General features: G+C 71.7%; 49 protein-coding genes and 2 pseudogenes (2 of these 51 only partly in view). 23 read left to right on the forward strand and 28 right to left on the reverse strand.

The annotated features are described in order from the left end of the window. A protein-coding gene (locus ACZ4SW_RS10190; RefSeq protein WP_468241236.1) for an iron chaperone crosses the window boundary here: on the reverse strand, positions 1–175 show its start. It extends 221 nt beyond the left edge of the window; 175 of the gene's 396 nt are visible here — the first part of the coding sequence; the start codon lies at positions 173–175; the stop codon falls past the left edge of the window. A 170-nt stretch (positions 176–345) separates the two neighbouring features. Then, positions 346–801, reverse strand: a complete 456-nt coding sequence (locus ACZ4SW_RS10195; protein WP_468240467.1) for a carboxymuconolactone decarboxylase family protein — start codon at positions 799–801, stop codon at positions 346–348. A gap of 179 nt (positions 802–980) precedes the next feature. Here ACZ4SW_RS10195 and ACZ4SW_RS10200 point away from each other — a divergent pair, with 179 nt between their 5' ends. Then, a complete protein-coding gene (locus ACZ4SW_RS10200) occupies positions 981–3,467 on the forward strand; it encodes a helix-turn-helix domain-containing protein (RefSeq protein ID WP_468240470.1) in 2,487 nt (828 codons plus the stop codon). A gap of 112 nt (positions 3,468–3,579) precedes the next feature. Here ACZ4SW_RS10200 and ACZ4SW_RS10205 read toward each other — a convergent pair whose 3' ends face one another. Continuing rightward, the gene (locus ACZ4SW_RS10205) at positions 3,580–4,617 is read right to left on the reverse strand and encodes a LacI family DNA-binding transcriptional regulator (RefSeq protein WP_468240472.1); all 1,038 of its coding nucleotides are present in this window, start codon (positions 4,615–4,617) and stop codon (positions 3,580–3,582) included. A gap of 129 nt (positions 4,618–4,746) precedes the next feature. On the opposite strand from ACZ4SW_RS10205, the gene ACZ4SW_RS10210 reads away from it, so the two are divergent. From ACZ4SW_RS10210 to ACZ4SW_RS10225, 4 genes are read left to right on the forward strand one after another with little or no spacing between them, the layout of a single operon-like run. Beyond that, on the forward strand, positions 4,747–5,910 hold the full coding sequence (locus tag ACZ4SW_RS10210) for a phytanoyl-CoA dioxygenase family protein (protein WP_468240474.1): 1,164 nt from the start codon (positions 4,747–4,749) through the stop codon (positions 5,908–5,910). Between the two features lie 11 nt (positions 5,911–5,921). Further along, on the forward strand, positions 5,922–6,683 hold the full coding sequence (locus ACZ4SW_RS10215; RefSeq protein ID WP_468240477.1) for an SDR family oxidoreductase: 762 nt from the start codon (positions 5,922–5,924) through the stop codon (positions 6,681–6,683). Positions 6,684–6,731: 48 nt separating this feature from the next. Further along, the gene (locus ACZ4SW_RS10220) at positions 6,732–7,751 is read left to right on the forward strand and encodes a Gfo/Idh/MocA family protein (RefSeq protein ID WP_468240479.1); all 1,020 of its coding nucleotides are present in this window, start codon (positions 6,732–6,734) and stop codon (positions 7,749–7,751) included. A gap of 3 nt (positions 7,752–7,754) precedes the next feature. After that, positions 7,755–8,753, forward strand: a complete 999-nt coding sequence (locus ACZ4SW_RS10225) for a Gfo/Idh/MocA family protein (RefSeq protein ID WP_468240481.1) — start codon at positions 7,755–7,757, stop codon at positions 8,751–8,753. Positions 8,754–8,765: 12 nt separating this feature from the next. Here ACZ4SW_RS10225 and ACZ4SW_RS10230 read toward each other — a convergent pair whose 3' ends face one another. Both ACZ4SW_RS10230 and ACZ4SW_RS10235 read right to left on the reverse strand, forming a co-directional pair. Further along, a complete protein-coding gene (locus ACZ4SW_RS10230; RefSeq protein WP_468240484.1) occupies positions 8,766–9,944 on the reverse strand; it encodes an acyl-CoA dehydrogenase family protein in 1,179 nt (392 codons plus the stop codon). Positions 9,945–10,071: 127 nt separating this feature from the next. Further along, entirely contained in the window at positions 10,072–10,458 is a 387-nt protein-coding gene (locus ACZ4SW_RS10235) for a four-helix bundle copper-binding protein (protein ID WP_468240486.1), read from the reverse strand. A 150-nt stretch (positions 10,459–10,608) separates the two neighbouring features. Between ACZ4SW_RS10235 and ACZ4SW_RS10240 the strand changes: the two genes are divergently transcribed. Further along, positions 10,609–11,013, forward strand: coding sequence for a ChaB family protein (locus tag ACZ4SW_RS10240; protein WP_468240488.1), 405 nt, complete (start codon positions 10,609–10,611; stop codon positions 11,011–11,013). 45 nt (positions 11,014–11,058) lie between these two features. Continuing rightward, the gene (locus ACZ4SW_RS10245; protein WP_468240490.1) at positions 11,059–11,409 is read left to right on the forward strand and encodes a DUF8129 domain-containing protein; all 351 of its coding nucleotides are present in this window, start codon (positions 11,059–11,061) and stop codon (positions 11,407–11,409) included. Between the two features lie 6 nt (positions 11,410–11,415). Here ACZ4SW_RS10245 and ACZ4SW_RS10250 read toward each other — a convergent pair whose 3' ends face one another. The 7 genes and pseudogenes from ACZ4SW_RS10250 to ACZ4SW_RS10280 form a co-directional block, all read right to left on the reverse strand. Then, positions 11,416–12,771 (reverse strand): NAD(P)/FAD-dependent oxidoreductase, encoded by a 1,356-nt coding sequence (locus tag ACZ4SW_RS10250; protein WP_468240492.1) that lies wholly within the window; start codon positions 12,769–12,771, stop codon positions 11,416–11,418. Between the two features lie 140 nt (positions 12,772–12,911). Further along, on the reverse strand, positions 12,912–14,177 hold the full coding sequence (locus tag ACZ4SW_RS10255; protein WP_468240494.1) for an alginate lyase family protein: 1,266 nt from the start codon (positions 14,175–14,177) through the stop codon (positions 12,912–12,914). A gap of 32 nt (positions 14,178–14,209) precedes the next feature. After that, a complete protein-coding gene (locus ACZ4SW_RS10260; RefSeq protein ID WP_468240496.1) occupies positions 14,210–17,545 on the reverse strand; it encodes an alginate lyase family protein in 3,336 nt (1,111 codons plus the stop codon). Next, complete coding sequence (locus ACZ4SW_RS10265) at positions 17,542–19,077, reverse strand: glycosyl hydrolase family 28 protein (protein WP_468240498.1); 1,536 nt, start codon at positions 19,075–19,077, stop codon at positions 17,542–17,544. The genes ACZ4SW_RS10260 and ACZ4SW_RS10265 overlap by 4 nt, the downstream gene beginning before the upstream one ends. Positions 19,078–19,159: 82 nt before the next feature. Then, positions 19,160–19,285, reverse strand: a pseudogene (locus ACZ4SW_RS10270) (carbohydrate ABC transporter permease); the annotation flags it as partial. Positions 19,286–19,320: 35 nt separating this feature from the next. Further along, the gene (locus tag ACZ4SW_RS10275) at positions 19,321–20,319 is read right to left on the reverse strand and encodes a carbohydrate ABC transporter permease (protein WP_468240500.1); all 999 of its coding nucleotides are present in this window, start codon (positions 20,317–20,319) and stop codon (positions 19,321–19,323) included. Continuing rightward, positions 20,316–21,167, reverse strand: coding sequence for an extracellular solute-binding protein (locus ACZ4SW_RS10280; RefSeq protein WP_468240503.1), 852 nt, complete (start codon positions 21,165–21,167; stop codon positions 20,316–20,318). The genes ACZ4SW_RS10275 and ACZ4SW_RS10280 overlap by 4 nt, the downstream gene beginning before the upstream one ends. A gap of 697 nt (positions 21,168–21,864) precedes the next feature. Between ACZ4SW_RS10280 and ACZ4SW_RS10285 the strand changes: the two genes are divergently transcribed. From ACZ4SW_RS10285 to ACZ4SW_RS10310, 6 genes are all read left to right on the forward strand, one after another. Then, a complete protein-coding gene (locus ACZ4SW_RS10285) occupies positions 21,865–22,878 on the forward strand; it encodes a hydroxyacid dehydrogenase (RefSeq protein ID WP_468240505.1) in 1,014 nt (337 codons plus the stop codon). 120 nt (positions 22,879–22,998) lie between these two features. Continuing rightward, positions 22,999–24,087, forward strand: coding sequence for a LacI family DNA-binding transcriptional regulator (locus ACZ4SW_RS10290; RefSeq protein ID WP_468240508.1), 1,089 nt, complete (start codon positions 22,999–23,001; stop codon positions 24,085–24,087). Positions 24,088–24,467: 380 nt separating this feature from the next. Further along, on the forward strand, positions 24,468–25,802 hold the full coding sequence (locus tag ACZ4SW_RS10295) for an ABC transporter substrate-binding protein (protein ID WP_468240510.1): 1,335 nt from the start codon (positions 24,468–24,470) through the stop codon (positions 25,800–25,802). 10 nt (positions 25,803–25,812) lie between these two features. After that, the gene (locus ACZ4SW_RS10300) at positions 25,813–26,697 is read left to right on the forward strand and encodes a carbohydrate ABC transporter permease (protein WP_468240514.1); all 885 of its coding nucleotides are present in this window, start codon (positions 25,813–25,815) and stop codon (positions 26,695–26,697) included. Then, positions 26,697–27,611 carry a carbohydrate ABC transporter permease gene (locus tag ACZ4SW_RS10305; RefSeq protein WP_468240516.1) on the forward strand — a complete coding sequence of 305 codons (915 nt, stop codon included), beginning with the start codon at positions 26,697–26,699 and terminating at the stop codon, positions 27,609–27,611. Before ACZ4SW_RS10300 ends, ACZ4SW_RS10305 begins: the two co-directional genes overlap by 1 nt. After that, positions 27,608–29,239, forward strand: a complete 1,632-nt coding sequence (locus ACZ4SW_RS10310; RefSeq protein WP_468240519.1) for a glycoside hydrolase family 43 protein — start codon at positions 27,608–27,610, stop codon at positions 29,237–29,239. Before ACZ4SW_RS10305 ends, ACZ4SW_RS10310 begins: the two co-directional genes overlap by 4 nt. Positions 29,240–29,356: 117 nt before the next feature. Here the strand turns inward: ACZ4SW_RS10310 and ACZ4SW_RS10315 are convergent, their stop codons facing one another. After that, positions 29,357–30,994: an APC family permease gene (locus ACZ4SW_RS10315; protein WP_468240522.1), complete on the reverse strand. Its 1,638-nt coding sequence runs from the start codon at positions 30,992–30,994 to the stop codon at positions 29,357–29,359. Between the two features lie 354 nt (positions 30,995–31,348). On the opposite strand from ACZ4SW_RS10315, the gene dhaK reads away from it, so the two are divergent. From dhaK to ACZ4SW_RS10330, 3 genes are all read left to right on the forward strand, one after another. Continuing rightward, entirely contained in the window at positions 31,349–32,341 is a 993-nt protein-coding gene (gene dhaK, locus ACZ4SW_RS10320; protein WP_468240525.1) for a dihydroxyacetone kinase subunit DhaK, read from the forward strand. A gap of 71 nt (positions 32,342–32,412) precedes the next feature. Further along, positions 32,413–33,012 (forward strand): dihydroxyacetone kinase subunit DhaL, encoded by a 600-nt coding sequence (gene dhaL, locus ACZ4SW_RS10325; protein ID WP_468240527.1) that lies wholly within the window; start codon positions 32,413–32,415, stop codon positions 33,010–33,012. Then, positions 33,005–33,421: a PTS-dependent dihydroxyacetone kinase phosphotransferase subunit DhaM gene (locus ACZ4SW_RS10330; protein ID WP_468240530.1), complete on the forward strand. Its 417-nt coding sequence runs from the start codon at positions 33,005–33,007 to the stop codon at positions 33,419–33,421. Before dhaL ends, ACZ4SW_RS10330 begins: the two co-directional genes overlap by 8 nt. Positions 33,422–33,666: 245 nt before the next feature. Here the strand turns inward: ACZ4SW_RS10330 and ACZ4SW_RS10335 are convergent, their stop codons facing one another. The 3 genes from ACZ4SW_RS10335 to ACZ4SW_RS10345 form a co-directional block, all read right to left on the reverse strand. Next, positions 33,667–34,212, reverse strand: a complete 546-nt coding sequence (locus ACZ4SW_RS10335) for a PadR family transcriptional regulator (RefSeq protein WP_468240532.1) — start codon at positions 34,210–34,212, stop codon at positions 33,667–33,669. A 30-nt stretch (positions 34,213–34,242) separates the two neighbouring features. Further along, a complete protein-coding gene (locus tag ACZ4SW_RS10340) occupies positions 34,243–36,258 on the reverse strand; it encodes an FAD-dependent oxidoreductase (protein WP_468240534.1) in 2,016 nt (671 codons plus the stop codon). 106 nt (positions 36,259–36,364) lie between these two features. Next, positions 36,365–36,787 carry a MarR family winged helix-turn-helix transcriptional regulator gene (locus tag ACZ4SW_RS10345; RefSeq protein ID WP_468241239.1) on the reverse strand — a complete coding sequence of 141 codons (423 nt, stop codon included), beginning with the start codon at positions 36,785–36,787 and terminating at the stop codon, positions 36,365–36,367. Positions 36,788–36,896: 109 nt separating this feature from the next. Between ACZ4SW_RS10345 and ACZ4SW_RS10350 the strand changes: the two genes are divergently transcribed. Continuing rightward, the gene (locus ACZ4SW_RS10350) at positions 36,897–37,721 is read left to right on the forward strand and encodes an alpha/beta fold hydrolase (RefSeq protein WP_468240536.1); all 825 of its coding nucleotides are present in this window, start codon (positions 36,897–36,899) and stop codon (positions 37,719–37,721) included. A gap of 35 nt (positions 37,722–37,756) precedes the next feature. Here the strand turns inward: ACZ4SW_RS10350 and ACZ4SW_RS10355 are convergent, their stop codons facing one another. After that, positions 37,757–38,533 (reverse strand): putative protein N(5)-glutamine methyltransferase, encoded by a 777-nt coding sequence (locus tag ACZ4SW_RS10355; RefSeq protein WP_468240538.1) that lies wholly within the window; start codon positions 38,531–38,533, stop codon positions 37,757–37,759. Positions 38,534–38,855: 322 nt separating this feature from the next. On the opposite strand from ACZ4SW_RS10355, the gene ACZ4SW_RS10360 reads away from it, so the two are divergent. Continuing rightward, the gene (locus ACZ4SW_RS10360) at positions 38,856–39,275 is read left to right on the forward strand and encodes a MarR family winged helix-turn-helix transcriptional regulator (RefSeq protein WP_468241241.1); all 420 of its coding nucleotides are present in this window, start codon (positions 38,856–38,858) and stop codon (positions 39,273–39,275) included. A 49-nt stretch (positions 39,276–39,324) separates the two neighbouring features. Here ACZ4SW_RS10360 and ACZ4SW_RS10365 read toward each other — a convergent pair whose 3' ends face one another. Both ACZ4SW_RS10365 and ACZ4SW_RS10370 read right to left on the reverse strand, forming a co-directional pair. Further along, positions 39,325–40,035, reverse strand: a complete 711-nt coding sequence (locus ACZ4SW_RS10365; protein ID WP_468240541.1) for a GNAT family N-acetyltransferase — start codon at positions 40,033–40,035, stop codon at positions 39,325–39,327. After that, a complete protein-coding gene (locus ACZ4SW_RS10370; protein WP_468240543.1) occupies positions 40,032–40,958 on the reverse strand; it encodes an NADP-dependent oxidoreductase in 927 nt (308 codons plus the stop codon). The genes ACZ4SW_RS10365 and ACZ4SW_RS10370 overlap by 4 nt, the downstream gene beginning before the upstream one ends. A gap of 349 nt (positions 40,959–41,307) precedes the next feature. On the opposite strand from ACZ4SW_RS10370, the gene ACZ4SW_RS10375 reads away from it, so the two are divergent. Together ACZ4SW_RS10375 and ACZ4SW_RS10380 are read left to right on the forward strand one after the other, a co-directional pair. Next, the gene (locus ACZ4SW_RS10375; RefSeq protein ID WP_468240546.1) at positions 41,308–41,892 is read left to right on the forward strand and encodes an Rv1733c family protein; all 585 of its coding nucleotides are present in this window, start codon (positions 41,308–41,310) and stop codon (positions 41,890–41,892) included. A gap of 91 nt (positions 41,893–41,983) precedes the next feature. Beyond that, complete coding sequence (locus ACZ4SW_RS10380) at positions 41,984–42,949, forward strand: acetylxylan esterase (RefSeq protein ID WP_468240548.1); 966 nt, start codon at positions 41,984–41,986, stop codon at positions 42,947–42,949. Between the two features lie 37 nt (positions 42,950–42,986). On the opposite strand, the gene ACZ4SW_RS10385 is transcribed toward ACZ4SW_RS10380, so the two are convergent. Continuing rightward, entirely contained in the window at positions 42,987–43,712 is a 726-nt protein-coding gene (locus tag ACZ4SW_RS10385; RefSeq protein WP_468240550.1) for a class I SAM-dependent methyltransferase, read from the reverse strand. Between the two features lie 409 nt (positions 43,713–44,121). On the opposite strand from ACZ4SW_RS10385, the gene ACZ4SW_RS10390 reads away from it, so the two are divergent. From ACZ4SW_RS10390 to ACZ4SW_RS10400, 3 genes and pseudogenes are all read left to right on the forward strand, one after another. Next, positions 44,122–44,784 carry a protein-L-isoaspartate(D-aspartate) O-methyltransferase gene (locus tag ACZ4SW_RS10390; protein ID WP_468240552.1) on the forward strand — a complete coding sequence of 221 codons (663 nt, stop codon included), beginning with the start codon at positions 44,122–44,124 and terminating at the stop codon, positions 44,782–44,784. A 309-nt stretch (positions 44,785–45,093) separates the two neighbouring features. Continuing rightward, positions 45,094–46,230: a transcription termination factor Rho gene (rho, locus tag ACZ4SW_RS10395; RefSeq protein ID WP_468240555.1), complete on the forward strand. Its 1,137-nt coding sequence runs from the start codon at positions 45,094–45,096 to the stop codon at positions 46,228–46,230. Positions 46,231–46,400: 170 nt separating this feature from the next. Then, a pseudogene (locus tag ACZ4SW_RS10400) lies at positions 46,401–47,213 on the forward strand (D-alanyl-D-alanine carboxypeptidase family protein); the annotation flags it as partial. A gap of 35 nt (positions 47,214–47,248) precedes the next feature. Here ACZ4SW_RS10400 and ACZ4SW_RS10405 read toward each other — a convergent pair. The 8 genes from ACZ4SW_RS10405 to ACZ4SW_RS10440 form a co-directional block, all read right to left on the reverse strand. Continuing rightward, on the reverse strand, positions 47,249–48,619 hold the full coding sequence (locus ACZ4SW_RS10405; protein ID WP_468240557.1) for a glycosyltransferase 87 family protein: 1,371 nt from the start codon (positions 48,617–48,619) through the stop codon (positions 47,249–47,251). Further along, on the reverse strand, positions 48,616–50,004 hold the full coding sequence (mptB, locus tag ACZ4SW_RS10410; RefSeq protein WP_468240559.1) for a polyprenol phosphomannose-dependent alpha 1,6 mannosyltransferase MptB: 1,389 nt from the start codon (positions 50,002–50,004) through the stop codon (positions 48,616–48,618). The genes ACZ4SW_RS10405 and mptB overlap by 4 nt, the downstream gene beginning before the upstream one ends. A gap of 122 nt (positions 50,005–50,126) precedes the next feature. Beyond that, a complete protein-coding gene (locus ACZ4SW_RS10415) occupies positions 50,127–51,056 on the reverse strand; it encodes a glutaminase (RefSeq protein WP_468240562.1) in 930 nt (309 codons plus the stop codon). Positions 51,057–51,058: 2 nt separating this feature from the next. Then, positions 51,059–52,471: an aspartate ammonia-lyase gene (gene aspA, locus ACZ4SW_RS10420; RefSeq protein ID WP_468240564.1), complete on the reverse strand. Its 1,413-nt coding sequence runs from the start codon at positions 52,469–52,471 to the stop codon at positions 51,059–51,061. 37 nt (positions 52,472–52,508) lie between these two features. After that, positions 52,509–53,522 (reverse strand): asparaginase, encoded by a 1,014-nt coding sequence (locus ACZ4SW_RS10425; protein WP_468241243.1) that lies wholly within the window; start codon positions 53,520–53,522, stop codon positions 52,509–52,511. 11 nt (positions 53,523–53,533) lie between these two features. Next, complete coding sequence (locus ACZ4SW_RS10430; RefSeq protein ID WP_468240566.1) at positions 53,534–54,976, reverse strand: amino acid permease; 1,443 nt, start codon at positions 54,974–54,976, stop codon at positions 53,534–53,536. Beyond that, complete coding sequence (locus ACZ4SW_RS10435) at positions 54,973–55,650, reverse strand: FadR/GntR family transcriptional regulator (RefSeq protein WP_468241246.1); 678 nt, start codon at positions 55,648–55,650, stop codon at positions 54,973–54,975. The genes ACZ4SW_RS10430 and ACZ4SW_RS10435 overlap by 4 nt, the downstream gene beginning before the upstream one ends. Positions 55,651–55,872: 222 nt before the next feature. After that, positions 55,873–56,273, reverse strand: partial view of an undecaprenyl-diphosphate phosphatase gene (locus ACZ4SW_RS10440; RefSeq protein ID WP_468240569.1) — the 3' end only. The gene runs 433 nt beyond the window's last position; the window shows 401 of its 834 coding nt (coding positions 434–834); its start codon lies beyond the right edge, outside the window; it ends in the stop codon at positions 55,873–55,875.

The raw sequence follows: 56,273 nt of genomic DNA on the forward strand, positions 1-56,273 counted from the left end.
GGGCGAGCTCCGGCGCGCTCGCCTTGATGACGGCGTGCAGCCGTTCGGCCATGGCCCGGTCCGATTCCTGCATCTCGGCGATCTTCGCGAGCACGGCCGCCTCGTCCTCCGCCGCCTTGGCGGCGCGCGATCCGCTGCGCGCGGACGCCTTCAGCTCTCGGGCGCGCTCCTTCATCGCGGCCCGCTCCTCGTCCGTGAATCGGTCGGACGTGCCGTCGTTCGCGGCGGTGCTCTCGGCGGGCTTCTGTGCGTGCTTCACGGCGGGTTTCCTCCAGGTGTACGGATTGACGGCTACATCTTGGCCGGGTGGGTGCGGCAGCGACGGCTTCTTCGAGGTTCGGACGGTCATCCCCACGCGCCGGCGATCTGCCGGGTCGTGGCGTTGAGCCGGTTGAACAGGTTGGTCACGCCGATCATCAGGACGATCGCGGCGAGCTGCTTCTCGTCGAAGTAGGTGGCGGCCGTGTCCCAGACGTCGTCGCTCACCGCGTCGGGACGGTCGGCCAGCCGCGTCGCGGCCTCGGCCAGCGCGAGCGCCGCCCGCTCCTCCTCGGTGAAGTAGGGGGCCTCCCGCCAGGCGGCGACCGTGGCCAGCCGCTCGTCGCTCACTCCGGCCTTGCGGGCCGTCTTGGCGCCGCCGTCGACACAGGCGCTGCAGCCGTTGATCTGGCTGACCCGCAGATGCACCAGCTCCAGCGTCTGCCCGTCCACGCCACCGGAGTGCACGGCCTTGAGGATCTCCTGGATGGGCTGCATCGCACCGGACAGGACGACGGCGGGGTTCTGCATGCGGGACTGCATGTCTGCTCCTCGTTTCGGCTCGGTGCCCCGCTGTCGTCGGGGCGTGACCCCATGACAGCCCTCAGCCGCGCGCCACGACCAGGGAGATGGGACGCCGTGGGACACGTGAAACACCCTTGACCTGCGACGACTTGCCCAAGGAGACTGCTTCCGCCACGGGACGTGAAGACGGGGGAACGGTGGACGTACACGAACGGGCGGCGAAGAACGACCCGCAGGAGGAGCTTGCGGCCCGGCTGCGGCTGCTCCAGGAGCTGTCCGGGCTCGGCGTGCGGGCCCTGGCGCGGGACACCGGCCTCAGCTCCTCGTCGCTGTCGCGCTACCTCAACGGGCAGACCGTGCCGCCCTGGCCCGCGGTGGTCGCCCTCTGCCGCCTCGTCAAGCGCGACCCCCGGCCCCTGCGCCCCCTGTGGGAACGGACCTCGAACCCGTTGCCGGCGCCCCCGAAGAGCAGCCGCCAGGGCCGGCCGCTGCCCCGCAACGATCTGCCGCGCGACGTGCCCGACTTCACCGGACGGGAGGCCCAGCTCGCCGCCGTCCTCGCCGCGGTGGACAGCCATCGGGTGGTCTCCGTCGACGGCATGGCGGGCGTCGGCAAGACCTGTCTGGCGGTGCACGCCGCGCACCGGCTCGCCGCCGACTTCCCGGACGCCCAGCTCTACGTGGACCTGCACGGGTTCACCGAGGGCCGGCCCCCGCTCGACCCCGACTCCGCGCTGCGGATGCTGCTCGGCGCGCTGGACGTCCCGTCCGAGAAGGTCCCGCAGGAGGGCCTCGAGCAACTGGCCGCCTGCTGGCGGTCGGAACTGGCCCGCCGACGGGTCGTCGTGGTCCTCGACAACGCCGCGGACGCCGACCAGGTCCGCCCGCTGCTGCCCGGCGCCGGCCCCTCCGTCGCGCTCATCACGAGCCGCAACCGGCTCCTCGGCCTGGACGAGGTGCCCCCCGTCTCGCTGGACGTGCTGAGCCCGCAGGAGAGCGCGGAGCTGCTGGCCCGTGCCAGCGGCGACCCCGTCGGCCCCGAGGGCAGGCTGGCCCGCGATCCGCAGTCCGCCGCCGAGGTGCTGCGGCTGTGCGGCCATCTGCCGCTGGCCCTGAGGCTGGCCGCGGCACGGCTGCGGCACCGGCCGGGCTGGACCGTGGGCATCCTCCTCGAGCGGATGGCGCAGGGGGTTGGCGAGTTCGACGCCGCGTTCAGCGCGGCGTTCGCGATGTCGGTGCGGCAGCTGAACCGTTCCCAGGCCCGCCTGTTCCGGCTGCTGGGCCTGCTGCCCGGGGAGTCCTTCGACGAGTACGTGGTGGCGGCCCTGGCGGACGTGCCGCTGCGCAGCGCCCAGGCGATGCTGGAGGACCTGCTCGACGCACACCTCGTCCAGCAGCCGACGGCGGGCCACTACCGGTTGCACGACCTGGTGCACCAGCACGCGCGCCGGGCCGCGGCGGAGCAGAACTCGGCGGCCGAGCGGGAGCGGGCCCTTGGCCGGGTGCTGGACTACTACGTGCACGCGGCGGCCGCGGCGGACGCCGCCATGCCCTTCCTGGCGCCCGGACGGGCGCCCTGCGCGGGCCGGCCCCCGGCAGAACTCCCGCGGTTCGCGGACAAGAACGCGGCCTTCGCCTGGCTCGTCACGGAGTACGCCAACCTGATCGCCGCCTTCGAGACGGCGGCCGCCGTCGGGGCCGACATGCACGTCTGCGAGCTGCCGCGCTTCCTGCGGGCCTACTTCGCTCGGCGCTGCGGAACGACGCATCTCAACGTCCTCTTCGAGCGGTCGCTCGCCGCCGCCGAGCGCCTGGGCGATCCGCTGCGACTCGCCGAGGCGCACAGCGACCTGGGCTTCGCGCGTTACAACGCGGGCCGGATGACGGAGGCGGAAGCCGCGTACGAGGCGGCCGGAGCCCTGGTGTCCCGGGCGGGGGACGGGCGCACGGAGGCCGAGCTCGCCCTGCGCCGCGGCTATCTCAGCTGGGAGGCCGGGCACGTCGAGCAGCCGCTCGAACTCTTCCGGCTGGCGGGGAAGTTGTACGAGCAGGCCGGTTGCCCGACCGGCGCGGCCGACGCGGCAGCGTCGGAGGCCTGGGCGATGTTGCAGCTGGGGCACCGTGAGGAAGCGGCGCAGCGGGCCCGGGAGGTGCTGGGCATCCCCCATACCGACCCCGCGTGGCCGCCCGCTCTGACGGCCCGGATCACGCTCGGCGTGGCCATCGCCCGTGAGGAACCCGGCGAGGCGGCGGAGCACCTGCACCATGCGCTGGCGGTGGCCCGCGACGACGGGCACCTGCACAACCAGGCGTGGTGTCTCAACTGTCTGGGCGTCGCGCTGCGGCAGATGGGCCGGTACGAGGGGGCGCTGGCCGGCCACCGGGAGGCGTTCGCGCTGCTCGACGAGCTGTTCGAGGAACACTGGAAGATCCATTTCCTCAACGGCTATGCCGAGACCTGCCGGCTCGCGGGCCTGCCCGAGGAGGCCCTGCGGCTGCACCGCCAGGCGCTGGAGCTGGCCCCGAGGCTCGGAAACCGGTACGAGGAGGCGCTGGCCCACGAAGGCATCGCGATCGTGCTCGACGGGACGGATCCGGCGAAGGCCGCCGAGCACCGTGCGGCGGGGCGGGCCGTCCTGCGGGAGTTCAACCCGAGTCCCGCAGCCGAAGCCGGCACGTCATGACCCGAACCGGACCCCGGCTCCGCCCCGTCCCGGTCGTGCCGACGGCGCGGCTCCGCGGCCGGCGTGACGGGTGGGATCACCACACCGACGAAACGGAGGCTTCGCGCCTCCGTCAGCCCTCCGCCACCACCCCGGGCGGCAGATTGAACGGCGTGACGACCTGGATCGGCGAAGGGAGAGGGAACCCTTCCTCGGGGAGCGCGCCGTGCGCCCGCATGACCGTCTGGCAGGCGCGGCGCATGTCCTGGCGCAGGTCGTGGTGGAGTACGGCGGAGATGCGGCGTTCCCGCAGCAGGCGGGTGTTGTCGCGGTCGAGGTCGTGCGCGATGAAGACGGCGGGCGTGCGGCCGAGTGCCGCGAAGGCCTCCACGGTCGCCGCGTTGCCGCCGCCCACGGAGTAGACGGCGTTGATCTCCGGGTCCTGTCGCAGCGCAGCCAGGACCAGGTCCCGCTGGGTGGCGTCGAGGCCGTCGCTGTCGGTGACCTCGACCACGGTGCGGTCGGGGCGGGTCATCCGCAGTGCGCTGCGGAAGCCCATCTCGCGTTCCTCCTCGCCGCGGAAGAAGCCCCTGCTGATCGTGACCAGCACATGGCCGGGGCGGTCGCTCAGCCACTGGTCGAGGAGGTAGGCGGCGGTGGCTCCCGCGGCGCGGTTGTCGATGCCGACGTAGGCGAGGCGGGCGCTGCCGGGCAGGTCCGTCACCAGAGTGACTACGGGGATTCCGGCCGCGACGAGCCTGCCGACGGCGTCGGTGATCTCCGGGAGGTCCGGTGCCTTGAGGATCACGCCCTGGGTGCCGCGCCGGGCGATCCGGTCCAGGGTCCGGACGAGTTCCGCGGGCGGGCAGGTCTCGCGGAAGTGGAAGCGGGAGCGGACGACCGCCGGATGCAGGGAGGGCAGTTCGGCCTCCAGCGCGTCGCGCACCGCGGTGGAGAACCGGGCCGGGGTCTGCATCACGATGTCGATCATGAAGGTGCGGCCGCCGAGGCGCACCTGTGTCCGCTGCCGGTCCAGGTCCTTGATCGCCTGGTGCACCTCGCGCGCCGTGCTCTCCCGTACTCCGCCCCGGCGGTTCAGGACACGGTCGACGGTGGCCTGGCTCAGTCCGGCCTGACGGGCGATCTCGCGGATCGTGTACGGGTGTCCCATGGCTGTTCCTGCAAGTCGAGGGGCGGGCGGCTTGTCGATGATGGTTTTTTGACGGGCCTCTGATCATTGATTGACGTACCGCGATTCACAAGACTGACGGAGACGACGGCACGACGAAAGGACTCCGCGATGTCTCTCACCGCCGCGGGACCCGCGACCTGGCTGCGCGAGGAGGACTGTGACCTCGACGCCTTCCGCTCCCTGGTCGCCGAGCGCACCGAGCCGGCCGACCACCCGCTCGCCGACGGGGTCGAGCAGAACGTCCTCGTGTACGACGGCGACCGGCTGCGGGCCGCCGACCCCACGCAGGTGCAGAGCGAGTGGGTGCGCGCCCTGCTGGACGGGCCCGGCATCGTGGTGGTGCGGCGCGCGTTCCCCGATCCGGAGGTGGTCGACCGTGCGAGTGCCGTCTTCACCGCGTTGATCGAACGGGAGCGCGCGGCCGGAACCGCCCGCGGGGACCACTTCGCCAAGCCGGGCGCCAACGACCGGGTGTGGAACGCGTTCGACAAGATGGCCGTACACGACCCGGAGACGTTCGCCGACTACTACGGCAACGACATGCTCGCGCTGATCGCCGAGGCCTGGCTCGGCCCCGGCTACCAGATCACCTCGCAGATCAACCAGGTCAACCCGGGCGGGGCGGCCCAGAGCGTGCACCGTGACTACCACCTGGGCTTCCTGAGCCAGGAACAGGCGGCCCGCTACCCGGCCCACGTCCACCGCCTCTCCCCCGTCCTGACCCTGCAGGGAGCGGTGGCGCACTGCGACATGCCCGTGGAGTCGGGACCCACTCTGTACCTGCCGCACTCCCAGAAGTACGAGCCCGGCTACCTGGCCTGGCGGCGGCCGGAGTTCGTCGCGTACTTCGAGGAGCACCACGTCCAACTGCCCCTTCAGAAGGGCGACGCGGTCTTCTTCAACCCCGCCCTCTTCCACGCCGCCGGGCACAACCGGTCCGCGGACATCCGGCGGATGGCGAACCTGCTGCAGATCTCCTCCGCGTTCGGCCGCGCCATGGAGAGCGTCGACCGCGAGGCGGTGTCGAACGCGGTCCATCCGGTGCTGCTGAGGCGCAAGGCCGAGGGCGCCGACGAGGACTGGCTGCGCCGTGTGGTCGCCGCCTGCGCCGAGGGCTACCCCTTCCCGACCGATCTGGACCTGGACCCGCCGGTCGACGGGCTGGCACCGCCCTCCCAGGCGGACACCCTGTGGCGGGCCGTGGCCGAGGAGTGGAGCCCGCAGCGGCTGCGGCGGGAACTGCGGGCGGGCGCCGAGCGCCGCCGGATCTGAGGGGCGATCGCATGGGACTGCTGGAGGACAAGGTCGTCCTCGTCAACGGCGGGAGCCAGGGCGTCGGCGCCGGGATCGTCCGGGCGGCCCTGCGCGAAGGGGCGCGGGTGGTCTTCACCGGGCGCCGGGCCGACGTCGGCGAGGCGCTCGCGAAGGAGACCGGCGCCGTGTTCGTGCGGGCGGACCTCGCTGAACCGGCCGAGGCGCGTGGCAGCGTGGAGCGGGTCGTGGACCTGTGCGGCAGGATCGACTGCCTGGTGAACGCGGCCGGTCTGACCTCGCGCGGTTCGCTGCTGGACACCACGCCGGAACTCTTCGACGCGCACATCGCGATCAACCTGCGGGCGCCGTTCTTCGCGATGCAGGCGGCCGTGCGGAACATGGTGGACCGCGGGGCGCCGGGCACCATCGTCAACATCATCACCTCCTCGGCCCACGGCGGGCAGCCGTTCCTCGCCCCGTACGTCGCCGCCAAGGCGGGCCTGATGGGACTCACCCGCAACGCGGCGCACGCACACCGCTGGGACCGTGTCCGGATCAACGGCCTGAACATCGGCTGGACGGACACCGAGGGCGAGGACGCCGTCCAGCGCGCCTTCCACGGCGCCGGCGACGACTGGCGCGAGAAGGCCGCCGAGGCAGTGCCCATGGGCAGGCTGGGGCAGGTCGACGAGATCGCCGACTTCGTCGTCCTCCTGCTGTCCGACCGCAGCGGCGTGGTCACCGGTTCGGTGATCGACTGGGACCAGATCGTCTTCGGCGGACTCGACTGAACCTCACTCCGTCAGCTGTCGCACACCCCTTCATTGGAGCAACTTCCCATGCGTATCGGCATTATGGGCCTCGGCCGGATCGGCGCCTTCCACGCCGCCACCCTCGCCGCACTGGACGCGGTGGACTCCCTGGTGGTCACCGACCCCGTGCCCGCGGCCACCGCGTCGGCGGCGGAGCGTTTCGGAGCGACGGCCGTCGACTCCCCCGAGGCGCTGCTGGCCGCCGGGGTCGACGGCGTCGTGATCGCCGCCGCCACGGACGCCCATCCGGCGCTGATCCTCGCCGCCGCCCGGGCGGGCATCCCCGTCTTCTGCGAGAAGCCGGTCGCGCGGACCGTCGAGGAGAGCCTGACCGTGCTGCGCGCGGTGCGGGACAGCGGAGTCGAGGTGCACATCGGGTACAACCGGCGCTTCGACGCGGGCTGTGTGGCCGCGCGCACGGCGGTTCTCGCCGGTGAACTCGGCCCGCTGCACACCGTGCGCTCCACCACCCTGGACCCGGCGCCGCCGCCGGAGGCGTACATCGCGGTCTCCGGGGGCATCTTCCGGGACTGCTCCGTGCACGACTTCGACATCGTGCGCTGGGTGACCGGGCGGGAGGTCACCGAGGTGTACGCGGCGGGCGGCAACCGGGGCGCCGAGTACATCGCGGCAGCGGGCGACGTCGACACCGCGTCCGCACTCCTCACCCTGGACGACGGCACCCTGGCCGTGGTCTCCAACTCCCGCCACAACGCGCGCGGCTACGACGTGCGTCTGGAGCTGCACGGCATGAAGGACAGCATCGCCGTGGGCCTGGAGGACAAGCTGCCGCTGCGATCCGTCGAACCGGGCGCCGCCTTCCCGGCCGGTGCCCCGCACCACTTCTTCATGGACCGCTTCGCGGACGCCTACCGTGCCGAACTCACCGCGTTCACCGAGATGGTGGCGGGCGGCAGGCCCTCACCGTGTACGGTGGCCGACGCCATCGAGGCGAGCTGGATCGCCGAAGCCTGCACTCTGTCGCTGGCGGAGCACCGGCCGGTGCGGCTGGACGAGGTGCGCCACGGCATGGACGAGGTGGAGTGAGGCATGAGCGAACCGCTGCGGATCGGGCTGCTGGGGGCGGCCCGCATCACCGAGACCGCGCTCGTCGCGCCGGCGCGCGCGGCCGGCCACCGTCTGGTCGCGGTGGCCGCCCGCGACCGCGACCGGGCGCGGGCGTTCGCCGACGCCCACGGCGTGGAGCGCGTCGTCGGCTCGTACGCCGATCTCGTCGCCGACCCGGAGGTCGACGTCGTCTACAACCCGCTGCCCAACGGCCTGCACGGTCCCTGGAACCTGGCGGCGCTGAAGGCGGGCAGGCATGTGCTGACCGAGAAGCCGTCCGCGAGCAACGCCGAGGAGGCGGCCGAGGTGCGCGACGTCGCGGCGTCGGCGGGCACGGTGTTCATGGAGGGCTTCCACTACCTCTTCCACCCGGTCACCCGGCGGCTGCACGAACTGCTGGCCTCCGGGGAACTCGGCGAGCTGCGGCACGTGGAGACCGTGGTGGCCATGCCCCCGCCGCCGGACGACGACGTGCGCTGGTCGCTCGCGCTGGCCGGCGGCGCCGTGATGGACCTGGGCTGCTACGCGCTGCACGCCCAGCGGATGCTCGCCCCGTGGGCCGGCGGAGCTCCCGAGGTCGTCTCGGCGCGCGGCGGGGACCGGCCGCAGGCGCCGGGCGTCGACGCATGGCTGGACGCGGAGCTGGCCTTCCCGGGCGGCGTCACCGGAACCGCGCGGTGCTCCATGGTGCACGGCACCTGGCAGGCCACGTGCCGGCTGGTCGGCACCCGGGGTGAGGCCACGGCGCTCGACTTCGTGCTGCCGCACCGGGACGACCGGGTCGTCGTGCGGACGGACGGCGGGGAGCGGACGGAGGAGCTGGGCCGCAGGTCCTCGTACGCCTATCAGCTCGATGCGTTCGCGGCCCGCCTCCGCGGCGGCGAGCCGCTGCCCCTCGACGCACAGGACGCGCTGGAGACGATGCGGCTCATCGACGCGGCCTACGAGAAGGCCGGGTTCACGCCCCGGCCGCGCGGCTGACCCGCCCGGCCGTCACCTGCGGACGCGGGGCATCCCCAGGCCGATCCAGGAGATGATCTCGCGCTGGATCTCGTTGTTCCCGCCACCGAAGGTGAAGATCACCGCCGACCTGTAGCCGCGCTCCAGTTCCCCGTGGAGCGCGGCGCCGGCCGAGCTCTCCTTCAGCGCGCCGGCGGCCCCCACGATCTCCATCAGCCAGGCGTACGCGTCGCGGCGGGCCTCGGAGCCGTAGACCTTGACCGCGGAGGCGTCCTGCGGGGTGAGGGTGCCGTCCTCGACCGCGCCGACCATCCGCCAGTTCAGTAGTTTCAGCGCGTCCAGCTTCGTGTGGGTCAGGGCCAGGCGGCGGCGCACCCAGGGCAGGTCGATCACCCGGCGGCCGTCGGTGAGCTTGGTCTCCATGGCCCAGCGCTGCACGTCGTGCAGGGCGCGGATCGCCATGGTGCCGTGGGCGGCGAGGGTGACGCGCTCGTGGTTGAGCTGGTTGGTGATCAGCCGCCAGCCCTGGTTCTCCTCCCCCACCCGGCGGGAGACGGGGACGCGGACGTCCTCGTAGTAGCTCGCGGTGGTGTCGTGCGAGGCGAGCGTGCGGATGAGGGTGCAGGAGTAGCCGGGGTCGCTGGTCGGCACGAGCAGCATGGTGATGCCCTTGTGCGGCGGGGCCTCGGGGTCCGTGCGGACGGCGAGCCACACCCAGTCGGCGGTGTCGCCGTTGGTGGTCCAGATCTTCTGCCCGTTGACGACGTACTCGTCGCCCTCGCGGACCGCGCGCGTCTTCAGGGAGGCGAGGTCGGTCCCGGCCCCGGGCTCGCTGTAGCCGATCGCGAAGTCGATCTCCCCGGAGAGGATCCTCGGCAGGAAGTGGTCCTTCTGCTCGTCCGTGCCGAACCGCATGAGCGTCGGACCGACCGTGTTGAGCGCCATCAGCGGCAGCGGCACACCGGCCTGGGCGGCCTCGTCGAAGAAGATGAACTGCTCCATGGCGGTCATCCCGCGCCCGCCGTACTCCTTCGGCCAGCCCACGCCCAGCCAGCCGTCACGGCCGAGACGGCGGATGGTGTCCCGGTAGAACCGCTTCTGCGCCACCGGGTCGGTGTGCCGGGCATAGGCGCCCTCGGGCACCAACTGCCCGAAGTACGCGCGCAGCTCGGTGCGCAGCCGCTGCTGCTCGGGCGTGTAGTCGAGATGCACGGCGCCTCCAGGCAACCCAAGGCCGGTCCTGACGGCGCACACCGTAGAACGTGTTCCAGAAATTGGGAATGCCGAGGGAGGGAATGCCCGGCGGGGTGTCCGGCCGCCGCTCCGGTGCCCGGATCCGTCAGCCCAGTGTCTGCAGGAAGTCGGAGCAGGCCCGGGCGGCCGCGCGGCAGGCGCGCGCCGCCTCCTCCCCGCCCGGGTCCGCGTCGAAGACGTGCGCGGTGTCCAGGCAGACCGCCCGGCACCAGGACACCTGGCTGCGGACGTCGTCCTCGTCCTGCCCGCCGTACGCGGACAGCACGCGGCAGGTCGCGTCGCAGACCTCCGCGCACATGATGCCCTTGCGCCGCAGCCGTTCCTGGCTCTGAGTACCGCCCGGTTCGGCCAGGCTCGCTCGCAGGGCGCACTCCCGCGCGCACTCCGTGCACGCCTGTGCGCACGCGAAACGATCCTCCAGGAACCGGATGGGATCCTGCTGCGAAGTCGTGTGCGAAGTCGTGGCTGTCACACCGCGCGGGTAGCCGATGGCGCCCTCGTCAAACCGGCGTCCGCGGAGGTTGCGTCAAACCGGCGTCCGCGGGGGTTGCGCCCGTTTTTCCGGCGGGCCCCAGGGCACTCGTGGGGCACGGAGAGAGCGACGGGACGAGGAGGTGGATCCGTGCCCGGACGACAGGAACTGCCGTCGACGCTGGAGCGCTCCTCCCAGGACGCGCAGCGCACCTGGATCAAGGCGCACGACTCGGCGGTCGAGCAGTACGGCGAGGGCGAGCGGGCGCACCGGGTGGCGTACGGCGCGCTCAAGCACACGTTCGAGAAGGTCGGCGACCACTGGGAGCGCAAGGAGGGCGGCCGCAAGGGCCCCTCGGACCCCCGGTCGGCACGGCCCCGGCAGCAGGGCGGCCGCAGCGGCGAGGGCGTCGACGAGAACGCCTCGAAGGAACACCTGTACCACGTCGCGCATCGCCTGGGCGTCGACGGGCGGTCCCGGATGTCCAAGGCGGAGCTGCTGGAGGCGATCCGCAAGGCGAACCGCTCGCGCACCCGGGCCGCACGGTCGCGGTGAGCCGCGTCGCACGTGAAGCCGTCGAACAGAGGGAAGTGAAGATCCATGGCTGAGCCCGGCCGCGGCACCCTGCCGCTGCCCGACTACGACCAGCTGCCGCTCGGCAGCCTGGAGAGCCGCATCCGCGCACTGAGTGCCGACGAGGTGGAGCAGCTCCTCGCCCACGAGCGCGAACACGCCGGCCGCGTCCAGGTGACCGAGCTGCTCACGGCCCGGCTGGAGCAGTTGCGTGCGGGCGCCGAGCCGACGTCCGGTGACACCGCGGGCCTGCGTCCCGAGGCCGGCCGGACCGGTGGGGGCTCGCCGGTGACACCGGCGACCTCGCCGGAGCCCATGAGCCCGCCGCCGCACGGCACACCCGATCAGCGGGGCAAGCCGAAGGGCAACCGCACCTGACCCGGGTCAGTCGGCCGCCTTGGGCGCCGTGTGCGAGGCGATCAGGTCGGGCGTGAGGTACGCGTCGGTCCGCTCGAAGTCCTTGAGCGTGGCCGGGCGCCCGGCCTGAAAGCCGGTGCGGACGAAGTCGTAGCCCGCCATCGCGTTGAGCGTCCAGTTCGTCAGGGTCCGCAGGCGGGCCGGAACCGTGCGCAGGGCGCCCACGTGGTAGCCGCGCGCGACGACCTGCGCGGGCAGGCCGGTCAGCTCCACGCCGAGCGGTTTGGACACGGCCTGGATGCCGCCGAGGTCGACGACGAGCCCCAGGTCCCGATGCCGGTAGGGGCTGAGCGGTGCGCCGCGCAGTGCCGCGGCGACGTTCTTGGCGGCCCTCCAGCCCTGCCGCATGGCGTGCTGGGCGGTCGGCGGGCAGATCGCGTCGGGGCCCTGGGCGAGGTCGGGCACCGCCGCGGCGTCCCCGAGGGCGAACACGCCGTCCAGGCCCGGTACGGCCAGGTCGTCGCGGACGACCAGCCGCCCACGGTCGGTCTCGGCGTCCAGCGTGGCGATCAGCGGGCTGGGGGCGACCCCGGCGGTCCAGATCAGGGTGTGGCAGCGCAGCTTGCGGCCGTCGGTGAGGGTGACGGTGCCCGCCGTGGCCTCGGCGACCGAGACGCCGAGTGAGACGTGCAGGCCGCGCCGCTCCAGGATGGCGAGGGCCTTCGCGCCGAGCCGGTCGCCGAGTTCCGGCATGAGCCTGGGCGCGATGTCGACCAGGTGCCACTTCACCAGGGACGGGTCCAGGCCCGGGTAGCGCTTCACGGCGGCGGTGGTGAGGTGGTGCAGGTAGGCGGCGGTCTCGGTGCCCGCGTAGCCGCCGCCGACGACCACGAACTGCAGCCGGGTCTCGCGCTCGACCGGGTCGGAACTGGCCGCGGCGAGGTCGAGCTGGGAGATGACGTGGTCGCGCACCCAGGCCGCCTCCGCCAGCGTCTTCATGCCGACCGCGTGCCGGTCCACGCCGGGGATGTCGAACTGCCGGGTCACGCTGCCGGGCGTCAGCACCAGGTAGTCGTAGTGCTCGACGGTCGTCTCGCCGTTGATCTTGTGCACGACCACGGCCTTGGCGGAGGGATCGACGCCGACGGCCTGGCCGGGCACGATCAGCGTACGGTGCAGCAGCCGGCGCAGCGGGACCGCGACCGACTGCGGGGTGAGGATTCCCGACGCGACGTGCGGCAGCAGGGGCAGGTAGAGCTGGTGGCTGTAGGGGGCGACCAGTCTCAGGTGCGCCTCGGCGGGCTGGAGGATCCGCTCCAGTCGGCGCGCGGTCTCCATCCCGGCGAACCCGCCGCCGACGATCACTATCCGGGGCACGGCCATGACAGATCCCTCCAGCGGGAGACTCCAACCCCTGCCACGCTAGGGAACAGGACCCGCATCCGCACCCCCAGCCGCCCCTTTTCCGTGCGGGCCCGCCGGCGCATGCACGCCGACGGGCGCGTTTACGGGCCTGCGGTGCGCTACTTGGCGTACGTCAGCGTGCCGAAGCCGAGCTGGTCGTAGCCGCCGCTGGTGGAGCCGTAGTCACCGCCGCCGCCCTCGGGGGCGACGAGGTTGTAGTACATCGCCGAGATGTACTTGTCGTCGAGGTACAGACGCCGGTTGTAGTGGAAGTGGAGCATCGCCCACACCGGGCGGATCTGTCCGCGGGAGGCGGAGGAGATCGCCGTCTGCGACATCTGGGCGCAGGTCTGGCCGCTGCCCCAGGTGTAGGTGGTGTACGGCACGTCCTGGCCGATGTTGTACTTGGCGACGTACTGGGCCGCCTTGAAGAACCTCCTGCTGTCGTAGCCGTACAGGTCGGTGCCCTGGTTCCAGGCCATCTCGCAGATGGCGCCCATCTGGCCCATGCCCATCATCGTGTGGCCCTGGTCGCGTCCCGACTCCTGCCACTGGCCGAGGGCGTAGCCGTCGGAGTCGGTGTACAGGTACGGGACGGCGTGCTGGATGGAACCGTTTCCCGCGCCGTTCATGAAGTAGGTGACGGCCTGGTCGTACTTGGCGCCGTCCTCGCACAGGATCGCCGTGGCGAGGACGGACGCCATGTTGCACAGGTCCCAGTTGGCCCAGTAGTTGGTGATGCAGGCGTCGTTGTGGTTGACCAGGAAGTCGTTGTTCATCGGGTAGAAGACGTTGAGCATCATCTTCTGGAACCCGGCGAGGTCGAAGCCCGGGTAGTCGCGCAGCAGCTCGCCCACGTTGGCGAACTGCCAGCCGTAGATGCCGGCGGCGAGGAACCGGTCCGCGTTGCCCTGGATCGAGGTCAGGGTGCTCGACCAGGCGTTGCAGATGTCGCGGGCGCAGTCGCCGTTGGCGGTGGTGCCGGCGACCCACCAGCGCAGCGCGTTCTGGTAGGCGGCGGCGATGTCGTTGTAGAGGATCGAGTAGTTCTCGGGGTATCCCGAACCCCGGTAGACGATGGACTGGGGCCTGGCGGTCCAGGTGGACGCGGAGTGGGAGTTGCCGATCAGGCGCTGCCAGCCGGAGTACCAGGGGTCGGTGCCGGCGGCGACCTTGACCTTGGCGCGGTTCAGGTCGCCCCAGTTGTGCAGGGCGCCGGGGTGGGTCCAGGTGGACGGGGCGGCTCCCGCCGACCGCATGGTGGCGGCGCTGAGCAGGCCGGCGACGGCGAGCCCGCCGACGGCGCGCAGTACGCCCCGCCGACTGGGCCCGGTGTGGGGGGAATCCGGGGAATCCGGGGACGGGTGGAGATCTTCGCGGCTCATTGGTGCATCTCCGATCCGTGGGGGGATCTGATCTATGTCGTGGTGATGCTCACCTCGCCGAACTGGGAGGTGCCGAGGGCCAGAGGGTTGCGGGAGCAGACCACGAGGCCCACGTGGTAGGGGGCGTCACCGAAGTCCGGGATGTCTCCCGAGGCGAGGGAGGTCCAGGTGGTGCCGCCGTCGGTTGACACGGCCGCGCTGAAGGTGGTCCCGGCACGCTTCAGCCGCAGCAGACAGGGGACGTCGACGCTCTGGGTGCCGGTGAAGGCGGAGCCGCCCGCCACCGTTCTGCGCAGCATGAGCTGCGCGGTGGTGCCGCCGCTGACGATGGCTCCGGCGGCCTGGTCGAACGGCGACAGCGACTTGGTCATGAGCAGGCCCACCCGGTCGGCGCCCGCCCCGGCACGGGAGAGCAGCCGGGCGGTGACCTCGCAGTCCCCGGTGACGGCTCGGCGGACGAACTGCCCGGTCATGCCCTGACCGTTGACGGTGAGGTCGACCCCGGCGCCGCGCACCGTGAAGGTGCCGTTGTCGTAGGACGTGCTGCCCGGGGTCCGGATCGCCACCACACCGAGCGTCCCGAAGAGACGGTCGTCGAGGACGGGGTCGCCGAGGTCGCCGTAGGTCCACGGGTCGGGCGGGGGTGTGCCGACGGTGAGCGTGAGGGTGCCGGAGGCCGTTCCGGAGGCGTTGGACGCGGTGGCGGTGACCGTGAACCGGCCTGTCTCGGTGGGGGTTCCGGAGATGAGGCCGGTGCGCCCGTCGATGCCGAGACCGTCGGGCAGCCCGTCCGCGGTGAAGCGTACGGGCTCGTGCGAGGCCCGCAGCAGATGCCGGAAGGCGGTTCCCTGGTTGGCGAACGCGGTGGTGGCGGACGTCAGTTGGGGCGTGGACGGCGTGGGCATCTCGGCGTGCGCGGGCTGCGAGCGTGGGCCGCGGCCGTGCGTGTTGGTCTTCGCCACGGCGTAGTAGTACGTCGTTCCCGGTGTCCCGGTGGCGTCCGTGTACCGGATGCGGGCGCCGAAGCCGACCGGTCCCACTGCGGTGGCGAGGGTCGCGTAGGGGCCCTCGGGGCGCGGGGACCTGAGGACCGTGTAGCGGGCCGAGAGGTCCGGGTCGGTCCAGGCCAGTTCGACCGCGTCGGCTCCGGTGGTGACGGTGAGGTCGGACGCGGTGCGTGTGGGCCGGGGAACCCGCCAGACGTCACCGTCCGCGGAGGTCACGCTGACGTTGTCGAAGGCGCCGGTGCCGGTGCCGGCGTAGTCCTCGTCGACGCCGAGACAGGACGTCAGGACGAGTCCCGCGTACACGGTGTCCCCGAGCTCGGCCTCGGTGGAGCCGACCTCCGTCCAGCGGATGCCGTCGGGGGAGATGGCGCCCGTGCAGCGGCGGCCCTTGCGGGTCACCCGCACCCAGTAGGGGGCGCGCATGCGGTAGCCGTCGCCCGCGCCCTCGACGTACGGAGCCTCGAGCGGGGTCGCCGACTCGGGAAGCGCGCCGAGGTCGGAGATCGGGAAGGCGGCCGTGGTGGTGATGGACTGCTGCTGCGCCGGCGGCACGGGGGTGCTGCCGGTGGCGGACACGGGCGCCCCGGCCTTGGGGCGGACGGTCCACACGCCGCTCCAGGTGGACAGCGGCAGCCCCTGGATCAGCATGGAGGCGTGGGCCGCGTCCGCGTCCAGGGAGGCCCGGACGGTGACGCCGATCTTGGAGTACTGGGAGCTGAGCGGCCACACGATCCGCGCGGTGACGGTGCCGTCGCCCCGCAGCGGCACGTGCGCCAGCCGGTAGGTGTCCGCGGTGCCGCTCGCCTCCAGGACGAAGCGTTCGCCGTCGAAGGCGGCGGAGCCGGGGATCCGCACCTCCCCCACGTCCTGCGTCTGCCAGGGTCCGGGAAGCCCGGCGGTCACCGTCACCGGCGCGGAGGCCGGGCCGGTGCCGAGGGAGTTGGTTGCGGTGACCGTGTAGTGATAGGTGCCGCCGGGGTGGACGTCCTGGTCGGTGTAGCGGGGTGCCTCGATCCCGGAGGCGACCTCCCGGTACGGCCCCTCGGGTCTCGGCGCCCGGCTGACCGTGTACGAGGACGCCCACGCGGAGGGCAGCCAGGACACGGTCACGGCGTGGTCGTCGCCGACCGCGGTGGTCCCGGCGGGGGCGACCGGCACGTCCGGGTCGGGCGCCTTCGTCCCGGCGTAGGCGAAGGTGCCCCAGCTCGGCAGGTCGTCGTTGCTTCCCTCGATCACCCGGGTGCCTCCGGTGCCGCGGAAGACGGCGGCCTTGGTGTACGGGGTGTCGAGGCCGCGGACGCCCGCGTAGTGCGCGTAGTACATCTCGTAGATGGGGGGCAGGGTGCCGCGCGAGATGGCCGAGACGGTCGTCTTGATGTACTTGCCGGTGCGGTCCAGGTCCGGGGTGAAGGGCACGTCGCCGCCGAGGTTGTAGCGGGCGGCGTACTCGGCATTGGCGAGGATGCGGTTGCCGTCGAAGGCCCACAGGTCCACGCCCTGGTTCCAGGCGACCTGGGCGACGTCGCCCATCAGGCCGACGGCGAGCTGTTCGTGGCCCTGGTCCCGGCCGCTCTCCTGGCCCTGGCCCGCGTCGGTGACGATGCGGTGCGGGACGCTGCCGTTGCCGGCGCCGGCCGCCGCGAAGCGCAGCGCGTCCTCGAAGAGGGCCGGCTCCTCGCAGAACACGCCGATGGCCAGGATGGACTGCATGGCCGTCAGGTCCCAGTTGCCGTTGGCGTAGAGCATGTAGCCGGACACCGCCGGATACCACACACGCAGGAACGACTGCTCGCAGGCCGCGATGTCGGCCGGGTCCCAGCCGTCGTAGCCGGTGTGCCTGAGCAGTTCGGCCGCGTTGACGAACTTGAAGGCCTGCAGTCCGGCGCCGAGCGGGCCGTCGGCGCCCGTGACGATCTGCAGGGACCTGGCCCAGGCGTTGAGGATGTCGCGGGCCTTGTCGGCGTGCGCGCGGTCGCCGGTGACGGCCCAGATGAGCGCGTTCTGGTAGGCGGCGGCCGAGTCCGCGACGGCCTGGTTCTGGAAGTTGGTGGGGCCACGGCCCCAGGAGGTGATCTGTCCGGTGTTCTGGATGGTGTACGACGACGAGGAGCGGGAGTGCGCGGCGAGCGCCAGGTAGCCGTCGTAGATCGGGGATTGCTTCGCGGCGATCGCGTCCTTCATCCGGGCGAGGTCGGCGGCGCTGTGCAGCAGTCCGGGGTGGGTGAAGCCTCTGGTCGCGGTGGTGGTGCCGGCGTCGGCCCGGGCCGCGTCGGGCACGAGCAGTCGGCTCGCGCCCGACGCCAGCAGCAGGGCGGCGGTGCCGCCCAGGAAGCCTCGGCGGCTCGGTGCGGGGATGCTCATGACGCACCGGCCGCCTCGGCCTCGGCGGTGGTGAGGAACCGCAGGTTGTGGACGTGCTCGTTGTAGTACCACTGGATCGCGTCGGTGGTCAGGTACCACGTCGGCTTCCGCATCGAGTCGGCGACGACCAGGCCGTTGATCACCAGGTTCTCGAAGGTGACGTTCTTGATGGCGCGGTCCTCGTCGTAGCCGACGAAGATGGACGGGTTGGCGTGCGTGCCCGTGTAGCTGAGGTTCTTGATGTAGACGCCGTCGATGCCGCGTCCGGGCGAGGTGTTGTACTTGCTGTTGTACATCACCCGCATGTTGATGACCTGCCCCCAGCGGAAGTCCTCGATACGGACGTCCTCGATCCGCACGTTGGTGATGAGGTTGGAGTCACCGGGGTTCAGGGCGATGCAGCCCTGGTAGAGCATCTGCGGTTCGCGGTGGTCGAGGATGTCGATGTTCTTGATGACCAGGTTCTCGATGACCTCGGGGGCGTCGGTGTTGCCGTGCGTGCCGACGTTGATCGGGTGGGCGACGTCGGCCCACAGCGTGCAGTTCTGGACGGTGATGTCGGTGGTGTCGCCGTAGTAGTTCCAGCGGTGGGCGTAGATGGCGATGCAGTCGTCGGAGTTGCGCATGAAGCAGCCGTCGAAGACGACGCCGGAGGAGGAGAAGACGTCGAAGCCGTCGCCGTTGCCCTTCGAGCTGAACGCGCGCGCCTTCTTGACGTGGACGTTCCGGCTTTCCCCGAAGGTGCCCGCGTAGCCGCCCGGGTTCAGGATGATGACGTCCTCGACCCGGATGTTCTTGCTGCCCTCGCTGAGGATGGCGCCGCCGGGGTTCGCGTAGAGGACACCGCGCCCGGTGACGCCGGCCTTCTCGACGTTCTTGAAGTACACCTGGGCGGTCAGGACGGCGCCGCCGGCGAGGTAGACCGTCTTGCCGCTGGGAACCGTGAGGACGTTGCCGGTGACGGAGTGCATGCCGGGGCCGAAGTAGATGACGTCCGGGTCGTCGGCCGAGGGCGGGTTCGGATCGATGTGGTTGGTGATGACGTGCAGACAGTCGAAGATCTCGTCGTTGATCTGCACGACGACGTCACGCGGCTCGTCCAGGGTGAAGCGGAGGGTGTCGCCGAGCAGGTCCGGCTTGATGCCGAGCGCGTCCGGTCTCACCCGGGCCTTGGTGGTGCCGCCCTTGAGGTAGGTGACCTCGATCTCGACCGAGCCCTGGAAGTCGAAGTACACCATCGACGAGCTGTAGACCTTGCCCGAGCCGGTGGTGGGGTTGATCTCCTCGAACTGCGGCCGCCAGATGTCCAGCGTCTGCCAGTCGCCGTCGGGGGCGGTGCGCACCCGCACCTTGAAGCTGGTGTTGGTGGGCATGGTGGACGGGCGCGGGTAGGTGACCAGCTTGGTCGCGCCCGGGCTGCCGCCATCCGTGTCGGCCCGGGCCGCCGTGGCCGTCAGGCCCGACATGCCGGCGGCGAGCACGGTGGCGCCCGCCGCCTGCAGGGCGGTACGGCGGGACAAGGGCGTGTTCATGCGTGACTCCTTGCGACGGTGAAAAGGGCGGTGCGGGGGGTTGCTCGAGGCCGGCGGTGGATTACCCGAGACCGGAGGTCGATTACTTGAGACCGGAGGTGGACATCCCGGCGACGAAGCCGCGCTGGGCGATGAGGAAGATCAGCAGGATGGGGACGACGTACATCACGGAGGCGGCGGCCTGGAGTTCGGGGACGGGCGTGCCGGCGTCCGTGTCAGGCTTCGTGGGCAGGCTGGTGACGGTCACTTCTTCGCCTCCGGGTCGACGTTGTAGAACACCACGCCGGACGTGAACTTGAAGATGAGTCCGGTCGCGACGAGGATCAGGACGAAGAGCACCCACAGCAGCGCGGAGGCGTAGCCGTAACGGCCGAGCGCGAAGTACTGCGCGAACACGTGCATCATGTACAGGTAGTCGGACTGCGGGACCGTGGTGATGCCGCTCGTGTCACCCAGGGGGGCCAGCAGCAGCGGCATGATGGTCTGCACCGAGGCGATCATTCCGGTGACCGTCTGGAAGAGCAGGACGGGCGACAGCAGCGGCACGGTGATGCTGCGGAAGGTCCGCCACGCACCCGCTCCGTCCATGCGGGCCGCTTCGTGGAGCTCGCGGGGCACGTCCTGGAGCCCGGCCAGGGAGATGATCATGATGTTTCCGGCGGCCCAGAGCACCGTCATCAGCAGCACGTAGCGGGCGTAGGGATCGGCGAGCCAGCCGACGGCGTCGAAGCCCAGGGAGGTCAGCACGCCGTTGGCGGCTCCGGAGTTCTGGTCGAAGAGCTGCTTGAAGGCGATGCCCGCGCCGACCGGCGGCACCACGGCCGGCAGGTAGAGGAGGGTGCGGAACAGTCCACGGCCCTTGATCGGCCGATTGACCAGGAGAGCGAGCGTGAGGCCCGCGATGATCGACAGCGGCACCGACGTCACGGCGAACAGGCCGGCGCGGCTCAGGGCCTGCCAGGTCACCGAGTCCGAGAACAGCTCGCGGTAGTTGCCGAGGCCGATGTACCGCCAGTGCGGTGAGATGCCGTCGAAGGTGGTGAAGCTCAGCCACAGCGCGTACGCCATGGGCGTGACGGTCAGCAGCAGGAACCCGGTGATCCAGGGGGAGGTGAACAGGTAGAACGCCCGGTGCCTGCGTGCGGTCATGGAGGTCCGCGGCCGGCTGCCGGCCCGGGCCCGGGCGGTGCCGGCGGTGGGGCGGGGCAGCTCCGCGGCGGAGGAGATCTGATCGACCGTCATCCCACCTGCTCCTTACCGCGCCTGAGCTGCTCGTTGAGGGCCGAGTTCAGGCGTCCCGCGAGGGTGTCGACGGAGATCTCACCCTTCATCGCGGCCGGGGCGATCTGGTTGAAGAGGGCGTCGAGCGCGTCCGCCCTGGCGTAGGGAGTGAAGGAGACCACCGAGAAGTGCTTCAGCTCGTTCTCCTGCACCTTCAGCACGCGCCTCTGGTAGTCCGTCTGGGCCGGCATCAGCGGCCTGAGGGACTTCAGGGTGGGGATGCCCCAGCCGCCGGATGCACGGTCCTTCGCCGGCTCCTCGCCGAAGAACCACTCGAAGACCCGCCATGCGGCGTCCTTGTTCTTGGCCCTGCGCGGCATCCACAGGCCGGTGCCGCCCTGGCAGGCGCTGATCCGCCGGCCGCCGGCGACGACCGGGGCGGGCGCCAGGCGGGACACCGACGCCAGCTTCTTGTCGGTGTTGATCATGCCGCCCAGCCAGTAGCCGGAATTCGACATGGCCATCCGCCCGGCCTGATAGGTGGGTCCGTCCCAGCCGTTGGGGTCGGGCTGGATGAGGCTGGGTCCGACCTTGGTCCTGCAGTAGTCGATGTACCAGGCCAGTGCCTTGCGGGCCTCGGGGGTGGTGAAGTCGGCCCGGGAGAAGTCGTCGTTGAAGAGGCTGCCTCCCGCGGACGCCGTCAGGGTCGACAGGAGTGTGCACCGGTACAGGCCGCTGTAGCTGCCGCCGAAGACCGTGGTCTGGCCCTTCTTGCGCTGGACGAGCCGCTTCGCGTCCTCCAGCCATGCCTCGTACGTGACGGGTTCGGTCTCCGGCGGGTAGGGGACGCCCGCCGAGAGCCGCCGCACCGGCCACGGCGCCGCCGGCCGACAGGGCGAGGAAGCGACGACGACTGGGGGGAGCACCGGCGTGGGAGCGCATGAACGCCTCACCTTCTTGCTTCGGGGACGAGCACGGCCTCTGCACGGGAAACGCTGCATGACCGATCGGAGTAACAGGTAGCAACCGGTTGCTACAGCCGAGTGGGCAGAGCTTCTTCCGGGACGGATGACTCGTCAAGGGGCTCCGCACATTTTCGAAAAGTCTGTGCAACACCTGAGGCGGGCGCGGACAGCGCGGCGACCGCTGGACCTGTGGCCGCAAAAAGGCGGCCGACCTGGGGGTTCACCGAGTCCGGCCGTCGGGTTGACCGAGAGTGGGAGTGCCCGGCGGCAGTTGTCCACGATGCGAGCGGCCGGCGGGGCCCGCGTCCGATCGTCGACAACCGGCCGTGACCATCGACGGCGAGAGGTCCCGGTGAGCGGCGGAAACCCGTTACGGGCAGGTCCACGGGCCCGGCCGAACCTCCCTCGGCACCTGGTCACCCGGCGGCGGCAGACACCCCCGGAGCGCCCCCAAACCTGCGCCGACCTGGCCATTTGACTGAGGGAGCACCCGAAGGCCTTCCGGTCGGGGCACCCCGCGCACCGATTGACCATGGGTCCACGGCGGGAATACGGTAGAAGGCGCTTTCAGAAAACGTTACCGACCTGCTTCGGGAGAGACATGCCCAGCGCCCAGCCCTCCAGGGCCGTGTTCGCCATGGATCCGGTGCACCTGCCCCTGCTGTTCCCACCACCCCTCGTGGCCCGGCTGCAGAAGTCGGTCGACATCGACCCCGCGCTCGTCGTGCACGACTTCACCGACCCGGCGGCCGCCACGGCGCTGGCCGGAGCCGAGGTGCTGATCACCGGCTGGGGCTGCCCCCGTCTGGACACGGACACCCTGGTGGCGGCGCCGAGGCTGCGCGCGGTCCTCCATGCCGCCGGCTCGGTCCGGTCGCTCGTCGGCGAGGCGCTGTGGCGGCGGGGCGTCGCCGTGTCCAGCGCGGTGACCGGCAACGCGCTGCCGGTCGCGGAGTACACGCTCGCGATGATCCTGCTCGCGGGCAAGGACGCCTTCGGGCACCGGGAGCGGTTCCGGCGCACTCACGCCTACCCCTCCCCCGCCGAGACCGCGGCCATCGGCAACCTCGGCCGCCGCATCGGCGTCATCGGGGCCTCGCGGGTGGGCCGCCGACTCCTCGAGCTGCTGCGCCCGTTCGACTTCACGGTGTTCCTCTACGACCCCTATGTGGCGGCCGACGAGGCGCAGGCACTGGGCGCCGAGTCGCTGCCGCTGGAGGAGCTGCTGCGCCGCAGCGACATCGTCAGCCTGCACGCCCCCGACATCCCCGAGACCCAGCACATGCTCAGCCGCGGCCGGCTCGCCCTGATCCGGGACGGCGGCGTGCTGATCAACACCTCCCGGGGGGCGCTGGTCGACCAGGACGCCCTGACCGACGAGTTGGTCTCCGGCCGCCTGAGCGCGGTCCTGGACGTCACCGAGCCGGAGCCGCTGCCCGCCGGCTCCCCGCTGTACGGGCTGTCCAACGTCTTCCTCACCCCGCACATCGCCGGCTCACTCGGCAACGAGCTGGAACGTCTCGGCCGTATCGTCATGGCGGAGGTCGAGCGCCTGGTCGCGGGCCTGCCGCTGGCGCACGAGGTGCACCGTGCCGATCTGGCCCGTGTCGCGTGAGCGGCCCTTCCACAACCCGGTCCGACCTGGAACAACCATGGGATACGGTTTCAGCACCGGCGGAGGGCGGGACCCCGGCTCGTCGGAGGGGAAGGTCCATACGGTGAAGGAGCCGCTACGGTGAGTCAGCGCAAGGCGTCGGCCGAGGCCGGACGGGCCACCATCCGCGACGTGGCGGAGCAGGCGGGCGTGTCGGTCGCCAGTGTGTCGCGGGTCCTGTCGGGCAACTATCCGGTCTCCGAGGAGCTGCGGCGCCGGGTGATGAAGGTCGTACGGGATCTGGACTACGTCACGAACGCCCACGCCCGTTCCCTGGCCGGCGGCGGCACCCCGACGGTGGCGATCCTGCTCAACAACATCACCGGCGCCGCCTTCGCCCATGTCGCCAAGGGCGTCGAGGGCGCGGCCTCCCTGCGCGGCTGGCTGTCACTGGTGGGGACCACCGGGGACGACCCGGAGCGGGAGCTCGCACTGGTCAACCTCATGCGCCAGCAGGGCGTCGCCGCGGTGGTGCTGCTCGGCGGGGCCTACGACTTCGACGAGTACCAGCTCAGGATGGCCCGCTTCGCCCGCTCCCTGGACGCGGCGGGCTCCCACCTGGTGCTGGTCGGCCGGCCGCCGCTGGAGGGCGACGTGCCGGCGACCACGGTGGACTACGACAACGAGGGCGGCGCCTATGCGATGGCGAGCCATCTGCTGTCGGCCGGGCACCGCCGCGTCCTGGTCCTGCCGGGACCCGCGGAACTCACCACGGCTCAGGGCCGGTTGAGGGGCGCTCAGCGGGCCTTCGAGGCGTACGGGGTGCCGTTCGACTCCGGCCTGGTGCGGCACGGGACGTACGACGACGAGCACGGGTACAGGGCCGTCGAGGCGGCCCTGCACGAGACGCCGGACTTCACCGCCGTCCTGGCCGGAACCGACGTGGTGGCCGCGGGCGCCATGCAGGCGCTGCGCGCGGCGGGCCTGCGGGTGCCCGAGGACGTCTCCATCGTCGGCTACGACGACATCCCGCTCGCCTCCCAGCTCACCCCCCAACTGACCACCGTGCACGTCCCGTACGAGGAGATGGGCCGCGTCGCGCTGCGCGCGGTGGCCGACCGGCGCGAGGGCGGCACGGGCCGCCGCAGGGGAAGCGACGGCGACCATCTCGTGCTGGGTACGCACGTCGTCGTGCGCGGCTCCGTGCAACCGCCACGGCGACGGTCGTGACACGGCACCTGCGGTTCTTGGTTTCGTAAACGGTTTCAGCTCAGGAGAACGTCGTTCCTGAGAACGCTTACTGCGCAGTACCAGGGTCGCTGTCAGCACCGTCACACTGCGCTGACCTGCACAGATTCTGGTGATGGGCGCCCAAGGTCACCCGGTGCGCCCGGACACGTGCCGGACAACCGGCCGTAACAATTTCCGGCCGCCCTCTTGCTAGAGGCCCCAAATCGTCCTACGGTCCACGGCAACCGCTTACTACCGATTCAGCTTGGCCGACCCCCCGCAACCGCGAGCCGACGGTTTTCCGGCCGCTGTTCCTGGCCAACACCGAGCCGCCGTCCTCTCGTTCTGAGAACGCCTACATTCCGAAGGATCACGGTCAGATGAACTTCACCAGCTCCCGGAGAAGGTTCGCCCACGCCGCCGTCGCGGGCATCGCGCTGACAGGTCTCCTCTCCGCCTGCGGCGGCGGATCCGGCACGGGGGGCTCCTCGTCCTCGGGTCCGGTCACCCTCCCCTTCTGGGGCTGGGCCAACGGCCAGGAGGCCGTCGTCAAGGCGTTCAACGCCAGTCACAAGGACGTCCAGCTCAAGTACACGAAGGTCACCGACCAGCTCACCATGCAGAAGCAACTGACCAACGCGGTCAAGGCCGGCAACGCGCCCTGCCTGCTGCAGAACACAGCCGAGTACGTGACGACCTGGGTGTCGCAGGGAGCGCTCGCCGACATCACGCAGTACGTCGGGTCGAGCAAGGACAAGTTCAACGCGGGGTCCTGGGCGAGCGGCCAGGTGCAGGGCAAGGTCTACGGCGTCCCCACCAGTTCGGCGCCCGACTTCACCATCTACCGCACCGACATCTTCGCCAAGTACGGCCTGAAGCCGCCTGCGACCTGGGACGACTTCATCGCGGCCGGCAAGGAGCTGAAGAAGCACGGCATCAAGATCACCAACTACGCCGGTGAGGACCCGAGCACCCTGGAGGTGCTGGCCATGCAGGCCGGGGCGCACTGGTACGCCATCGACGGCAACTCCTGGAAGGTGGACTTCCAGGACGAGGGCACCTTGAAGGCCGCCAAGGTGATCCAGGAGATCATCGACAACGACCTCGACTCCAAGCTGTCCTTCGCCGACTACGCGGCCGTGCAGCGCAACTACGACAACGGCGGCACCGCGACCCGGCAGATCTCCACCTGGCAGATGGCCGGAATGGTGCAGAACTTCACCAAGTCCAACGGCAAGTGGGCGCTGTCCCCCTGGCCGACCTTCGCGGGTGAGGCTCCCAAGACCCCGGCCGGCACCAACCAGAGCGGCGGGGTGACCCTGGTGACCAAACAGTGCAAGTACCAGAAGCAGGCCGCCGAGGCGGCGTTGTGGATGTCCACCGACCCGGGCGCGGTCAAGACGATGGCGAGCCCGGACACCGGCAACGGCGTGATGCCCGCGCTTGCCGACAGCAAGGCGTACGTGGACCAGGCGATCTCCGCCAAACTCCTCGGCCCGAACTACGAGCCCGCGAAGAAGATCGTGGCGGACAGCCTGAACACGGTCACCACGGACTGGACGTTCGGCCCGGACTGGACGGCGATGTTCACGGAGCTCCAGGCCGGCTGGGCCAAGGTGGTCAGCAAGCAGGAGAAGGTCACCGATCTGCTGGCGCACATGCAGCAGTGGACGGTGAACGACCTGAAGTCCCGCGGCATCAGCGTCAAGGGCTGAGGCACTCACGATGATTCGTTCTCTGCGCTGGAAGGGTGCCGCCTTCACGCTGCCCTTCCAGCTCGGCTTCGTCTTCCTGTATCTGCTCCCGATCGGGTACGCCGTCTACCAGTCGCTGTACCGCGAGCAGCAGTCCGGCCTGGGACTCGGCGGGGCCACCCGGCAGTTCGCCGGGCTGGACAACTACCGGCACGGCCTGACCGACCCGGCCTTCATGAGCGCCATCGGCCGGGTGGTGCTGTTCGCGTGCGTGCAGATCCCGGTGATGCTGGCCATCAGTCTGGTGCTGGCGCTGTTCCTGGACGCGCTCACCGCGAAGGCGGCCGGCCGGTTCCGGATCTTCCTGCTGGTGCCGTACATGATCCCGGGTGTGGTGGCCGCGATCGTGTGGGTCAACCTCTACAGCCCGGACGTGGGCCCGCTGACACCGCTCGGCAGGCTCTTCGGTTTCGACTGGAACTTCTTCGCGCCGTCGATGGTGTGGACGTCCATCGGCAACCTGCTCACCTGGCACGGCATCGGCTACAACATGGTGATCATCTACTCGGCGCTCCAGGGCGTCCCGCGCGAGCTGTTCGAGGCCGCGCGGCTCGACGGCGCCTCCGAGATCCGGATCGCGCGGAGCATCAAGGTCCCCCATGTGCGCGGCGCGCTGGTGCTGACGGGGCTGCTGTCGATCATCCAGATGCTGCAGATCTTCAACGAGCCCGCGCTGTTCCGTAACGTCACCCCGCAGACGGTCAGCGACAGCTTCACCCCGATCATGATCATCTACAACCAGGCGTTCAACGCCGGCAACTACCACTACGCGGCCGCCCTGTCGGTGCTGCTCGCGCTCATCCTCGGCGTGGCCTCCTTCCTCTTCTACCGGCTCACCTCGAGGGAGGCCGACTGATGCTGATGACCGAGTCCGGCACGAAGCGGCCCCCGGTCCGCACCGTGCGGCGGCTGGCCCGACCCGACCGTTCCTCCCGCTCGCGGGGTGGTCAGCGTTTCCTCCTGGTCGGCCTGGTCCTGGCCAGCGCCTACAGCCTGTTCCCGGTGTGGTGGCTGATCGTTGCCGCCACCAAGGACCGGGTGGGGCTGTACCAGACGAACGGCCTGTGGTTCTCGGGCTGGCACCTGTGGGACAACCTGCACCAGCTCTTCACGTACCACGACGGCATCTTCCTGCGCTGGACCGCCAACTCCTTCCTGTACGCCGGTGTCGGCTCCCTCGGCGGCACGCTCATCGCCCTGGCGACGGGTTACGGCCTCGCCCGCTTCGACTTCCCCGGCCGGGGGATGGTCTTCGCCTGCGTGGTGGGCTCGTTCCTGGTCCCGATCGCCCTGCTCACCCTGCCGCTCTACCTGCTGTTCTCGGCGATCGGGCTGGTCGACACGCCGTGGGCGATGCTGATCCCCTGCCTGATCAACCCGTTCAGCGTGTACCTGGCCAAGGTGTACACCGAGGCGACGATCCCGTTCGAACTGCTGGAGGCCGCCCGCATCGACGGCGCCGGGGAGCTGCGGATCTTCTTCAGCATCGTGCTGCGGATGATGACGACGGGCGGCGCCACCGTGTTCCTGCTGGCCTTCGTCAACACCTGGAACGCCTTCTTCCTGCCGCTGACCGTGCTGCGCGGCGAGAAGAACTGGACGCTGAACCTGGGCCTGTACAACTGGTCCGGGTACAGCCTGGAATCCGGCATCGATCTGACCAGCCTGGTGCTGACCGGTGCGCTGCTGTCCATCGTGCCCATGGCGATCATGATGGTGGCGATGCGCCGCTACTGGCGGACCGGAGTCACCCTGGGAGCACTCAAGTGACCGTGTTGCGCAACCCGGTGATCCGCGGCTTCGCCCCCGACCCCTCGCTGGTGCGGGTGGGCGACCGGTACTACGTGGCCACGAGTTCGTTCGAGTGGTTCCCGACGATCCCCATCCACCGCTCGCGCGATCTGGCGCACTGGGAGTACGCCGGTCATGTGCGGGGCGCGGCCCCCGGCGACTCACTGGCCGGAGTCCCCGACTCGGGGGGCATCTGGGCACCGTCGCTGAGCTGGGACGGCGAACGGTTCTGGATGGTCTACGCGATCGTCCGCTCGGTCGGCACGCCGTACTTCGACCTGGACACCTACGTCACCACGGCGACGGAGGTGGACGGGAAGTGGAGCGCGCCGCGGCGGGTCGCGAGCCATGGCTTCGATCCGGCGCTCTTCCATGACGGCGGACGGCTGTGGCTGCTCAACCTCCAGTACGATCCCCGCCCGGGCGGAGACCGTTTCGCGGGCATCGTCCTGACGGAGCTGGACCGCGCCACGCTCGCGCCGCTCGGTGACACCCATCTGCTGCTGCAGCACGAACGGCTGATCGAGGGACCGAAGCTGCTGCGGCGGGGCGACTGGTACTACCTGGTTCTGGCGGAGGGCGGCACGGGGTTCGAGCACGGGGTGCGGGTGGCACGCGGGCGTGCCCTCACCGGCCCCTACGAGCTGGACGACGCGGCTTTGCTGACGAGCCGGGACGATCCCTCACTGCCGTTGCAGAAGGCGGGACACGCGGAGCTGGTCGAGACGCCGGAGGGGGCGTGGGTCATGAGCCATCTGACGGCCCGTCCCCTGCGGACCCCGGACGGGCCCCGGTGCACCCTCGGGCGGGAGACGGCGATCCAGGTCGTGGCCTGGGACGCGGACGGCTGGCCCCGGCTGCGCCAGGGAGGCCGGCACCCGCTGGTCGAGGTCGAGGTCCCCACCCGTCCCGCCCGGGAGCCGCCGACGGCACGGCCCGAGCCGCTGTCCTGGCCGTGGAGCACCCTGCGCGGATACCCGGACCCGTCCTGGGCCGACACCACGACCCGCCCGGGCTGGATCCGGCTGCGCGGCCGTCAGGGCCCGGAGTCGCTGTGGGCGCAGAGCCTGCTCGCCCAGCGCATCACCGAGCACCGCGCGGAGGCCGAGGTCACGGTGGAGGCGGCGCCGCGCACCTTCACCCAGGCCGCCGGCCTCGTCCTGTGGTACGACACCCGGTCCTACCTCACGCTCGATCTGACCTGGGCGGAGCCCGACGGCGAGCCGCAGCGCGGCCAGCAGTGGCGGGGCGCCGGCCGTACCGTGCTCAGTCTGGTGGAGCGGGACGAGGCGGACGTCCGGCGGGTGGCGCTGGTCGACGTGGACGCGCACGGTCCGGTCACGCTGGGCGTCACGGTCGACGGCGCGGAGGCCCGTTTCTGGTTCCTGCGGGCAGGGACGCGCGTACCGGTCGGTCCGCCGCTCGACTTCAGTCGGCTGTCCGACGACCACGGCTCCCGGCTGCGGTTCACGGGAGCCTTCGCGGGCATCCACGCCCGCGACCTGGTCGACGCCGCGTTCACCGCCGACTTCACCGGCTTCCGTCTCACCTGCACGCCCCGGGTGACGGTGCTGGGGGGAGCGGAGCTGACGCGTCATCAGGCGTGAGGAGCGGTAGCCGCCCGCTCCGTGGAGAGCACTTGCGGTGGAAAAGACGGCGTCCCGTCGGCGACAGCCGGGGGCTGTGGCCGACGGGACGCGTCGGGGCCGGGTCGGTGAGCCCGGTCAGTGAGCCGGGGCGTCGGTGACGACGACCTCCTCGATGCTCCGCTCGATCTCCTCGGGCTGCGACGCGGTGGCCTTCGCCCAGTAGTAGACGGCGAGGGAGAACACGGCGACGACCACGATGTCCCACCACAGGCCGATGTGGCCCTGGCCGCCGAAGCCGCCCTGCCAGGAGATCAGGCCCATGCCCACCAGGTAGGCCGGCAGCCACTGGGCGGCCTTCCAGTCCAGACGGGGGGCGTCCGGCAGGTTCCTGCTCGTGGCGTACCAGGCGTAGGCGCCGAGGAGGACGTAGCCGAGGATGATCGCCACGCCGAGCCGCCACAGCGTGTCCCAGCCGGCCCAGTAGATGATGAGGTTGGCGACCACGAAGGACAGCGGCGCGATCACCTTGCCGGCGGGCAGGCGGTAGGGGCGCTCACGGCCCGGGAGGCGGTCACTGAAGACGCCGTAGGCCAGCGGCGCGCCGGCGTACATCAGGACGCTCGCGGAGGTGATGAAGCCGACCAGCTCCTGCCAGCTCGGGAAGGGCAGGAAGCAGATGATGCCGGTCAGGAAGGAGATGGCGAGGCCGAACCACGGCACGCCGCGGGCGTCGGTCTTCTCGAAGAGCTTGGGCGCGTAGCCGTTCTTGGACAGACCGTAGGAGACGCGCGAGGTGGCGGTGGTGTAGATCAGGCCGGTGCCTCCCGGGGAGATCACGGCGTCGATGTACAGGACCACGCCGAGCCAGCCGAGGCCGACCAGGGTCGCGAGGCCCGCCCAGGGACCGCTGATGCCCGGGAAGTCCAGCTTGGCCCAGCCGTGCGCGAAGGAGCTGACCGGCAGGGCGCCGATGAACACGACCTGGAGCAGTACGTAGATGACGGCGCCGATGGCGACCGAGCCGAGGGTGGCGCGCGGCAGGTCCCGCTTCGGGTCCCGGCTCTCGCCCGCCAGCTGGATCGCCTGCTCGAAGCCGAGCAGGGCGAAGATGATGCCGCTGGAGGAGATGGCGCTCAGCACGCCCTTGGCGCCGAACGGGGCGAAGCCGTGGGCGGTGAAGTTGTGCGGGTGGAAGTTGCCCACCGCGATGATGAAGATCGTGGCCAGCGGCACGGCGATCTTCCACCAGGTGGCGGCGCTGTTGGTGTGGGCGAGGACGCGCACACCGAGGAAGTTGACCAGGACGAAGACGGCCATCAGGAGGACGGCGACGATGAATCCACTGGTCGTCAGGGTGCCGTCGGCGTGCTGGAAGCCCTTGGCGAAGTGCCAGTGACCGGCGTAGCCGATCATCGCCTCGACCTCGATCGGTGCCACGGTCGCCGCCTGCAGCCAGGAGAACCAGCCGAAGGACATACCGGCCAGGCCGCCGAAGGCGTAGTGCGGGTAGCGGGCCGTGCCGCCGGCGACCGGGAACATTCCGCCGAGTTCGGCATGCACCAGCGCCAGGAGGACGATCGCCACCGCGCCGATCAGCCACGAGATGATCGCCGCGGGGCCCGCCATCACAACGGCCTTTTCGGCTCCGTAGAGCCAGCCGGAGCCGATGATGGACCCCACCGAGGCCCACATCAGTCCGATCAGGCCGACGTCCCGCCGCAGACCGGTCCGGTCGCGGGTGGCGTCAGGGGCTGCATGGTCCAGGTTCACCATGTCAAGGGCCTCTCACTATCTGAGCAGGGAATTAACGCGTAATTGGCGGCTCAGGGTAAGAACCGAGACCCGTTGGACAGAAGGTCGTCACCTGAAATTTGACTCTTCCAGGGGGACTTCCTTTACTCCTTCTTTGCGCAGGTCAGCGCGGCATCCGGAATGTCCGTATTCAGTCCGGGAATCCGAGAAGAAGGTAAGACAGGTCACACTTGTCGAGGCATTTGATCCGAGAAAGCGGTCATGCTCATGCCGGGTGGCCCGTACACGCCGGACGCGCTCGAGAACCTCCGCCCACGTGACCACCGCCTCATGAACACCGATACTGCCGACAGCGAGTGGACGCAGGAGGCTCCCATGAAGATGTTGATCAATGTCCCGGACACGGTCGTCGCCGACGCGTTGCGGGGCATGGCGGCCGCGCACCCCGAGCTGACCGTCGACGTGGAGAACAGGGTGATCGTACGGCGTGACGCGCCGGTCGCCGGAAAGGTCGCGCTCGTCTCCGGCGGCGGTTCGGGTCACGAGCCGCTGCACGGCGGCTTCGTGGGTCCCGGCATGCTGTCGGCGGCCTGCCCCGGCGAGGTGTTCACCTCCCCGGTGCCCGACCAGATGGTGCGTGCGGCGGCGGCCGTGGACAGCGGCGCGGGCGTCCTGTTCATCGTCAAGAACTACACCGGCGACGTGCTGAACTTCGACATGGCGGCCGAACTCGCCGAGGACGAGGGCATTCAGGTCGCGAAGGTCCTGGTCAACGATGACGTCGCCGTCACCGACAGCCTCTACACGGCGGGCCGGCGCGGCACCGGCGCCACCTTGTTCGTGGAGAAGATCGCGGGGGCGGCGGCGGACGAGGGGCAGCCGCTCGAGCGGGTGCAGTCCATCGCCCGGCAGGTCAACGAGAACTCGCGCAGCTTCGGCGTCGCCCTCAGCGCCTGCACCACTCCCGCCAAGGGCACCCCCACCTTCGACCTGCCACCGGGCGAGCTGGAGTTGGGCATCGGCATCCACGGTGAGCCGGGGCGGGAGCGACGCCCGATGATGACGGCGCGGGAGATCGCCGACTTCTCGGTGAACGCGGTCCTGGACGACCTTCAGCCGCGCAACCCGGTGCTGGTCCTCGTCAACGGCATGGGCGCCACCCCGCTGCTGGAGCTGTACGGCTACAACGCGGAGGTGCAGCAGGTGCTGTCCGAGCGTGGCGTCCCGGTGGCCCGCACGCTGGTGGGCAACTATGTCACCTCGCTCGACATGGCCGGTGCCTCGGTCACCCTGTGCCAGGTCGACGAGGAGCTGCTGCGGCTGTGGGACGCGCCGGTGAGCACACCGGCGCTGCGCTGGGGCCGGTGAGCGGCCCGCACACCGGGCCGGTCGCGGGGCAGACGAGTGAGGTCACCGTTCGTATCACGCAAGGAGATGCAGTGCTCGACGCCGACTTCTTCCGCCGTTGGATGACGGCGGCCGCCGCGTCCGTCGACCGCGAGGCGGAGCGGCTGACCGCGCTCGACTCGCCGATCGGCGACGCCGACCACGGCAGCAACCTGCAGCGCGGCTTCCGCGCGGTCACGGCCGCGCTGGAGAAGGAGGCGCCGGACACACCCGGTGCGACCCTCCAGCTCGCGGGCCGTCAGCTCATCTCGACGGTCGGCGGTGCCTCCGGCCCGCTGTACGGGACGCTGCTGCGCCGCACCGGCAAGGCCCTCGGGGACGCCGCCGAGGTGACCGAGCAGCAGCTGACCGACGCTCTGCGGCAGGGTGTGGACGCGGTGATGGGGCTGGGCGGAGCCGCGCCCGGTGACAAGACCATGGTCGACGCCCTGGTGCCGGCGGTGGACGCGCTCGGCACCTCCTTCCGGGCGGCGGCGGCCGCCGCCGAGGAGGGCGCCGTGGCGACGACCCCGTTGCTGGCCCGCAAGGGCCGGGCCAGCTATCTGGGTGAGCGCAGCATCGGGCATCAGGACCCCGGCGCCACCTCCTCGGCCCTGCTGATCGCCGCGCTCGTGGAGGCCTCCGGTGAGTGACGGCACGGAGAAGCTGGTCGGGATCGTGCTCGTCTCGCACAGCCCGGCGGTCGCCGAGTCGGTCGCGAAGCTGGCGACGGCTCTGTCGGGCGGCGGAGCCACCGCGCCCATCGCGGCGGCGGGCGGCACGGTGGACGGCGGGTTCGGAACCAGCTCCGAGCTGGTGTCCGCCGCGGCGGCCTCCGTCGACCGGGGCGCGGGGGTCGCCGTACTGGCCGACCTGGGCAGCGCGGTGCTGACCGTGAAGGCGCTGCTCGCCGAGGGCGACGAGCTTCCGGCGAACACGAGGCTGGTCGACGCCCCGTTCGTCGAGGGCGCGGTCGCGGCGATGGTCACGGCGTCGACGGGCGCGGACCTGGCGGCGGTGGAGGCGGCGGCCGGGGAGGCGTACTCCTACCGGAAGGAGTGACGGGACAACCCCCGATCGCGGGCATGGTGCGGCCGAGGACCGGGGCGGAACGGGGCCCCGGCCCTCGGCCGCGTTCGCCGGCGCGGGAAGCGACGACAGCGGACCGCGCCGTCGGCACGAACTGACCTGGGAGGCAAGCGAGTTCACGCCGCGTGGAGCACCAGCATACGTAGCCCCGCGGCCCTCGGGCCAATGCCGCCCCGGCCACGGGCCCCGGTTGAGCTGTCCGGGTGCGGGCGGATCCGCTATTCGGGTGCGGGCAGCTCCTGGAACTCCTCCAGGGCGTGGGTGAGCCACTGGATCCAGAAGGTCTCCAGGTCGATGCCCGCCCGCAGCACCAGATGCTGGAGACGGTCCCGCGCCGAGTCGTGGCCGGGCCCGAAGTCGCGTGCCTCGATCTGCCGGTACTCGGCCAACTGCTGCCGGTGCAGGTCCAGATGGCGGCGCAGGTCCGCCTCCAGCCCCTGGGTGCCGACGACGGCGGCGGCGCGCAGCCGCAGCAGCAGCACGTCCCGGTGGGGCTTGGGCTCCTGGGAGGCGGCCGTCCAGCGGGCGAGTTCGGCGCGGCCGGCGGGCAGGACCTCGTACGACTTCTTCTGCCCGCGGGCCGGCTGCTCCGCCGGCAGCGCGCGGATCAGGCCGTCGCTCTCGAGACGTCCCAGCTCGCGATAGATCTGCTGGTGGGTGGCCGACCAGAAGTAGCCGATCGACCGGTCGAACCGACGGGTCAGTTCCAGCCCCGACGACGGCTTCTCCAGCAGGGCGGTCAGGATCGCGTGCGGGAGGGACATGGCCTCATCCTAGGGACCGGCTCCCAGCGCCTACAGCGCCGCCGCCAGTTCCGTGCCCTGCTTGATCGCACGCTTGGCGTCCAGTTCGGCCGCCACGTCGGCGCCGCCGATGAGGTGCGGGGTGCGGCCCGCGGCGAGCAGCTCCTCGTACAGGTCGCGGCGCGGGTCCTGCCCGGTGCACAGGACGATCGTGTCCACCTCGAGGACGCGGCTTTCGCCGTCCACGGTGATGTGCAGCCCGCCGTCGTCGATCCGGTCGTAGCGGACGCCCGGCACCATGGTCACGCCCCGGTGCTTCAGCTCGGTGCGGTGGATCCAGCCGGTGGTCTTGCCGAGCCCGGCGCCGACCTTGGACGTCTTGCGCTGCAGGAGGTGGACGGTGCGCGGCGGGGCGGGCCGCTCGGGGGCGGCGAGGCCGCCGGGGGCGCGGTAGTCCATGTCGACGCCCCAGTGTCGGAAGTACGTCGCCGGGTCCTCGCTCGCCTTGTCGCCGCCGTCGGTGAGGTACTCCGCCACGTCGAAGCCGATGCCGCCCGCGCCGAGGATCGCGACGCGGTCCCCGACGGGCGCGCCGTCCCGCAGCACGTCGAGGTAGCCGAGGACGCTGGGGTGGTCGGCGCCGGGGATGTCGGGGGTGCGGGGGGTGACGCCGGTCGCCACGACGATCTCGTCGTAGTCGGAGAGGTCACCGGCGGCGACAGGGGTGTTCAGCCGGAGGTCCACACCGCGCAGGTCGAGCTGGGTGCGGAAGTAACGCAGGGTCTCGTCGAACTCCTGCTTGCCCGGCACCTTGCGGGCCACGTTGAGCTGGCCGCCGATCTCGCCCGCCGCCTCGTAGAGCGTGACGTCGTGGCCGCGCTCGGCGGCGGAGACGGCACAGGCGAGTCCGGCGGGACCGGCGCCGACGACCGCCACGCGCTTGCGCAGCCGGGTCGGGGAGAGGACGAGCTCGGTCTCGTGGCAGGCGCGCGGGTTGACCAGGCAGGAGGTGATCTGCCCGCTGAAGGTGTGGTCGAGGCAGGCCTGGTTGCAGCCGATGCAGGTGTTGATGGTCTCCGGCCGCCCGGCCGCGGCCTTGGCGACGAAGTCGGGGTCGGCGAGCATCGGGCGGGCGAGGGACACCATGTCGGCGTACCCCTCGGCGAGCAACTGCTCGGCCGTCTCGGGGGTGTTGATGCGGTTGGTCGTCACCAGCGGGATGGAGACGGCGCCCATGACCTTCTTGGTCACCCACGCGTACGCGCCGCGCGGCACGGACGTGGCGATGGTGGGGATACGGGCCTCGTGCCAGCCGATGCCGGTGTTGATGATCGTGGCTCCGGCGGCCTCCACCGCCTTGGCGAGGGTGACGACCTCCTCCAGGGACGAGCCGCCGGGGACGAGGTCCAGCATGGAGAGCCGGTAGACGACGATGAAGTCCTCACCGACGGCCTCGCGGACGCGGCGCACGATCTCGACCGGGAAGCGCGTCCGGTTCTCGTACGAGCCGCCCCAGCGGTCGGTGCGCCGGTTGGTCCCCGCCGCGATGAACTCGTTGATGAGGTAGCCCTCGGAGCCCATGATCTCCACGCCGTCGTACCCGGCTTCCCGGGCCAGGCGGGCGGCGCGCGCGTAGTCGTCGATGGTCTGCTCGACCTCGGCGTCGGTGAGGGCGTGGGGGACGAACGGGCTGATCGGGGCCTGGAGGGCGCTGGGGGCGACGAGGTCGCGGTGGTAGGCGTAGCGGCCGAAGTGCAGGATCTGCATCGCGATCCGCCCGCCCTCGCGGTGCACGGCGTCGGTGATGACGCGGTGCTGTTCGGCCTCCGCCCCGGTGGTGAGCTTGGCGCCGCCCTCGTACGGGCGTCCCGCCTCGTTGGGGGCGATACCGCCGGTGACGATGAGCCCCACTCCCCCGCGCGCCCGTTCGGCGTAGAAGGCGGCCATGCGCTCGAAGCCGCGCTCGGCCTCTTCCAGGCCCACGTGCATCGAGCCCATGAGCACACGGTTGGGCAGCGTGGTGAAGCCCAGGTCGAGCGGGGTGAGCAGGTTCGGGTAGCGGCTCATGGGGCCCTCCGTGCGGCGTGTCGTGCGTCTGTTGTAGAGGACGAGCGCCTGTTTTTGCAACTAGTTGCACAAAGCCGGAGGGGCTCGGCGGGACGAGCGGCTCTCCTCAGTCCACGTCCACGTCGTCGAAGAGGTCGAGCATCCGGGTCAGCACACGCAGACATGCCTGCAGATCGGCGTCGGTGAGGTCGCCGCGCACCTGCCGCAGCAGGGCGTACTCGCGGGCGGTGACGGCGTCGATCACCGCTCGGCCCTCGTCCGTGAGCCGGAACAGCGGGGAACGCTTGTGGGCGGGGTTCGGCATGCTCTCCACCAACCCGCGTGCCGCCGCCTCGTTGACCATCCGCTGCACGAACTGCCTGCTGAGCGCCTGGGCGCGCCCCATCTGCGGGACGGTCATGGGCCCGTTCCCGCACAGCAGGGCGAGAACGGCGCGCACACCGACGGAGACGCCCTCGATCGCCTCGGCCTGTTCGACCTTGCGTTGCACCCGCCGGTACAGCGGGCCCACGAGGGCGAAGACCTCCATGAGACGGGGGGCGAGGACATCCGGAGCGAGTGGCGCGTTCTGGTCGGTCACACTCGCGATTATGACACCCCGGTTGTCAAGTATGCGAGAAAATGACACCTTGGTTGTCATGACGGAGAGCGTGGAGACACTGAAGACGTTCGAGACCGAGGACGGCCCGCTGGCCTATCGCGACGAGGGCGCGGGGCCGCCGCTGGTGCTGCTGCACGGCGGCTTCGTCGACCACCACATGTGGGACGACCAGATCCCCGTGTTCGCCCGCACTCACCGGGTGATCGCCCCGGACGCACGCGGCCACGGGGCGTCCTCCAACGCGACCCGGCCGTTCCGCCCCACCGACGACCTCGCCGCGCTGCTGCGCCACCTCGGCACCGGTCCCGCCGTCCTGGTCGGGCTGTCGATGGGCGGAGCGGTCGCCGTGGACACCGCTCTGGAGCACCCCGACCTCGTCCGCGCCCTCGTCGTCAGCGGCGTCGGCACGAGTGAGCCGGAATTCCGGGACCCGTGGACGCAGGCCCTCAACGCCGCGTACTGGCACGCACTCGGCGTCGGCGACATCGACGCCTTCCTGGACGCGTTCGCACAGTTCATCTACGGTCCGCAGCGCACGGCCGAGGACGTCGACCCCGAAGTCGACCGGCGCGTACGGGAGATGGCCCGGTCGACGATCGGCAAGCACACCCGCGACGAGCCGGACCACCGGGTCCCCGTCACCGACACCTGGGCCCGCGCCGCGACGATCGAGGTGCCCGTGCTGGCCGTCAACGGCGGCGCCGACTCCCCCGACCACATCGGCATGGCCGAGCGCCTGGTCCGCATCGTCGCCCACGGCCGGGCCACGGTCGTGGAAGGCACCGGGCACTATCCCAACATGGAGCGGCCAGACGCCTTCAACGCGATCGTCGGGGAGTTCCTGCGGTCGACGGCCGGCTAGCGCCCCGCGACGGGGGAACGCCGCCCGTTGGGGCACTAGCGCCGGGTGCCGATCAGGACGTTGGCGTACAGCTCCTCCGAGACGGAGAGCCGGGCGTCGAGGCCGGCGTGGGCGAACGCCTCGAGGGCGGAGGGGACTTGGCGTTCGCTCGTCTCGACGAGCAGACGGCCGCCGGGGGCGAGCCAGGCTGAGGCCTCCGCGGTGACCCGGCGCAGCACCTCCAGGCCGTCGAAGCCGCCGTCCAGAGCGGACAGGGGCTCGTGGTCGCGGGCCTCCGGGGGCAGCAACGGGACCTCGTCCGTGGGGACGTAGGGAACGTTGGCGGTCAGGACGTCGACGCGGCCGCGCAGCTCGTCGGGGAGCGCGGCGAACAGGTCGCCCTCGTGGACCCGGCCGCCGTACGCGGCGACGTTGCGGCGGGCGCAGCGCACGGCGGCCGGGTCGATGTCGGCGGCGTGGAGTTCGGGCCCGTCCAGCCCGGCCGCCAGGGCCGCGCCGACCGCGCCCGAGCCGCAGCACAGGTCGACGACGAGCGAGGCGCCGCGCCCGAGGGCGAGGGCCTGGTCGACGAGGAACTCGGTGCGGCGGCGGGGGACGAAGACGCCCGGCTCCACCGCGATGCGCAGGCCGTGGAACTCCGCCCAGCCCAGGACGAGTTCGAGGGGGAGCCCGGCGACGCGCCGGGCGACCATGTGAGCGGCCTCGTCGGGGGTGCGGGCGGTGGACAGGATCAACTCCGCCTCGTCCTCGGCGAAGACACAGCCGGCGGACCGCAGCGCGGAGACGACGTGGGAACGTGACAGTGGTGGCATGGAGCCGGGAAAGCCTTTCGGTGGACCGAAGGGCGCCCTCGCGCTCACCCGGCGGCGGTGATCCGCGCCGTCCTGAGGGGAGAGAGCACCCGAGCCGACACAGCGGTAATGGGACTCACCTCCTCGGCCGCACCGGCCGGGACGGTCCACGGCCAGGACGGTCACCTTAGCAGGAGGGACGCAGCCCTGCGTCGGCCGCGGAGGCCCCCGCCCCGATTCAAGTTGTACTCTACAACTGGAGGAACAGGGAGGTCCCGTGCAGCCAGGGCACGCCACGGCCGCGTCCGCGGCGGAAGCCGCCGTCGAGACCATTCAGCGCGAGATGACGGCGTTCGCCCGGCGCGCCCGGGCCTCGGCGGGACGCATGCACCCGGAGCTGTCCCTGGTGTCGTACACGCTGCTCGGGCACCTGGAGGAGAGCGGCGGCTGCCGGGCGACGGACCTGGCCGCGCACTACGCCCTGGACAAGTCCACGGTGAGCCGACAGGTGGCCGCGCTGGAGCGGGCCGGACTGATCGAGCGGCGGCAGGACCCGCAGGACCACCGGGTCCAGGTACTTCAACTGACCGGAGCGGGCACGCGGATCCTCGCCCAGGTCACGGAGAGCCGCCGGGAGGCGTTCCGGGAGCGGCTCGCGGGCTGGCCGGAGGAGGACCTGGGGCGCTTCGCGGACTACCTGGTGCGGTACAACGCGGCCGCTGCCGCCCTGCCGGTCGCGCCGCCCGCCACGGCTGACGCCTGACGGCCGGCGGCGGGGGCCCGCCTGTGCGGACCCCCCGCCCGAGTGGCCGTCAGATGCCCACCACCTGCTCGTCCCCCAGCCGCTCGGGGACCCGCGCCGACAGGAACCTGGTCCTGCGGCGCAGGCGGAAGCCGAGGGACTCGTAGAGACGGATGGCGCCCGTGTTGCCCGCGCCGGTGTGCAGGAACGGGGTCTCGCCACGCTCGCGGATGCCGTGCGCGACCGCCAGGACCAGCCGGCCGGCCAGCCCCTGCCCGCGGAAGGCCGGGTCGGTGCACACGGCGCTGATCTCGGTCCAGCCGGGCGGGTGCAGCCGTTCGCCCGCCATGGCGACCAGGGCTCCGCCCCGGCGGATGCCGAGGTAGGTGCCCAGTTCGATGGTGCGCGGCAGGAACGGGCCGGGCCGGGTGCGCGCCACCAGGTCCAGCATCTCCGGCACGTCGGCCGGGGTGAGCCGTGTCGCCTCCGGGTCGGGTGCCGCGGCGATCCCGGCGTCGACGAGCTGCACGCCGTCGATCGAGAAGGTGATGTCCCAGCCGTCCGGGATCTCCCCGTGGAAGCCGGCGAGCGGCGCCTCGGCGCCCGGGCCCGCGAGCGCCGCGAGGTCGGCCCAGTCGTCGGCGTCCGGCTCGGCGGGCAGGCCCACCCACGGTGAGACGTCGACGGGGTAGCGCAGGACGCGGCCCCGGCGTTCCGCGAAACGGGCGTGCGGACCGGTCAGCGAGGCGAGCGCCGGGTTGTCGAGGACGTGGTCGCTCATGCGGCGACCTCGATCACGACCTTGCCGCGGGCGTGCCCGCCCTCCACCAGGCGCAGGGCCTGCCCGGCCTGTTCGAGCGGGAAGGTCCGCGTGACGTACGGGTCCAGGTCGCCCGCCACCACCAGCCGTGCCACCTCCTCGAGCACGGCGGCGGTACGGGCCCGCACCACCCGGGCGCCGCCCAGCCGCTCGACGTCCTCCTGCGCCGCCCCCGCGGTGATCAGCTTCGAGCGGTCGGTCAGCAGGGTCGCCGCCTCCTCCAGCACCTCCCCGCCGACGAGGTCGTAGACGCCGTCGACGCCGTCCGGGGCGGCCGCCCGCACCCGCGCGGCCAGATCCGGACCCGAGGGGACGTGGACGGCGCCGAGCTGCTCGACGAAGTCCTTATTGCCCTCGCTCGCCGTGCCGACGACGCGCAGGCCGAAGGCGCGGGCGATCTGCACGGCCGCGACGCCGACTCCCCCGCCGGCGCCGGTGACCAGCAGGGTCGCGCCGGCGGGCAGACCGAGCTGCCGAACGCCGTCGTAGGCCGTCGCCGCGGCGACCGGCAGGACCGCGGCGTCCGTGAGGGACAGGCCGTCCGGCACGTGCGCGGTCACCGCCGTGGGCAGCAGCGCGTACTCGGCGTATCCGCCGGCCACCGTGTTGCCGAAGACCGCGTCCCCGACGGAGAAACCGGTCACGCCCTCGCCGATCTCCTCGACGATGCCGGCGGCCTCGTTGCCGAACACCACGGGGAACTCGGGCGCGTCGGTGTCACCGGGGCGCCGGTAGCCCGTACGCAGCTTCCAGTCGACCGGGTTGACGCCCGCCGCGCGCACCGCGACGAGGAGCTGTCCGGGGCCGGGGCTCGGCCGGTCAGTGTCGACGGGCGTCTCCGTCTCCGGGCCGCCGTAGCGGGTGTATGCGTACGCCTTGGGCATGTCCTGCCTCTCTCTCCTTCACTGCCGCCGTAGAGCGCAAGGAAGATCAGGGGGCGGCTATTCCCGGGCCTGCGGAGCGTTCATACGCCTGCAACGACCGGCCCGGCTCCCCGGTCCGCGGGCCCCGGCGCGGCAGCGGGCCGAGGTTTCGAGGCCACGGGTCCGGGAACTTCGCCCCCAGAGGGAGAATGGGCATAAAAGCCGCTTCACAAGCCGCTTCGTGTCGGACACGTCCCTGTCGTGGACGGTCCCGCCCCGGGCGACGGAAGGTGCCCCCGGGCCACGCGCCGAGTGGCGACGCCCGCCGCGCACCGGTCCGCCGACGGGGCACGGCGGCAGGGAGGTCGAGATGCGAACCCGGGTGCGCGGCTGGCGCTGGAAGCGCAATCCGCTGCGCCGCCGTTGTGATGTCGTCGAGGCGTGGACGGCGCTGATCGTCGCCGTGCTGCTGTGCGTCGGGGCGCCGCTCGTCGGTGCGGCCGTGGGCTGGAGGGCGTACGACCAGGGGCGCGCGACGCAGGTGACCCAGCGCGCCGAACGCCATCAGGTGGCCGCGGTGCTCGCCCAGGACCCCCCGGCCGCGGCGCCCTCGACGCAGAGCGGGAAGCAGCCCCTGTACCCGGCGAAGGTGCGCTGGAGCGAGCCGGGCAAGGGCACGCTGACCACGATCGCCGACGTCCCGGCGGGTGCGCGCAGCGGCGACCGGGTGCCGGTGTGGGTGGACTCCACGGATCGCGGGGTCGCCCCGCCGCCGAGTGACGGCGCGGTGTGGCAGCGCGCCGTGACGGCCGGTGTGTGGGCCGCGGGCGGCATGGCCGGGACGGTGCTCCTGGCCCGCGCCGTGACCAGGCGGGTCGCCGAGCGGCACCGCATGGCGGAGTGGGAGGCCGAGTGGGCCCGCACCGGGCCGGAGTGGCGGCGTCGGACGGCCTGACGCACAGCGGGTGGCGCATCGAGGTCTGGCGGGGCCCCGGTGGCCACCGTACGGTGTGATCATCCGCACCCGACGTCAAAGGTGGTCCTTCATGGCCCTGTTCGACCTCCCGCTCGACGAACTCCGCGAGTACCGCAGCGCGTCCGTCGAGCCCGCGGACTTCGACGCGTTCTGGACGAAGACGCTCCAGGAGGCCCGCGAGCACGACCTGGACGCCCGTTTCGAGCCCGTCGAGACGGGGCTGAAGACGGTCCAGGTGTACGACGTGACGTTCGCCGGGTTCGGCGGTCACCCGGTGAAGGCGTGGCTGACCGTGCCGGTCTCCGTGGAGGGCCCGCTGCCGACGGTCGTGGAGTTCGTCGGCTACGGCGGCGGGCGCGCCCTGCCGCACGAGCATCTGCTGTGGGCGTCGGCGGGTTTCGCGCACTTCGTGATGGACACGCGGGGCCAGGGCAGCGGATGGGGCGGCGGTGAGACACCGGACCCGGTGGGCAGCGCTCCGTCCTTCCCGGGGTTCATGACGCGCGGCGTCGAGGACCCCGAAAGCTACTACTACCGGCGGGTGTTCACGGACGGGGTGCGTGCCGTCGAGGCCGCCCGCGCGCATCCGCTGACCGACGCCTCCCGTACCGCGGCCCTCGGCGGCAGCCAGGGCGGCGGTATCACGATCGCGGTCGGCGGTCTCGTACCGGACCTCGCGGCCGTCGCACCGGACGTGCCGTTCCTGTGCGACTTCCCGCGCGCGACGACGATCACGGACCGGCATCCGTACCGGGAGATCGGCAGCTACCTCAAGACGCACCGCGGCCGCACCGAGCAGGTGATGCGGACCCTGTCGTACTTCGACGGCGTGCACTTCGCCGCGCGCGGCCGGGCGCCCGCGCTGTTCTCGGTGGCGCTGGAGGACCAGACGTGTCCGCCGTCGACGGTGTTCGCCGCGTTCAACGCGTGGGCGCACGAGGAGAAGGCGATCGAGGTGTACGACTTCAACGACCACGAGGGCGGCGGGGCTCACCAGCAGGCGGCCAAGTTGCGCTGGCTGCCGGCCCGTTTCTGACCGGCGGGCACGGGTCCGGCCGCGGCGCGCGGGCGGGTCAGGTGCGGGTGGCCACGATCAGCCGGCAGCGCGGGCTGCCGTCGGGCCGGTGGCCGAAGTCCGTCAGCGCCCGGTGCTCCACGGTGAATCCGGCGCGGGCCAGCTCGCGCCGGACGTCACCGAAGCGGAACGTCCGGTAGTACATCACGAACGGCGGCCGCCACAGGGCGTTGCGCACCCGCATCACGGTGTCGAAGCCGAGCAGCGCCCAGTACCAGGGCGAAGCCGGGGAGGGCAGGGCGCCGATGGGGAACACGAACCGTCCGCCGGGCCGCAGCACCGAGTGGACCTGCCGGAACAGGCCGGGCAGCTCACTCGGCAGGAAGTGCCCGAACGCGCCGAAGCTCACCGCCAGGTCGAAGGCGGGGCCGAAGGGCAGGGCGCGGGCGTCGCCACGCACCCAGGCGACGCGCGGTGGCACGTCGGACGGCACCCGGGCGCGGGCGACGGCCAGCATGCCCGCGCTGAAGTCGACGCCGGTGACGCTCTCGCGGCAGACCGTGCGCAGCACCTCGGCCCCGGCGCCCGTGCCGCAGCACAGGTCGAGTCCGTGCGCGAAGGGCCCCATCGCCTTCAGCTCCCCCGCGACGGCGTCCAGCACGGTGTCCGGGGTCCTGAACGGGGTGTGGTCGAACTTGGGCGCGAGCAGGTCGTAGCCGCGCTCGACCGACGACAGCGCCTGGACGGTCAGCTCGCGGAGGGTGGGACCGTGCGGGGAGAACATCGGCATCAGCTTACGGGGACGGATCGCCCGGCGCAGGGACACCCCGGTTCGCCGCGGCCGCAGCGGCGGGCGCAGCGGGTGGAATTGACACGCCTCTGACGAGGCGTCAGCCGAATCCTCCCGTGGTGCGACCCCGCTCCCGTCGTGCCGATCCCGCTCCCGTCGTGCCGATCCCGCTTCCGTCGTGCCGATCCCGCTTCCGCCAGTGCCGATCCCGCTCCCGTCGTGCCGATCCCGGTCACGATCCGGCCATCCGGAGAACGCCCCGCGCCCCGAGCGCGGGCCCGCGTGCCGAGGCGGTCGAGGAGGCCGGCTCCAGCGGCTCGCACTGCGCACGGGTGCCCGACCGTCGCGCCGTGCGGACACATGCGGCAGGTTACGCTGGCACTGAGGGTGAGGTGAGCCGCCCGTGGACCCCGTGCCCGGCAGGCCCGAAGATCTCGTGCGGGCCCTCAGGGCCGCCGGGATCAGGGACGAGCGGCTGCTCGAAGCCGTGCGGAGGACACCCCGGGCACGGTTCGTCCCGGCCGAGCGGGCGGACTCCGCCTACCGTGACGTACCCGTTCCGATCGGGCAGGGGCAGGTCACCACGCAGCCGTCGCTGTCCGCCGTCATGATCGAGAGCCTGGAGCTGGGCGGAGGCGAGCACGTCCTCGAGGTCGGTACCGGCCTCGGTTTCCAGACCGCGCTGCTCGCCCGGCTGGCCGGCGACGTGGTCAGCATCGAGATGCGGCCGGACATCGCCCGGCAGGCGCGCCGCAATCTGGCGGGGCAGGGCGTGCGGAACGTGGAGCTGCGGGTCGCCGACGGCAGCGGCGGTGTGCCGGACCGCGCCCCCTACGACGCGGTGATCGTGTCGGCCGCCTTTCCGGAGGTGCCCGAGCCGCTGGTCGCGCAGCTACGGCCGTCCGGGCGTCTGGTGCAGCCGATCGGGCCGGGCGGACACGAGCAGGTGGTGTGCTTCGTGCGCACCGCGTCGGGACTGCGGCAGTGGCGGATCCTGACCGCGGCCTACTTCGTCCGGCTGCGGGGGCGGTACGGCTTCCCGCCGGACGACACGGACGGCACCTGAGGCGGGAACACACCGCGCCCCCTCCGCGTTCTCCCCGGCAGAACCGCCCGGTGCTACAGTGCGGTGAGCACCTGTGTACGCCCCGTCCCGGGCGCCGGTGCCTGCTTCTCTCCGTTCGCGGTCCCGCCCGTCGTCTCCGACCGGCGCACCGGCTTTCCGCCACCACCTCGCCAGGCAGCGCGCTGTACGCCGTACCCGAGGTGCCGTTCCCGCCGCAGCGAGGCGTGATCACGCCGCCTCCCGGCCCTTCTCCCCTTCCCTCTCCTTCATCCCCCTCTTCCTCTTCCTTCCGTTCGTGAAAGGACCTCCATGACCACCACACTCGAACACCCCCCTGTCCAGCAGGAGCGAACGCCGCAGACCGTGACCGGTGTCCTCGACATCGACACCGGCGGGAAGGGTCACCTGCGGGGCGAAAGCTGCCTCGCCTCGCCCGCCGACCTCCCCGTCTCCCCCGCCCTGATCCACCGTCACGGCCTGCGCAAGGGCGACACCCTCTCCGGCACCCGCACCGGGCGCTCCCTCACCGAGGTCGAGCTGGTCAACGGCCGGACCCCGAAGGACCTGCGCGGCCGTCCGCACTTCCGCGACCTGACCCCGCTGCACCCGCACGAGCGGCTGCGGCTCGAGCACCCGGCGGCGGGCCTCGGCGGACGGGTCATGGACCTCCTCGCGCCGGTCGGCAAGGGCCAGCGCGGGCTGATCGTGGCTCCTCCCAAGACCGGCAAGACCGTGCTGCTCCAGCAGATCGCCGCGGCGGTCGCCGGCAACCACCCGGAGTGCCGCCTGATGGTGGTGCTGCTCGACGAGCGGCCCGAGGAGGTCACCGACATGCGGCGCTCGGTGCGCGGCGACGTGTTCGCCTCCACGTTCGACCGCACGCCCAGGCAGCACATCGCGCTCGCCGAACTGGTCGTCGAGCGCGCCAAGCGGCTGGTCGAGCAGGGGCAGGACGTCGTCGTCCTGCTGGACTCGCTGACCCGGTTGTGCCGGGCGCACAACAACGCGGCCTCCTCCGGTGGCCGCACCCTCAGCGGCGGCGTCGACGCATCCGCCCTGCACGGCCCGAAGCGGTTCTTCGGCGCCGCCCGTCTGACCGAGGAGGGCGGTTCCCTCACCATCCTGGCCACGGCCCTGGTCGAGACCGGATCCCGGGCGGACGAGTTCTTCTTCGAGGAGCTGAAGAGCACCGGCAACATGGAGCTGCGCCTCGACCGTGCCCTGGCCGCGCGGCGCATCCACCCGGCCGTCGACATCGCCGGGTCCGGCACCCGGCGCGAGGAACTGCTGCTGTCCGCCAGCGAGTTGTCGGCCGTTCGAGGGTTGCGGCGCGCCCTGCAGTCACAGGGGCAGTCCGCCGTGGAGACCCTGCTGGAGCGGATGCGGGCGACGCCCGGCAACGCGGCCTTCCTGCGCCAGGTCCAGCCCACGCTTCCGGCCGGCTGAATCCCCGCCGGCCGGACACGTCCCGACGTCAGGCATCCGGGTGGACGATGCCGCCACTCGGCTCACGCCGACCGGGCGGAGACGCACCGAGCGTTCCTACGGTGTCCGGTATGAGCATCGGATTCTCGTCTCGCGCCCTCGTCTCCTGCTGCGCTCTCGGTGCGGTCGCCATGGCGGCCCTGGCGCCGCTCCCCGCCGTCGCTCGCACGGGCACCGGCGCCGGCGCCCCCGGGCCCGCCGCGTCGCAGCCGCCGCTCCTGTACGGGCCCGGAACCCAGGTGCGGCCGCGCTCGGATGCCCCCGAGGTGCCGTACGTGTCGGCGCTGTCGTGGCTGGTGGCCGACGCGGACACCGGCGATGTGCTCGCCGCGCACGACGCCCACCTTCCCCTGCCGCCAGCGAGCACCCTCAAGACGCTGTTCGCGCTCACCGTGCTGCCGGCGCTGCCCGCCGGCACCCGGCACACCGTCAAGGCGCCGGAACTGCGGGGCATCGGGCCAGGCAGCAGTCTCGTCGGCGTCAAGGAGGGCCTCACCTACCGGGTGAGCGACCTGTGGAAGGGCGTCTTCCTGCACTCCGGCAACGACGCGGTGCACGTGCTGGCCGCGCTCAACGGCGGCGTGCCGGCCACCGTCCGCCAGATGCAGGCCAAGGCCCGGCAACTGGGCGCCCTCGACACCCATGTGGTCTCCCCCGACGGGTACGACGCTCCCGGACAGGTGTCGTCGGCGTACGACCTCGCGGTGTTCGGACGGGCCGGGCTGCACAATCGGGACTTCGCACGCTACTGCTCCCTCGCGGAGTCGACGTTCCCCGGTGACGGCGGGTCGTACGGGATCCGGAACACCAACCGGCTGCTGACCGGCGCGGACGGTGTCGCGCGCTACCCGGGGCTGCTCGGCATCAAGAACGGCTACACCAGCAACGCCGGCAACACCCTCGTGGCCGCGGCCCGCCACGGTGGGCGCACCCTCGTGGTGACGGTGATGAACCCTCAGCGGGGCGGCGGGCTCGCGGTCTACGAGGAGGCCCGCTCGCTGCTCGACTGGGGCTTCGAGGCCGCCGGGCGGGTGACACCGGTCGGCTCGCTGCTGCCCGAGGGCTCGCGCGCGGCGCGGTCCGGTCCCACCGCGCTGCCGACGGTGACGCCCCGCAAGGAGGACGACGCCCCGTCCGCCTGGCCGGAGGCGGCGACGCTCGCGGGCGCCGTCGGTCTCGGTACGGGCGCGGCGGTCGCGCTGGCGCTGCGGCTGCTGGGCAGGCGGCCGAAACGGGGCTGACCGACCGGCAGCCCGAGCAGCAGGCCGAGGGTGATCCAGGTGTAGGTGTTGCTGCCCACGAAGCCGTCGATCCCGGACGAGTCGTGGAACCACAGCCACACCACGCTGGTGCACAGCACCGTGTACAGGGCGGCCGCGGTGCGCAGCCGGCGTGCGTGCACCAGGACGGCGAACGACGGCAGCAGCCACACCAGATGGTGCACCCAGGTGATCGGGGAGATCAGGCAGGCGGTGAGCCCGGTGAGCGCGAAGGCGGCCCGCCAGTCCCCGGCCCGCAGCGCGCGGTGCGCGCGCCACGCCCACACCGCGAGGATCAGGACGACGGCCAGTGCCCAGGCGGCCCGGCTCGGATCGTCCGGTGCCGCCAGCCGGGCGAGGACGCCCTGCAAGGACTGGTTGGAGACATAGTCGAGGCGGCCGATGCGCGTGGTGTCCCAGACGGCGCTGGTCCAGTAGAAGTGCGAGGCGTTGGGGGTCGCCCACGCCGCCAGCAGGGTGGCGGCCCCCGCGACGGCGGTGGCGACGGCGGCGGCCCGCCATCTGCGGGCGAGCAGCAGCAGACCGATGAAGACCACCGGGGTGAGCTTGACGGCCGCCGAGAGCCCGATACCGGCCCCCGCCCAGCGCCCGCGCCCGGTGGACAGCAGCCAGGCGTCGGCGAGCACGAGCGCCAGCAGCAGGAGGTTGACCTGCCCGAAGCTGAAGGTGTCCCGGACGGGTTCGAACAGGGCCAGCGCGCAGGCGGCCAGGCCCCAGCCGAACCAGCCGTGGCGGCTCAGCTCCCGGCCGACGAGGATCCACACCACGGCGGCGAGGGCCGCCAGGTTGAACAGCAGGGCGACCGCGATCGCCGTGTGCAGGCCGACGAACGCCATCGGGAGCATGCTCAGCGCCGCGAACGGCGGATAGGTGAACCCGTACGTCGTCCCCGGCACCCGGTAGTCGTAGATGTGGCCGCCGTGGTGCACCCAGGCGTCGATGGTCCCGTAGTAGACGCGCAGGTCGAACCAGCCGCGCAGCAGCGGCACGGTGGCGGTGAAGAGGGTCACGGCGGCGGCGAGGGCGAGGACGAGGGCGAGCCGTCCCTTCTGGGTGCGCGGCGCTCTCACGCGGTCCGTCCCAGGGCCGGTGTCCGGGCGGCCTGGTGGGCCTGCCAGAGCACGACCACGGCGAGGACGCCGCCGGAGACGGCCAGCACCACCTGCGCGAGGTCGGGCGGGCCGCCGCTCGGCAGGACGGCGAGCGCCAGGACGGCGGTGGCGGCGGCCACGCGGTGGCGTACGGAGGTGCTGGGGGCCGCGGCGGCGATGAGGAACAGGCCCCACAGGGCGTACCAGGGGCGGATGGCGGGGCCGAGGACGGCGACGACGGCGAGGCTCAGGCCGAGAGCGTAGACCGGGGCGGGCCGCAGCTTCACCCAGATGACCAGCACGGCGATCCCGGTCGCGGCGACTCCGACCGTGTGCCAGGCCGGTTCCGCGAGGGGCGCGAGGCCGCTGCCGAGAGCGTCGAGCAGCCGGCCGGTGACGCGGCCCAGGATGCTGGTGGGTGACCAGTTGTGCGGGGAGACGGGGGTCCTCAGTGCGGCCACCCAGCCGTACCCGGTGCCGGCGACGGCCGTGGCGGCGATGGTGGTGGCGCACGCGACCACCGTGGTCGTCACCGTCGCCCGGACGACGCCGACGTGCCGGCGCAGCGCGATCACGGCGAGCAGGCCGAGCGCCGCCGGCGCCTTGACCAGCGCGGCGAGCGTGACCAGGACGACGCCCAGGACGTGCAGCCGGCCGCGGGCGGCGAGCAGGCCCATGCCGAGCAGGCCGAGCATGATGGCGTCGTTGTGGGCGCCGGCGACCAGGTGCAGCAGGACCAGGGGGTTGAGGGCGCCGAGCCACAGGGCGGCGGCCGGATCCGCGCCGCAGTGCCTGGCGAGCCGTGGCAGTGCGAACGCCATCAGGGCGACACCGAGCAACGCGACGAGCCGCATGCCGAGCAGCCCGGCCGGCAGTTCGCCGCGCGTCAGTCCGGACAGCGCGGAGGCGACGACGAGGAAGACCGGGCCGTAGGGGGCCGCGGTGTCCCGCCACACCGGCGCCACCTCGTCCGCGAGGGGGCCGCCGAGCCGTGCGGGCCCGTAGGCGTAGACGTCGAGGTGGGAGTGGACCATGGCGCCCTGGGCGAGATAGCTGTAGACGTCCCGGCTGAACAGCGGCGGGGCCAGGAGCAGGGGTGCCGCCCAGGTGGCGAGGACGAGCAGCAGGGCCCGCGGCGTCGGCGGTTCGGGTCCGCGGATCACCTTGCCGAGCAGGGCCCAGGCGGCGATCAGCAGGACGACACCGAAGTACACCGCCACCAGCCCGAGCGCGGCGCGCCCGGACTCGGGGGAGACCAGGTCCTCGACCGGCAGGGCCCCGGCGGTCTCACCGCCCAGTGCGAGAAAGGCGGTACCGGCCAGACCGAGGGCCTGGCAGCGGCGGAGATCGACGGGGAAAGCCATGGCCAACACTCGGGAAGCGTGTCAACACCGGGTGGCGGGAACGTGACATCCGTCCCTCGCGGGGGCGGCCTGGGTGTGACCGCCGTGTGATCGGTGGTCGCACGGCGGCACGGACGTCCCGGTCAGAACACGGACAACCCCGTCAGCGTGGTGAAGCGGTCGAGCGCAGCGACGCCCGCCACCGAGTTGCCGCGTTCGTCGAGGCCGGGGCTCCACACGCACAGCGTGCAGCGGCCCGGCACGACCGCGATGATGCCGCCGCCGACGCCGCTCTTGCCGGGCAGGCCGACCCGGTAGGCGAAGTCGCCCGCCGCGTCGTACGTGCCGCAGGTCAGCATCACCGCGTTGACCTGCTTGGCCTGGCTGCGGGTCAGCAGCCGGGTGCCGTCGGCGCGGACGCCGTGGCGGGCCAGGAACCCGGTGGCGAGGGCGAGGTCCGCGCAGGACGCGGTGAGGGAGCACTGGCGGAAGTACTGCTCGAGGAGCACCGGCACCGGGTTGCCGACGTTGCCGTAGGACGCCATGAAGTGGGCGAGGGCGGCGTTGCGGTCGCCGTGCGCGGCCTCGGAGGCGGCGACCTCCTCATCGAAACACAGGCCGGGATTGCCGCTCTCGGCGCGCAGGAAGTCGAGCAGGGTGCGGGCCGCGTCACCGGTGCGGGTGTGCAGCCGGTCGGTGACGACGAGGGCGCCCGCGTTGATGAAGGGGTTGCGCGGGATGCCGTTCTCGTACTCGAGCTGGACCAGGGAGTTGAACGGGTTGCCGGACGGCTCCCGGCCCACGTGCTCCCACAGCGCGTCGCCCTCGCGGGCGAGTTCGAGGGCCAGGGTGAAGACCTTGGTGATGGACTGGGTGGAGAACGGCTCACGCCACTCCCCCACCCCGTACACCGTGCCGTCCGGTTCGGCGAGGGCCATGCCGAAGCGGCGCGGGTCCAAGGCGGCGAGCGCCGGAATGTAGTCGGCGGACCGGCCACGGCCGGGGCGCTGCTCCATCTCTTCGGCGATGCGTTCCAGCACGGGCCGGAAGTTCACGGGCGCGTCCGTGGTCACCGTCAGACCTCCGGGGAACCGCTGCCCGCGACGACCTCGGGCCGCAGCAGCCGCTCCAGCCGTTCTGCGGGCAGCAGGCCCTTCTCCAGGACGAGTTCGGCCACGCCGCGCCCGGTGGCGAGGGCCTCCTTGGCGATGCCGGTGGCCGCCTCGTAGCCGATGTGGGGGTTGAGCGCGGTGACCAGGCCGATGGAGTTCTCCACCGCCGCCCGCAGTTCCTTCTCGTTGGCCGTGATGCCGGCGACGCACCGCTCGGCCAGGGTCAGGCAGGCCCGCTCCAGATGCGTGATGCTCTCGGAAAGGGAGTGCAGGATGACCGGCTCGAACGCGTTGAGCTGGAGCTGCCCGGCTTCCGCGGCCATGGTGATGGTGACGTCGTTGCCGATCACCTCGAAAGCGACCTGGTTGACGACCTCCGGGATCACCGGGTTCACCTTGCCGGGCATGATCGACGAACCGGCCTGCACGGGCGGCAGGTTGATCTCGTTCAGCCCCGCCCGCGGCCCGGAGGACAGGAGGCGCAGGTCGTTGCAGCTCTTGGAGAGCTTGACGGCGATCCGCTTGAGCACGCCGGACATCTGGACGAAGGCGCCGCAGTCCTGGGTGGCCTCGACCAGGTTGGCGGCGGTCACCAGGCGCAGTCCGGTGATGTCCGACAGGTGCCGGCGTGCGGCCTCGGCGTATCCGGCGGGGGCGTTGAGGCCGGTGCCGATCGCCGTGGCGCCGAGGTTGATCTCGTGGATCAGCTCCACCGCCTCCGCCAGCCGGCTGCGGTCCTCCTCCAGCATGACCGCATACGCCGAGAACTCCTGCCCCAGCGTCATCGGCACCGCGTCCTGCAACTGGGTGCGGCCCATCTTCAGCACGTCACGGAACTCCACGGCCTTGGCCGCGAAGGCGTCCTGGAGCACCGCCATCGCCCTGAGCAGCCCGCGCACCGCGTACACCGTCGCGATCTTCACGGCGGTCGGATAGACGTCGTTGGTGGACTGGCCCAGGTTGACGTCCTCGTTGGGGTGCAGGTACCGGTACTCGCCCCTGGCGTGTCCCAGCAGCTCCAGCGCCCGGTTGGCGACCACCTCGTTGGCGTTCATGTTGGTCGAGGTGCCCGCGCCGCCCTGGATGACGTCGACGACGAACTGGTCGTGCAGCTTTCCGTCGCGGATCTCGCGGCACGCCTCCACGATGGCGGCGGCCTTCTCCGGCTCCAGCAGGCCCAGTTCCTCGTTGGCCAGGGCGGCGGCCTCCTTGACGGCGGCGAGGGCGTCGATCAGGTGCGGGTAGGCGGAGATCGGCGTCCCGGTGATGGGGAAGTTCTCCTTGGCGCGCAGGGTATGGATGCCCCAGTACGCCTCGGCGGGTACGTCGCGGTAACCGAGCAGGTCGTGTTCGCTGCGGTGGGCTGCGGCGGTCATGGCTGTGCGGGCCTTCTCTCGGAGGGGGACGAGTCGGTCAGGCGGGCGTGGGGGTGAGCGGGTCGAGTGCGCGGACCGGCCGGACGCTGCCGACCGGCTCGCCGCCGCCGAGCAGCGGCTCGCCCGCGAACTCGGTGAGCGCCGCGGGGTCGACGCCGGCGCGGGCGAGGGCCGCCGCGGCGACCGGGATCCGTGCCCGGTTCGCCCCGTCGGCGATCTTCACGGCGACGGCCCGGCCGTCCGGCAGCGCGGCGACCTGGACGCCTTCGAAGCCGTCCTTGGCGAGCAGACCGGGCACGGCCCGCATCAGCGCGGCGACATCGCGCCCGGAGCCGGAGGCCATCTCGGCGTGCTCGCGCAGGGCGTGCGCCACTCGCGCCTCCGGGGTGCCGGCCGGCGCGGTGGTGATGCGGGCGGCGGCGCGGGCGAGCCCGTGCAGCGACAGGGAGAACAGGGGCGCGCCGCAGCCGTCGACGGTGACCCGGGCGATCGCCTGGCCGGTGAGGTCCTCGACGATCTCGGCGATGGCCTGCTGCAGGGGGTGGCCCGGGTCGAGGTAGCTCTCCAAGGGCCAGCCGTTGAGCTTGCAGGTGTACAGCATGGCGGCGTGCTTGCCGGAGCAGTTCTGGGCGAGCCGGGAGGGTAGGCGGCCCGCGCGGATCCAGTCGTCGCGCACGACCGGGTCGTACGGCAGGTCGGGGACGTTGCGGAGGTCGTCCTCGGTGACACCGGCCAGCTCCAGGATCCGCCGGGTGCCGGCCAGGTGCCGTTCCTCTCCGGAGTGGCTGGCCGCGGTCAGCGACAGCAGCTCCCCGTCGAGCGGAAGCCCGGCGCGCACCATGGCCACCGCCTGCACGGGCTTGAGCGCCGAGCGCGGGTAGAAGGCGGCCTCGATGTCACCGAGTTGGAACTCCACTCTTCCGTCGGCGCCGAGGACGACGACCGAGCCGTAGTGGATCCCTTCGATGACGCCACCGCGGACGAGGTGGGCGACAGGGGCGTGCAGGGGCTCCCGAATCACAGGAGCCTCGGCCACCGGACTTCCGTACAACACTGCGTGGTTCACACATTCACCTTGGGGGATTTACTGCGGCCGCCCCGGCCGCGGACGCCGTACCAGCCGGCGACGAGGGCGGCGACGATCAGCGGCAGGCACAGCACGGTGGTGCGGCCCGCGCCGCCGTCGGCGTACATCAGGACGAACACGGAGGCGAGGAAACCGAGCGTGACGATCTCGGTCCACGGGGAGCCGGGCAGGCGGTAGCCCGGGCGGGTCAGCTCACCCCTCTGCGTCTTCCGCCAGAAGAGCAGGTGACAGATCATGATCATGCCCCAGGTGGACAGGATGCCGATCGCCGCGAAGTTGAGCACGATCTCGAACGCGTCCGCCGGGACCACGAAGTTGAGGCCGACGCCGAGGACGCAGATCCCGCTGGTGAGCAGGATGCCGCCGTAGGGGACCTGGCTGCGGCTCATCACGCCGGTGAACTTCGGCGCGGAGCCGGACATCGCCATGGAGCGCAGGATGCGGCCGGTGGAGTACAGGCCGGAGTTGAGCGAGGACATGGCCGCGGTGAGGACGACGAGGTTCATCACGCCGCCGGCCGCCGGGACGCCGATGTGGGACAGGACCGTCACGAAGGGGCTCTCACCGGCGGAGTACTTGTTCCACGGCAGCAGCATCGACAGCAGGACGACCGAGCCGACGTAGAACAGGCCCACGCGCCACATGATCGAGTTGATCGCCTTCGGCATGATCTTCTCGGGGTTCTCGGTCTCGCCTGCGGCGACGCCGACCAGCTCCACGGAGGCGTAGGCGAAGACGACGCCCTGGATGATCAGCAGCATCGGCAGCACGCCGTTGGGGAAGACGCCGCCGTGGTCGGTGATCAGGGACACGCCCGGGGCGTTGCCGTCGACCTTGTGCTGGGTGACCAGCAGGAAGATGGCGATCGCCATGAAGACCACGAGCGCGCTGACCTTGACGATGGCGAACCAGAACTCCAGTTCGCCGAAGATCTTCACCGAGATGAGGTTCACGGTGAGGACCACGGCCAGGGCGATGAGTGCGATGACCCACTGCGGGATGTCGGAGAACAGGCCCCAGTAGTGGGTGTAGGTGGCCACGGCGGTGATGTCGGCGATGCCGGTGGTCGCCCAGTTGAGGAAGTACATCCAGCCGGCGGTGTACGCGCCCTTCTCGCCCAGGAACTCCCGGGCGTAGGACACGAAGGCGCCGGACGAGGGCCGGTACAGGACGAGTTCGCCGAGCGCGCGCACCACCAGGAAGGCGAAGACGCCGCAGACCGCGTACGCGACGAACAGGGAGGGGCCGGCGTCGGCGAGGCGGCCGCCGGCGCCGAGGAAAAGGCCGGTGCCGATGGCACCGCCGATGGCGATCATGTTGACGTGCCGGGACTTCAGGGACTTGCTGTAGCCCGCGTCTCCGGCGTCGACGTGACCGGACGATGGGCGCGTCTCTTCTTTGAGGTGCTGTTCGCTCACGCCTCTGGTCCGCCTTCCGTGGGGAGATCCGTGCGCCGGGGGCGCAGGATGTCGGTGAGGGTGGTCTCGACGCGGTCGAGGTGGTGGGCCATGGCCGCCACCGCGTCGTCTTCGGAACCGTCCGTCAGCGCCTCGACGATCGCCCGGTGCTCCCGGTTGGACTGCTCGCGCCGGCCGCCCAGTTCGTTGAGGAAGGCCGACTGACGCGCCAGTGCGTCGCGGATCTCCTCGATGACCCGGCGGAAGACCGGGTTCTGGGCGGCCTCGGCCACGGCGAGGTGGAAGAGGGTGTCCATCGCGACCCACGCGGTGGTGTCCGTCTCCCGCTCCATCCGGTCCAGCAGATGGGCCAGGTGGTCCAGGTTCTCCGGGGTGCGGCGCAGCGCCGCGTACCCGGCGACCGGGATCTCGATGTGCCGGCGCACCTCCAGCAGGTCGCTCGCCGCGTAGTCGCCGAAGGTGGGGTCATCGACGGCGTTGGCGACGACGAAGGTGCCCTTGCCGGTCCGGGAGACGGTCAGCCCCATGGTCTGCAGCGCCCGCAGGGCCTCGCGCAGCACGGGGCGGCTCACCTCGAGGGTGCGGCACAGCTCGGCCTCGGAGGGGAGCTTGTCACCGATGGCGTACTCGCCGCGCTCGATGGCGCCGCGAAGGTGGGTGAGGACCGCTTCCATCGCGCTGACGCGCCGCGGGCCCGGACCACCTGTCTGGCTGTCTGACAGGTTCACGGTGGTTGATCCTCCGGGTAACGGGACGGGGCTGTCAAGGGGCGTGGTAAGGAAACTTTCAGGGGCCGGGAGGCCTGAATACGGGCTTCCCGGCCCCTGGTGATCGGCGGCGTGCCCGTGCGGGCACCGCAGGCGAGTCTCAGCCCGTGCGGCTCTCCCCCGCGCCGGTCAGCTCAGCACGCCGGTCGCGAGCAGGCCGAGAAGGCCCAGCCCGATCACGATCCGGTAGATCACGAACGCGTTGAAGGAGTGCTTGGCGACGAACTTCAGCAGCCACGCGATCGAGGCGTAGGCGACCACGAACGACACGATCGTGCCGACGGCCAGCGGCGCGGCGCCCACACCCGTCCCCAGGGCGTCCTTCAGCTCGTAGAGACCGGCGCCGGTGAGGGCCGGGATGCCGAGGAAGAAGGAGAGGCGGGTGGCGGCGACCCGGTCGAGGTCGAGGATGAGCGCGGTGGACATGGTCGCGCCGGAGCGGGAGAAGCCCGGGAAGAGCAGGGCGAGGATCTGGGAGCTGCCGACCAGCATCGCGTCCTTGAAGGAGGTGTCGTCCTCGCCGCGCTTGT

This window comes from Streptomyces sp. NPDC028331 (assembly GCF_055565775.1).

Bases quoted from the DNA above. Each gene is read 5' to 3' on its own strand.
- ACZ4SW_RS10195 (WP_468240467.1), bottom strand. From the start codon at position 801: ATGCAGTCCCGCATGCAGAACCCCGCCGTCGTCCTGTCCGGTGCGATG.
- ACZ4SW_RS10205 (WP_468240472.1), bottom strand. From the start codon at position 4,617: ATGGGACACCCGTACACGATCCGCGAGATCGCCCGTCAGGCCGGACTG.
- ACZ4SW_RS10210 (WP_468240474.1), top strand. From the start codon at position 4,747: ATGTCTCTCACCGCCGCGGGACCCGCGACCTGGCTGCGCGAGGAGGAC.
- ACZ4SW_RS10215 (WP_468240477.1), top strand. From the start codon at position 5,922: ATGGGACTGCTGGAGGACAAGGTCGTCCTCGTCAACGGCGGGAGCCAG.
- ACZ4SW_RS10220 (WP_468240479.1), top strand. From the start codon at position 6,732: ATGCGTATCGGCATTATGGGCCTCGGCCGGATCGGCGCCTTCCACGCC.
- ACZ4SW_RS10225 (WP_468240481.1), top strand. From the start codon at position 7,755: ATGAGCGAACCGCTGCGGATCGGGCTGCTGGGGGCGGCCCGCATCACC.
- ACZ4SW_RS10245 (WP_468240490.1), top strand. From the start codon at position 11,059: ATGGCTGAGCCCGGCCGCGGCACCCTGCCGCTGCCCGACTACGACCAG.
- ACZ4SW_RS10250 (WP_468240492.1), bottom strand. From the start codon at position 12,771: ATGGCCGTGCCCCGGATAGTGATCGTCGGCGGCGGGTTCGCCGGGATG.
- ACZ4SW_RS10255 (WP_468240494.1), bottom strand. From the start codon at position 14,177: ATGAGCCGCGAAGATCTCCACCCGTCCCCGGATTCCCCGGATTCCCCC.
- ACZ4SW_RS10260 (WP_468240496.1), bottom strand. From the start codon at position 17,545: ATGAGCATCCCCGCACCGAGCCGCCGAGGCTTCCTGGGCGGCACCGCC.
- ACZ4SW_RS10265 (WP_468240498.1), bottom strand. From the start codon at position 19,077: ATGAACACGCCCTTGTCCCGCCGTACCGCCCTGCAGGCGGCGGGCGCC.
- ACZ4SW_RS10275 (WP_468240500.1), bottom strand. From the start codon at position 20,319: ATGACGGTCGATCAGATCTCCTCCGCCGCGGAGCTGCCCCGCCCCACC.
- ACZ4SW_RS10285 (WP_468240505.1), top strand. From the start codon at position 21,865: ATGCCCAGCGCCCAGCCCTCCAGGGCCGTGTTCGCCATGGATCCGGTG.
- ACZ4SW_RS10295 (WP_468240510.1), top strand. From the start codon at position 24,468: ATGAACTTCACCAGCTCCCGGAGAAGGTTCGCCCACGCCGCCGTCGCG.
- ACZ4SW_RS10300 (WP_468240514.1), top strand. From the start codon at position 25,813: ATGATTCGTTCTCTGCGCTGGAAGGGTGCCGCCTTCACGCTGCCCTTC.
- ACZ4SW_RS10305 (WP_468240516.1), top strand. From the start codon at position 26,697: ATGCTGATGACCGAGTCCGGCACGAAGCGGCCCCCGGTCCGCACCGTG.
- ACZ4SW_RS10315 (WP_468240522.1), bottom strand. From the start codon at position 30,994: ATGGTGAACCTGGACCATGCAGCCCCTGACGCCACCCGCGACCGGACC.
- dhaK (WP_468240525.1), top strand. From the start codon at position 31,349: ATGAAGATGTTGATCAATGTCCCGGACACGGTCGTCGCCGACGCGTTG.
- ACZ4SW_RS10335 (WP_468240532.1), bottom strand. From the start codon at position 34,212: ATGTCCCTCCCGCACGCGATCCTGACCGCCCTGCTGGAGAAGCCGTCG.
- ACZ4SW_RS10340 (WP_468240534.1), bottom strand. From the start codon at position 36,258: ATGAGCCGCTACCCGAACCTGCTCACCCCGCTCGACCTGGGCTTCACC.
- ACZ4SW_RS10345 (WP_468241239.1), bottom strand. From the start codon at position 36,787: ATGGAGGTCTTCGCCCTCGTGGGCCCGCTGTACCGGCGGGTGCAACGC.
- ACZ4SW_RS10350 (WP_468240536.1), top strand. From the start codon at position 36,897: ATGACGGAGAGCGTGGAGACACTGAAGACGTTCGAGACCGAGGACGGC.
- ACZ4SW_RS10355 (WP_468240538.1), bottom strand. From the start codon at position 38,533: ATGCCACCACTGTCACGTTCCCACGTCGTCTCCGCGCTGCGGTCCGCC.
- ACZ4SW_RS10360 (WP_468241241.1), top strand. From the start codon at position 38,856: ATGACGGCGTTCGCCCGGCGCGCCCGGGCCTCGGCGGGACGCATGCAC.
- ACZ4SW_RS10365 (WP_468240541.1), bottom strand. From the start codon at position 40,035: ATGAGCGACCACGTCCTCGACAACCCGGCGCTCGCCTCGCTGACCGGT.
- ACZ4SW_RS10370 (WP_468240543.1), bottom strand. From the start codon at position 40,958: ATGCCCAAGGCGTACGCATACACCCGCTACGGCGGCCCGGAGACGGAG.
- ACZ4SW_RS10375 (WP_468240546.1), top strand. From the start codon at position 41,308: ATGCGAACCCGGGTGCGCGGCTGGCGCTGGAAGCGCAATCCGCTGCGC.
- ACZ4SW_RS10380 (WP_468240548.1), top strand. From the start codon at position 41,984: ATGGCCCTGTTCGACCTCCCGCTCGACGAACTCCGCGAGTACCGCAGC.
- ACZ4SW_RS10385 (WP_468240550.1), bottom strand. From the start codon at position 43,712: ATGTTCTCCCCGCACGGTCCCACCCTCCGCGAGCTGACCGTCCAGGCG.
- rho (WP_468240555.1), top strand. From the start codon at position 45,094: ATGACCACCACACTCGAACACCCCCCTGTCCAGCAGGAGCGAACGCCG.
- mptB (WP_468240559.1), bottom strand. From the start codon at position 50,004: ATGGCTTTCCCCGTCGATCTCCGCCGCTGCCAGGCCCTCGGTCTGGCC.
- aspA (WP_468240564.1), bottom strand. From the start codon at position 52,471: ATGACCGCCGCAGCCCACCGCAGCGAACACGACCTGCTCGGTTACCGC.
- ACZ4SW_RS10435 (WP_468241246.1), bottom strand. From the start codon at position 55,650: ATGGAAGCGGTCCTCACCCACCTTCGCGGCGCCATCGAGCGCGGCGAG.